At 55.9% G+C, this 57,671-nt stretch carries 41 protein-coding genes, 2 tRNA genes and 1 riboswitch (2 of these 44 running past the window's edge); of the genes, 13 read left to right on the top strand and 30 right to left on the bottom strand.

The features are described from left to right. Positions 1-131 carry the 3' portion of a hypothetical protein gene (locus tag IEX74_RS03640; protein ID WP_188811003.1) on the top strand. The gene continues 412 nt to the left of window position 1, outside the view, so 131 of the gene's 543 nt are visible here — the last part of the coding sequence; its start codon lies beyond the left edge, outside the window; the stop codon is at positions 129-131. Positions 132-280: 149 nt separating this feature from the next. On the opposite strand, the gene IEX74_RS03635 is transcribed toward IEX74_RS03640, so the two are convergent. The 10 genes from IEX74_RS03635 to IEX74_RS03590 all read right to left on the bottom strand — a co-directional run bounded on the left by IEX74_RS03635 (position 281) and on the right by IEX74_RS03590 (position 17,448). Further along, positions 281-1,579, bottom strand: coding sequence for a M28 family metallopeptidase (locus IEX74_RS03635; protein WP_188811001.1), 1,299 nt, complete (start codon positions 1,577-1,579; stop codon positions 281-283). Between the two features lie 26 nt (positions 1,580-1,605). Beyond that, positions 1,606-2,013, bottom strand: coding sequence for a VanZ family protein (locus IEX74_RS03630; protein WP_188810999.1), 408 nt, complete (start codon positions 2,011-2,013; stop codon positions 1,606-1,608). A 12-nt stretch (positions 2,014-2,025) separates the two neighbouring features. Then, complete coding sequence (gcvH, locus tag IEX74_RS03625) at positions 2,026-2,406, bottom strand: glycine cleavage system protein GcvH (protein ID WP_188810997.1); 381 nt, start codon at positions 2,404-2,406, stop codon at positions 2,026-2,028. Between the two features lie 179 nt (positions 2,407-2,585). Beyond that, positions 2,586-10,121, bottom strand: coding sequence for a T9SS outer membrane translocon Sov/SprA (gene sov / locus IEX74_RS03620; RefSeq protein WP_229755101.1), 7,536 nt, complete (start codon positions 10,119-10,121; stop codon positions 2,586-2,588). 33 nt (positions 10,122-10,154) lie between these two features. Continuing rightward, positions 10,155-10,760: a Holliday junction branch migration protein RuvA gene (gene ruvA, locus IEX74_RS03615; protein ID WP_188810995.1), complete on the bottom strand. Its 606-nt coding sequence runs from the start codon at positions 10,758-10,760 to the stop codon at positions 10,155-10,157. 146 nt (positions 10,761-10,906) lie between these two features. Continuing rightward, positions 10,907-13,180, bottom strand: a complete 2,274-nt coding sequence (locus IEX74_RS03610; RefSeq protein WP_188810993.1) for an NADP-dependent malic enzyme — start codon at positions 13,178-13,180, stop codon at positions 10,907-10,909. A gap of 216 nt (positions 13,181-13,396) precedes the next feature. Next, positions 13,397-15,400, bottom strand: coding sequence for a lytic transglycosylase domain-containing protein (locus IEX74_RS03605; RefSeq protein ID WP_188810991.1), 2,004 nt, complete (start codon positions 15,398-15,400; stop codon positions 13,397-13,399). Beyond that, entirely contained in the window at positions 15,400-16,839 is a 1,440-nt protein-coding gene (gatA, locus tag IEX74_RS03600; protein ID WP_188810989.1) for an Asp-tRNA(Asn)/Glu-tRNA(Gln) amidotransferase subunit GatA, read from the bottom strand. The genes IEX74_RS03605 and gatA overlap by 1 nt, the downstream gene beginning before the upstream one ends. A gap of 9 nt (positions 16,840-16,848) precedes the next feature. Next, positions 16,849-17,217 (bottom strand): Sec-independent protein translocase subunit TatA/TatB, encoded by a 369-nt coding sequence (locus IEX74_RS23420; protein ID WP_188810987.1) that lies wholly within the window; start codon positions 17,215-17,217, stop codon positions 16,849-16,851. A 9-nt stretch (positions 17,218-17,226) separates the two neighbouring features. Further along, positions 17,227-17,448 carry a Sec-independent protein translocase subunit TatA/TatB gene (locus IEX74_RS03590; protein WP_188810985.1) on the bottom strand — a complete coding sequence of 74 codons (222 nt, stop codon included), beginning with the start codon at positions 17,446-17,448 and terminating at the stop codon, positions 17,227-17,229. Between the two features lie 369 nt (positions 17,449-17,817). Here IEX74_RS03590 and IEX74_RS03585 point away from each other — a divergent pair, with 369 nt between their 5' ends. Then, positions 17,818-18,777 (top strand): GAF domain-containing DNA-binding protein, encoded by a 960-nt coding sequence (locus tag IEX74_RS03585; protein WP_188810983.1) that lies wholly within the window; start codon positions 17,818-17,820, stop codon positions 18,775-18,777. Positions 18,778-19,104: 327 nt separating this feature from the next. On the opposite strand, the gene IEX74_RS03580 is transcribed toward IEX74_RS03585, so the two are convergent. The 7 genes from IEX74_RS03580 to IEX74_RS03550 form a co-directional block, all read right to left on the bottom strand. Beyond that, a complete protein-coding gene (locus tag IEX74_RS03580) occupies positions 19,105-20,460 on the bottom strand; it encodes a murein hydrolase activator EnvC family protein (RefSeq protein WP_229755100.1) in 1,356 nt (451 codons plus the stop codon). Beyond that, entirely contained in the window at positions 20,444-21,220 is a 777-nt protein-coding gene (lolB1, locus tag IEX74_RS03575; protein WP_505678177.1) for a lipoprotein insertase outer membrane protein LolB1, read from the bottom strand. The genes IEX74_RS03580 and lolB1 overlap by 17 nt, the downstream gene beginning before the upstream one ends. After that, positions 21,213-23,021, bottom strand: a complete 1,809-nt coding sequence (locus IEX74_RS03570) for a tetratricopeptide repeat protein (protein ID WP_188810979.1) — start codon at positions 23,019-23,021, stop codon at positions 21,213-21,215. Before IEX74_RS03570 ends, lolB1 begins: the two co-directional genes overlap by 8 nt. A 111-nt stretch (positions 23,022-23,132) precedes the next feature. Beyond that, complete coding sequence (locus IEX74_RS03565; protein ID WP_188810977.1) at positions 23,133-24,143, bottom strand: sugar nucleotidyltransferase; 1,011 nt, start codon at positions 24,141-24,143, stop codon at positions 23,133-23,135. Between the two features lie 142 nt (positions 24,144-24,285). Then, on the bottom strand, positions 24,286-24,720 hold the full coding sequence (dut, locus tag IEX74_RS03560) for a dUTP diphosphatase (RefSeq protein ID WP_188810975.1): 435 nt from the start codon (positions 24,718-24,720) through the stop codon (positions 24,286-24,288). Between the two features lie 118 nt (positions 24,721-24,838). After that, a complete protein-coding gene (locus tag IEX74_RS03555; RefSeq protein WP_188810973.1) occupies positions 24,839-26,359 on the bottom strand; it encodes a lipopolysaccharide biosynthesis protein in 1,521 nt (506 codons plus the stop codon). A 68-nt stretch (positions 26,360-26,427) separates the two neighbouring features. Further along, entirely contained in the window at positions 26,428-27,216 is a 789-nt protein-coding gene (locus tag IEX74_RS03550; RefSeq protein ID WP_188810971.1) for an enoyl-CoA hydratase/isomerase family protein, read from the bottom strand. Between the two features lie 216 nt (positions 27,217-27,432). Between IEX74_RS03550 and mscL the strand changes: the two genes are divergently transcribed. Next, on the top strand, positions 27,433-27,867 hold the full coding sequence (mscL, locus tag IEX74_RS03545) for a large conductance mechanosensitive channel protein MscL (RefSeq protein WP_188810969.1): 435 nt from the start codon (positions 27,433-27,435) through the stop codon (positions 27,865-27,867). Positions 27,868-27,998: 131 nt separating this feature from the next. Beyond that, on the top strand, positions 27,999-28,457 hold the full coding sequence (locus IEX74_RS03540; protein ID WP_188810967.1) for a hypothetical protein: 459 nt from the start codon (positions 27,999-28,001) through the stop codon (positions 28,455-28,457). A 77-nt stretch (positions 28,458-28,534) separates the two neighbouring features. On the opposite strand, the gene IEX74_RS03535 is transcribed toward IEX74_RS03540, so the two are convergent. The 5 genes from IEX74_RS03535 to IEX74_RS03515 all read right to left on the bottom strand — a co-directional run bounded on the left by IEX74_RS03535 (position 28,535) and on the right by IEX74_RS03515 (position 38,405). Next, on the bottom strand, positions 28,535-29,017 hold the full coding sequence (locus tag IEX74_RS03535; protein ID WP_188810966.1) for a hypothetical protein: 483 nt from the start codon (positions 29,015-29,017) through the stop codon (positions 28,535-28,537). A 456-nt stretch (positions 29,018-29,473) separates the two neighbouring features. Next, positions 29,474-32,617, bottom strand: coding sequence for a translation initiation factor IF-2 (infB, locus tag IEX74_RS03530; protein ID WP_188810964.1), 3,144 nt, complete (start codon positions 32,615-32,617; stop codon positions 29,474-29,476). Positions 32,618-32,739: 122 nt separating this feature from the next. Then, the gene (gene nusA, locus IEX74_RS03525; RefSeq protein WP_188810962.1) at positions 32,740-34,014 is read right to left on the bottom strand and encodes a transcription termination factor NusA; all 1,275 of its coding nucleotides are present in this window, start codon (positions 34,012-34,014) and stop codon (positions 32,740-32,742) included. Between the two features lie 84 nt (positions 34,015-34,098). Continuing rightward, positions 34,099-34,572: a ribosome maturation factor RimP gene (gene rimP / locus IEX74_RS03520; RefSeq protein ID WP_229755099.1), complete on the bottom strand. Its 474-nt coding sequence runs from the start codon at positions 34,570-34,572 to the stop codon at positions 34,099-34,101. Between the two features lie 356 nt (positions 34,573-34,928). Continuing rightward, positions 34,929-38,405, bottom strand: coding sequence for a DUF7948 domain-containing protein (locus IEX74_RS03515; protein ID WP_188810960.1), 3,477 nt, complete (start codon positions 38,403-38,405; stop codon positions 34,929-34,931). A 145-nt stretch (positions 38,406-38,550) separates the two neighbouring features. Here IEX74_RS03515 and IEX74_RS03510 point away from each other — a divergent pair, with 145 nt between their 5' ends. The 4 genes from IEX74_RS03510 to IEX74_RS03495 all read left to right on the top strand — a co-directional run bounded on the left by IEX74_RS03510 (position 38,551) and on the right by IEX74_RS03495 (position 43,317). Continuing rightward, complete coding sequence (locus IEX74_RS03510) at positions 38,551-39,678, top strand: endonuclease/exonuclease/phosphatase family protein (protein ID WP_188810959.1); 1,128 nt, start codon at positions 38,551-38,553, stop codon at positions 39,676-39,678. A 354-nt stretch (positions 39,679-40,032) separates the two neighbouring features. Continuing rightward, positions 40,033-41,535: a cysteine--tRNA ligase gene (cysS, locus tag IEX74_RS03505; protein WP_188810957.1), complete on the top strand. Its 1,503-nt coding sequence runs from the start codon at positions 40,033-40,035 to the stop codon at positions 41,533-41,535. Between the two features lie 115 nt (positions 41,536-41,650). Next, entirely contained in the window at positions 41,651-42,685 is a 1,035-nt protein-coding gene (locus tag IEX74_RS03500; protein WP_188810955.1) for a M28 family peptidase, read from the top strand. Between the two features lie 59 nt (positions 42,686-42,744). Beyond that, the gene (locus IEX74_RS03495; protein WP_188810953.1) at positions 42,745-43,317 is read left to right on the top strand and encodes a hypothetical protein; all 573 of its coding nucleotides are present in this window, start codon (positions 42,745-42,747) and stop codon (positions 43,315-43,317) included. A gap of 91 nt (positions 43,318-43,408) precedes the next feature. On the opposite strand, the gene IEX74_RS03490 is transcribed toward IEX74_RS03495, so the two are convergent. Next, a complete protein-coding gene (locus tag IEX74_RS03490) occupies positions 43,409-44,311 on the bottom strand; it encodes a S66 peptidase family protein (protein WP_188810951.1) in 903 nt (300 codons plus the stop codon). A 163-nt stretch (positions 44,312-44,474) separates the two neighbouring features. Here IEX74_RS03490 and IEX74_RS03485 point away from each other — a divergent pair, with 163 nt between their 5' ends. Further along, on the top strand, positions 44,475-45,710 hold the full coding sequence (locus IEX74_RS03485) for an alpha/beta hydrolase (RefSeq protein ID WP_188810944.1): 1,236 nt from the start codon (positions 44,475-44,477) through the stop codon (positions 45,708-45,710). A 106-nt stretch (positions 45,711-45,816) separates the two neighbouring features. Here IEX74_RS03485 and IEX74_RS03480 read toward each other — a convergent pair whose 3' ends face one another. The 3 genes from IEX74_RS03480 to IEX74_RS03470 all read right to left on the bottom strand — a co-directional run bounded on the left by IEX74_RS03480 (position 45,817) and on the right by IEX74_RS03470 (position 49,532). Beyond that, positions 45,817-46,851: a homoserine O-acetyltransferase family protein gene (locus IEX74_RS03480; protein WP_188810942.1), complete on the bottom strand. Its 1,035-nt coding sequence runs from the start codon at positions 46,849-46,851 to the stop codon at positions 45,817-45,819. Positions 46,852-47,077: 226 nt separating this feature from the next. Further along, entirely contained in the window at positions 47,078-48,457 is a 1,380-nt protein-coding gene (locus tag IEX74_RS03475) for an O-acetylhomoserine aminocarboxypropyltransferase/cysteine synthase family protein (RefSeq protein WP_188810940.1), read from the bottom strand. 370 nt (positions 48,458-48,827) lie between these two features. Further along, a riboswitch (SAM riboswitch) is annotated at positions 48,828-48,939 on the bottom strand. Positions 48,940-49,235: 296 nt separating this feature from the next. Beyond that, positions 49,236-49,532, bottom strand: coding sequence for a LysM peptidoglycan-binding domain-containing protein (locus IEX74_RS03470; RefSeq protein WP_188810939.1), 297 nt, complete (start codon positions 49,530-49,532; stop codon positions 49,236-49,238). A gap of 249 nt (positions 49,533-49,781) precedes the next feature. Between IEX74_RS03470 and IEX74_RS03465 the strand changes: the two genes are divergently transcribed. Together IEX74_RS03465 and IEX74_RS03460 are read left to right on the top strand one after the other, a co-directional pair. Next, on the top strand, positions 49,782-50,195 hold the full coding sequence (locus IEX74_RS03465) for a hypothetical protein (RefSeq protein WP_188810937.1): 414 nt from the start codon (positions 49,782-49,784) through the stop codon (positions 50,193-50,195). A gap of 193 nt (positions 50,196-50,388) precedes the next feature. Next, positions 50,389-51,846 (top strand): aldehyde dehydrogenase family protein, encoded by a 1,458-nt coding sequence (locus IEX74_RS03460; RefSeq protein ID WP_188810935.1) that lies wholly within the window; start codon positions 50,389-50,391, stop codon positions 51,844-51,846. A 74-nt stretch (positions 51,847-51,920) separates the two neighbouring features. On the opposite strand, the gene IEX74_RS03455 is transcribed toward IEX74_RS03460, so the two are convergent. Continuing rightward, positions 51,921-52,982: a lysylphosphatidylglycerol synthase transmembrane domain-containing protein gene (locus tag IEX74_RS03455; protein ID WP_188810933.1), complete on the bottom strand. Its 1,062-nt coding sequence runs from the start codon at positions 52,980-52,982 to the stop codon at positions 51,921-51,923. A gap of 270 nt (positions 52,983-53,252) precedes the next feature. On the opposite strand from IEX74_RS03455, the gene dxs reads away from it, so the two are divergent. Further along, positions 53,253-55,193 (top strand): 1-deoxy-D-xylulose-5-phosphate synthase, encoded by a 1,941-nt coding sequence (gene dxs, locus IEX74_RS03450; protein ID WP_188810931.1) that lies wholly within the window; start codon positions 53,253-53,255, stop codon positions 55,191-55,193. Between the two features lie 203 nt (positions 55,194-55,396). On the opposite strand, the gene IEX74_RS03445 is transcribed toward dxs, so the two are convergent. Beyond that, a tRNA-Leu gene (locus tag IEX74_RS03445) sits at positions 55,397-55,479 on the bottom strand. 84 nt (positions 55,480-55,563) lie between these two features. Here IEX74_RS03445 and IEX74_RS23120 point away from each other — a divergent pair. Next, the gene (locus tag IEX74_RS23120; protein ID WP_229755098.1) at positions 55,564-55,770 is read left to right on the top strand and encodes a hypothetical protein; all 207 of its coding nucleotides are present in this window, start codon (positions 55,564-55,566) and stop codon (positions 55,768-55,770) included. 316 nt (positions 55,771-56,086) lie between these two features. Here IEX74_RS23120 and IEX74_RS03435 read toward each other — a convergent pair. Both IEX74_RS03435 and mutS read right to left on the bottom strand, forming a co-directional pair. Beyond that, a tRNA-Gly gene (locus IEX74_RS03435) sits at positions 56,087-56,162 on the bottom strand. A 231-nt stretch (positions 56,163-56,393) separates the two neighbouring features. Beyond that, positions 56,394-57,671: the final stretch of a DNA mismatch repair protein MutS gene (gene mutS / locus IEX74_RS03430; protein ID WP_188811379.1), read on the bottom strand. It continues 1,479 nt past the right edge of the window; only the last 1,278 of its 2,757 coding nucleotides appear in the window; its start codon lies beyond the right edge, outside the window; its stop codon occupies positions 56,394-56,396.

Below are 57,671 nucleotides of genomic sequence, written 5' to 3'. Positions count from 1 at the left end.
TGGTGTTCTTCACCGATGTAGAAGACAAGCTGCTGCTGTGCAACTTCACTTGCGCCGACCGTCAGAAGCCAGAGTGGGAAGCAATTGCCAAGCAGATCATGGGCTCGTTCAGAACCAACGATCAGCATTAATCGATACGTTCCTGTTGGAACAACTGCAACCCCGGACAGCCTCGCAAGAAGCTATCTGGGGTTGTTGCTTTTGATAGATAGTGCTTGTGGAACCTTGCTCCTTGAAGCTAGCTTGGGTGTGCTGAAAACGCCCTTCAAGCTAGCCTCTGCTATTTCTCAGGTCCGAAGCTAGCTAGGAAAGCAGTCAGGAGCTGAAAAACGCCGGTGAACGCTGTGAGCGGCAGCGTTTCGGCGCGGTCGTAGATATCGTGGTAGGCAGTGATGCCACCGCGGGTATAGAAGAAGAAAGCCGGAACCCCACGCTCGGAAAATGGAAAGTGGTCGGAGTTGGCGGCACGGCCACGCGCCGCTAGCTGAGGCACAAAGTGGCCAGTGTCATTAAGTTGGGTGAGGCGCTGGAAAGTGGGCTCCAGCAGGCGGCCGTTTACAACGGTAAGACCTTCCTCGCCGGTGCCTAGCAGATCTAGGTTAACCAGAAAACGGATGCGGGTCAGCGGAAAAAGCGGATGCTCGGTGAAGTACTGCGAGCCAAGTAAACCAGCTTCCTCGGCACCAAACAGGATAAACACAACCGAGTACGCGGGTCGGTTAGCGGGCAGCGAGTAGTGCGCGGCCAGTTCCAGCAGCATGGCCGTGCCGCTGGCATTGTCGTTAGCGCCGGGGAAATACGCGCGGCGTCCCATCTGACCTAGGTGGTCGTAGTGGGCCGTGATGACCAGAAAGGAATCGGGCTGCACGCGGCCGCACACATAGCCGATCAGGTTCCGGGTGGTGTAAGCAGGCTGTAGCTTGGCCTCAACCTTTAGTTGTACGTGAGCCTTTTCCGAAGCGGGCCATTTGCTGGCAAGTACTTGCAGCCGAATCTGGGAAGCCTGTTCCTGCGCGATAGAAGCCGTAAGCTTGTTGTCAACCAGCGTAATACGCGTCCGCGCTTCATCTAGGTGCCGAGCCAGGTCAGGGAAGCGTTGCAGTCGCGCCAGGTTGCGCTGGTGTAGTACAACCACCCGATCTTGCAGCGGTTGATTTAGAAACTGCTGCTTAACGGCTTCGTCGGTGAAAGCGAGCGTATCGAGCGGTAAAGCCAGTGTAGTGAGTGAGCCACCACCAGAGGCGGGCTCCGCAATAAAATCGACGCCGGGTTTCAGCCGCACACTGCCGCATTGAAGGCTGAGTTGACCCGGAAAAGTATTGACGGGTAATGTAAAAGGCTGGCTGTAGGCGGGAGCCAGAGGTTGTAAACCTAGGTCCTGAAAACGCTTGCGCAGATAGCGGGCGGCTTGCTGGTCGCCTTGGCGCACGTAGCCGCGGCCGTGCATCGCGGGTGCGGCTAGGGTGCCGATGGTCTGACGAACCCGCGCCATATCCTGCCCGGCTGCCGGCGTGGAATTGAAGGTCAGCCAAGCGAGCCAAGGTAGCGTGTGCAGAGAGCGAACCGTACGAAACCTCATCAGCAGCCAGCCTATAAATGGTTGGTTTATTGCCACCAACGGCGCAGCAGTGCCATACCCAGCAAACCTAGGATGGCGCCAATAGAATCACTGATCAGGTCCGACCATTCGCCGTGCCGACCTAGGTTCATGGTCATTTGCAGTACTTCGATGAGCGCCCCAAAAGTTACGCAGCCGACCAGCACGAGCCAGAAAGCGTGGGTGCGCAACGCCGGAAAACGCCGTTGGCGCCCGGTCGAAAAACAGGTGAGAACGGCCAGCAGGAAAAACACCGCCGCGTGCGCCGCCGTGTCGAAGGACAGCAGCTCCCACTCCGGTGTCCGGGGCATTTCGTTGGCAGGCGTGAGCGTCAGCACCAAAACAATGACCGCCCACGCCACCGGCAGGGCAACAAAGGCTCGGCGGGACGTGGGCGGTGCAGTAGTAGTGAGCATCAGTTAATCAACCTAGGCTCCAATCAGCTCGCCATAGGCTTCGGCCGTCAGCAAGCCCTCCAACTCCGACGTGTTGGCAACGGACATCTTGATCATCCAGCCGTCGCCATATGGGTCGGAGTTTACCGACTCGGGGCTGCCGTCCAGGTGCGCATTCACCTCCAGCACGGTGCCAGTAATGGGGCTAAACAGATCCGAAACGGTTTTTACGGCCTCCACCGTACCAAACACTTCGTTCTGCGCTACCTCCTTGTCGAGCGTATCGATATCGACATACACAATGTCGCCTAGCTCTTTCTGGGCGTGGTCGGTGATGCCGATATAAGCGACGTCGCCCTCTACGCGGACCCATTCGTGCTCTTTCGTGTATTTCAGTTCGGTAGGCAGATTCATATAAGTGAAATAGTGAAATGGTGATTTGGTGAGCTGCGGTTCAGCACAACGCCAGCGCCCCAAAAATAAGCGGAAAAGGTGATTTAGAGAGTAGTGAAATAGCGAGATAGTGAAATGGTGCGTTGTTGTTCTGACAGATGGAACAACAACGCACCATTTCACTACTCACCAGCTCACCGTTACTGCGACAGGCTGTAGCGGAGCTGGATGCCGCCCTCGGTCGCGGTGTTCTTAAATGAGTTGCTCACTCTAGGTTCCGAAACCGTGCGCGTGAAGTAAAATTGCAGGTTCAGGCGCTGGTTGAGCGTGTAGTCAATCGTAGGGCGGAGCTGCACCTGGCGGTTGCCGTTGGTGGTCTGACTCACGGCCCGACCAGCAGACCTAGGTGCATCGAGCGTTGCCTGATCAGGGTTTACGATATCCTCAATGCTCCGCTGAATGGTGGTATTGTCGCGGATGGCCAGGTCGAGGCGGGCGTTCAGTTCGTTGCGCAGAACCCGTTGCTCGCCACCCACGCGGAAAGGCAGCTTCAGACGGTTGGTCACGAAACCTAGACCAATCACCGATTCCGTCGTGTACAGCTCGGTTACCTGGGCGTTGGTGGTGTTCAGGCCGATGTTGCGCGAGGTGCGGTATTCGATCCGGCCCGTCAGCTTGTCTACCGTCGTGAAGTTGAGGCCGATAAGCGGCGCCAACTGCTCGGAAATAGTAACCTGCCCAATGACGTAGTACGGAATGAACTGCCCGCTGGCGTTGATCTGCGTGATGTCGCTGAGCGACTTGGGCGGGCTAGGAGTGGCATACTGCGCAGCCGTGTTGTAGTTGGCTACGCTATAAACCGAGGAGTAAGCGTGGTTCAGTGTAATGCTCCGGAAGTAGCGCTTGATGAACGGTATTTCCGCCAAGCCGTTGTAGTCGATGCGCCAGTTGGGCAACGGTACCATCTTGAGGATGTCCGTAAACGACTTGTACAGCGTTGCCTTGTAGCCGTCGGAGGTCTTTCCGCGGTACGCATCAAGGAAGGCAGGCAGCAACACATCCTGCGAGTTATAACCGTAGGTGGGGTTTGTGCCGTAGCTAGGATTGTCTCCACTCAGGTTGTTCTCGGCCGAGCGAGGGTTGGCGGCTGCCAGTCGGTCGCGCACAATAGCGCGGTTAGCAACGAATCGATTGAAGGCTTTGGAGATGTTTCCATTGGCGCTTCGGTCGCCAAATAACGTCTGGATGGTGATGAACGAGCTGCTGAATGAGCCAGTACCTAGCTGCTGAGGGTTCTGAAGACTATCAAGATTGAATGGCAGCAGCGTCGTGGTGTCAACTGCCAAACGGTAGAAAGCCTCGCGGCTACGTACCAGTTGCTGACGGGCATCAATCTGGATGTTGAAGTCGCGGAAAGGCTCCAACGCCGTGCGCAGCGTCAGGTTTTCTGTTAGCAAGGAGCTGAGCGGGGTGTTGAGCAGGTCGCTGCGCTGGGTGTACCAACCATTCCTGGCTGCCCGCTGATACAAGTCGTCAAGCTCAAACTGCTGACCTAGGATGAACGGCAGGCCCGGCGCGTTCCAGTCGCTATTGAAGCCGAAGAAGCGCGTGTTCGGCAGGTAGCCGGGCAGCAACGTGCCGTTGCTGCGAGCGTAGGTGAAGTTGATGGAACGGGCCGTCATCAGGGAGCGAAGCACGGCTTTCAAGGCACGGAGCTGCGCTTTGGTCGTGTCCTTCGGTGCCGCGTTGGCGCTGCCCAATGCCTGTGGCCCAACCGGCCGATCCTGCGCGGCACCACCAATCGGCTTGCCGGGTGCGGGCGCATTGTTGATGATGTTCAGGAAGCGCACCTTATTATAGAGCTTCACCAGGTCAATCTTGCCATTGGCACTGATTTCCCGGTTGTTCTGAATGGTGTTACCTAGGTTCAGGCGCACCGAAGTGGTATCGTCGAGGTTCGCCGGATTCACGGGTGCGCGCAACGCGGTAGAAGCAGCCTGCCAGCTGTAGTTGGCCTGGTAGCGGATGTCGGACGATATCCAATCAGTGAGCGGGAACTTGTCCAGCGGCAGACGGTACGTCGCCGCTACCGTCTGGTTGAAGTTGGTCGTGCGACCACCGCGGCGGAACAGATTGTCGCGCAGCAGCTGTCGGTTCTGCTGCGACACAGCGTCGTTGCCGAGCGTTGGGCCAGCGCCTTCGTCTATCACGCCGCGGTTCTGGGCGGTATAATCGAGGATCAGGCTCTTGGTCAGGTCCCACTTCAGGTCGTAGATGCGGTTGAAGAAGAAGCTCTTCTGGTACACGCCGGCAATGCCCGCTGTGGTCGGCAATTGGCCCACTTCCAGCACCCGTTGCAGCAGCAGCTCGTTGTAGCGCCGGTCGAGGTCGGCGCGGAAGGAGAAGCGGCTAGGTAGCGGCGTGAAGTTGATATCCTGGAAAATCTTCAGGTACGGATTATCCAGCAGCTTCACCTTTGCCAAGGGCGAGTAGCTCTTGGGCGTGGTCTGGTAGGTGTAAGCCAAGGCGCCAGTGTACGTTTTGGTATAGTCGCGGTCGGTGTTGATATCGGTGTGCGTGCGCTCGGTGAGGGCGTAGCTCAGGGCGAAGTTCTCGATGTCGTAGGGCATCACCTTCTTCTCCGGATTCACGCGCTCTTTGTGCACGTTCAGCACGCTGATGCTCCGACTTCGGGTTTGCGAAATGACCTCCTTTTTATAAGCATTTCGTTCGGCGGCATTCTCGAACTTTTGCAGCGACTGGCTCAGCTCCGTGTCAGGGTCGAGTGGGTCGTACTTCGGCGCGGCCGTTTCGATGCCAGCCTGCACCAACACCGGCACGCGCAAACCTAGGCTGGCGGGCAAAAACTTGTCGGCGGCCACGGTAGCGTTCAGGTCGCCGCGGGTGATGCTGCTGGTCGTGCGGTCAACCAGCTTGGATTGCAAGCCGCCGAACCCAACCGACGTGTAGCTGCCAGTGGCCGTGATGTTGGCGACGTCGGCCAGCTTGGTGTTGAAGCGAGCCGTGGCCGCGAAGCCGCCTTCCCGGTCGAAGTCGTACACACGGAATTCGTCGGCCCAGATGCACAGCGACTTCGGTGCCTTATCATCTACCGGGTTCTGCACCCCAATCATCACGCCCTGCACGGCGCTGAAGTCGGGGTTACCTAGGATGGTAATTTGGGCCACAACATTATTCTGTGCTGTAACCGTTTTCACGTAGGGAATTGTGTAGGGCCAACCTTTTTGGTTACGCTCCGCTTTTGCATCAATGAAATCCTTGAAGCTAATCTGGATTTCGTTCTCTTCAGGCCAGATATACTGATCTGTTTGGGGCTCAGTTGGCCTGGTGATTTTCAGCGGCAGCGAGTACTCGTAGTAGTTCTGAGTATAGTCGGTGCCAATACGAACAAAGCCCCGAACATCGCCATCCTTTATGTTCTGGTCTTCGCTTTCGGCGTGCAGGAACATGCGCAGCTGCTTGTAGCGTAGCATGTTGATGCTGGTGTTCTTGTAAGCGGCTTTGCTGAAACCATCGCGCAGTCCATCCACGCACAGGCGCAGCGACTGTTCGTTCTGCTGGCGACTGGTGGTGGTAGAGCCGTATTCTCGGTCGCGCTGAATGTTTCGCGGCAATACATACGGAATAGCGCTGGAAGTACCAGGTGTCACGAAGGCTGTTCCATTCGCTTCCAGGCTCACGGTGGAGATATTGAATGCGTCGGCATCGGTGGTGGTGTTCACGTAGGTTTGGCCGGGTTGGCCAATAACCGTCTGGAAGCGACGCCATTGGTTGGCAATGAACTGCATTTGCAGCATACGCAGCACCACGGGCTGCTGCCACTGCGTGAGGTACATGCGCAGGAAGCGAATGGATTTGAACCCAAACTCCTGGTTGTTATTGCCCCGAACCGCCGAGTACTGACGAATCGGAATCCGAAACTGATACCAGTTTACTGAGTCACCCCTCGTGCCGTTGAGGGACGCTGTGACTTTGTCCACAATGTAGTTCTGGCCCACCTGTAGTTGGTCCGGCTGGAGCCGAACGCGATACTCGTAGTAGCGTTCCGTGTCTGAAATCACGTTGTCGCGGTTCAGGTCTTCCTTGTCGGGGTAGGCGGTGGAGCTTTGCTGGCTGTTCTCCCGCGAGTTGCCCTCCATACCGTTGTATTGCTTGTAGCGACCTAGGATCTGGGTGCTGCCATACGAATCATCCAAGTGATGGCGGAAGTCGTCGGCCGAAGGGTCATTAAATTGGCTGTAGGCGCCTTGGAAAAATCTTTGTTCATCTGTGTTACCGTAGCCATCCAGGCCAACATCTTGCGCCGTGCGGCCACCAGGTGCGGTGCTGAAAGCATCAGTCAGGAACTGCTGGCGTGTTACGCGGCCCCAATCAGTAGGCCGTACAACATCGCTGGGTGCCGCTTCGGTCCCGTCAGGCAGGCCGTTTTCAAACTCGTACTGGCTGTTATCCCGCAGTGCATCTTCCGAAACCGAACCTAGGTTCAGGTACAGGTCACCGCCGGTTGTATTGTTCTTTCCACTATAAGGATTATTAGGCTCTGAGTCGTCAATTACGCCATTAGGGCCTTTAATGAACGGATCCAGTAACCAGAACTCTAAGAATTCTACGTTGGCGTTGTCGAAATCGGTATCGAAGGTGATTTCTCGGCTAATGCCGCCGTAGTGGTTCACCGCATTGTTAACCCCATCGTTCAAAAATTTACCATCACTGCTTACCTGCGGATTATAATTATACTGCCCACGCTCATTAGGGTAATAAGCTAGGTCCAGCGGGTATTCGTAGCCGTTGCCAGTAGCACCTACATCACGGTTCGGAAACACCTCGGTGCGCAGAATGCCACGCGTGTAGTGGTTCTTGGTCGCGGAGTAATCCGAGATGCCGGCCGGCTTGCTGGGTCCGTTGGTGTAGTAAGTCTGGTCGATGGTGTACCAGGCTAGCTTGGCCCGATTGTAGGCCGTGGCACGTCCCGTTGCAGAGCCAACTAAAGGTGAGGGCGTAGCTGCTAAACGCCAAGCTGTCGCCACGTTGGTGCCGCCGAGCGTGTACGGCGTGCTGGCATTCTCAAAGTCATCGATGTATGAAACGCCGTTTTCGCCCCGACCTAGCTTGGTTTTTCCGGGCACAAACTGCGCAAACTCGCCGCTGAACGCTACCGACGAAGGCTCCTTGGTGGAGATAAATGGCAGCGCATCGAGGTACTTGGTCAGCGCCCGCGACTCGCGCCGCATGTTCACGTCGAGGCCGTACATGGTGTTGTTGCCCGGCTCGTCGCCGATATTCACACGGTTGATACCGGGCGCTTGGTTTTCGGTCAGGTGCAGCACCGTAGCACCGAAGTTCACATCCTGGTTCAGGCGATAATCGAAGCGGGCTCCGAGCAGCTTGCGCGGCTGTACCTGCACCACCGCGTTCTTCTCGAAGGTGATGTTCAGGGCATTAGCCGAGTTCAGGTAGCTAGGATTCAGGATCTTAACTTTGGCCTGATCGTAGAAAACCTGGTAATCTACGCCTTCTTGCAGCAACGTGCTGCCCGACATCACGCGCACGGAGCCTTGCGCCACGCCAATGCCGGGTAGGTTGATTTCGTCGGTAGACGTCGCCTGAAAGCGGCCGCGCAGCACGAACTTATCCTTCACCTGCACCTGTTGCGCATCGCTCTGCGTCTGATTGTACAGCTCCTGATAAACGTATTGATCAATGAAGCCCTGCTCGGCAGGTGCATCAAACTTGGACCGCAGGTAGCTGCCGAAGGGCTCTACGTTCGGGAAGATGATGCGACCTAGCTCGGGGTCGATGGTAATACCGGGGAAGAAGTCGAAGTTGCCGTCGGAGTTGCGGTCGTTGTTGGGGTTTACGTTGTCGAGGTTAAATACCTGAACCAGCGGAATATTCGCCACGCGGGCGCCGTTTTTCAGCGAGATAAGGTCGACGCCGGTCTGGTCATCTTTGTAGATGATGTTGAGGCGGAAATTGTCGCGGTTAAGCTGGCTGGCGTTCAGGGAGTAGATGTTTTTCATCATCAAATCCCACGTCGGCAGGTTGCGCGTCGCCAGGTTCGGGTTCTGCGGATTGACAGTCGGATCGGCCAGGCCCACGCCAGGGTTTGTCGCCTTCAGCATCTTCAGGAAGATAACCTCGTCCTGATCTACGTTGGCGTAATCTTCCGTCAGCTCGCCCACTTTGTAGGTCTTGCCGCGGTAGAGGTATTCGTACGATACGCCCAACACCTGCTCGGGCAGCAGCTGTGTCGTCAGTGACAGATAGCCGAGCTGCGGGTTGAAGGTGTATTCGTTGGGCGAAAGCTTCCGGGCGCGCACCCGCTCGTAGTCCACGTTGCGCGTCAGCTGCAGACTGTTCTGAAGGTATCCATCAACCGTCAGGTTGCCACGGGCAGCGCTGCCCCCAGCGGTTACCCGCGAAAACTCCAAGTTGGTATTATTGCCAACGGCCGTGCTGGCCGACGTGCCGCCGCCTTTCAGAAATTGCGGCCGGTATACCTTGGTGGGCTCGGCTAGGTCCATGAGGGTTATGACGTTACGCAGGTTTTCGGTGCTGCGGTTATCGTTAGTCACGTACACTTCTAGGCGCCGAATTTCGATGCCGCTCTGCACCGTGGGCAAGCTACGCAGCGTCGCGTCGTACCGGTCGCGGAAGAACTGCGACAGGAAGAAGTGGCGGTTGTATTCGTAGGCGCTGGCTTTCACCTCAAAGTTGCGGCTCTGCGCGCCGTTCTGTACCACCACGGCATCGGCCTGGCCGCGCAGGGTAGAGGCCACAGTCGTCACCGACAAGCGGCCAAACTGAAGCTGCGCCTTAGCCCCAAACAGGTTCTGGCCGCCCTGAATCAGCGAGTTGTTCAGCGGCAGGCTAACGTTGCCTAGCTCGACTTTGCGGATAATATCGGTGTCAAAGCCCGTGTAGTCGAGCTTCATGTTGTTCTCGAAGTCGAAGGCCGCCTTCGTGTCGTAGTTAAACGTGAGCCGCAGTTTCTCCCCGATCTGGCCGGTGAGGTTGAGGTTCATGTTCTGGTCGTACTGGAAGTCGCCGACTTTCTGCTGACGTAGTGTAAGCGTGGGGTTGTAATTGCGGTTAAACTGCGCGCCCATGCGCAGCGTCACCGAGCCTTGAGGCCGGATATCGACGTAGCTGCCGCCAAAGATGCGGTCGGCCATCGGACCTAGGTAGATCTTCGGAATCAGGCGCTTGGCGGTAGTTGGGCTTTCAGTCTCGCCCGCCACACCACCCGCCGATTTTTCGCGGAAGTAATTGCGAATGGCTTGCTGCTGCTGCCAGCGCGCGTACTCCTGCGCCGACATCATGCTAGGGTCGCGGTAGTCGATTTCTGAACCTATTTTCTCCCGGATGTCGTAGAACTGTAAACTGTCGTCGGGAGTGACGTCCATCTTCACGTTCGACGGCAGGGGCAGAATCAGCGGCGAGCGACGACGCTGAGGTGAAAACGGCGTACCAATCCGATCCTGCGGGCCCACTTTGGGCCGGCGGCTGGGGCGGTAGCGGCTGGTATCGGCCGGCGTCGTGCGGGGCGTATCGGGCGCCTGGGTTAAAGGGTTGGTTGCTTTCGGGAGCCAATCCCACAGCTGATGCAACGCAAACGGGTTGTTTCCCGTAGGTGCAGCCTGGGACCACCACGCGGCGAGCAACGACACCACAATAACGACAGGGGCGGCGAGAGACTTCTTACCGGTATTCAAGAGCTAAGAAATAGGCCGGGGCCGAGTAGAGTTCTAATTGGATTTCAGCGCAAATTTGATGAGAGCCTCCACGCCTAAGTCGTTACCGTGGCGGCTTTGGATAGTGTCCAGCGTTTTCTCGGCAGCAGCGCGGGCAAACCCTAGGGTAACTAAAGCGGCTAACGCTTCGGCGCGGTTGGTATTGTGTGCCCGGGCCAGCGGAACGGTATCCACGCCAGCTTTGGCTAATAATTCATCTTTGCGTAACCGGTCGCGCAGCTCCAGCACCACGCGCTGCGCGGTTTTAGGCCCCACGCCTTTGATGCTCTGGATGGCGCGCACGTCTTCCTGCACGATGGCCTGGCGGATTTCGCCCACCGACATCGACGAAACCATCACGATGCCCGTGCCCGGCCCGATACCGGATACCGAAATTAGGAGCATAAACAAGGCACGCTCGTTCGGGTCCAGAAACCCGTATAAGGTGTGTGCGTCTTCCTTGATATGCTGGTACGTGTAGAGCTTAATCCGCTCTTCTTCAGCGGGAAGCTTGGAGTAGGTAGCCAGCGAAATCTTGATTTCGTAGCCAATGCCGTTGACGTCTAAGATGGCTTGTGCGGGGTCCTTATAAGCCAGTTTGCCGTCGATGTATGCAATCATAGAGGGGATTTCAGCAGAGCAGTAAGAAGTGCTGAACTCAGCCGCCAGCCCGTGCTGCCACGGCTGAGTTCATCAACACTTCATAAAGCTAGTGAAATCGGAGTACTGAGCAAAAAAAGCTCTAGTTATAGTCTACCTAGCTTTCGTTATAATGGTCGGGCGGCAAACTGCGCCTCGACTACCGCAATAGCAGCGATATTCACGATTTCACGCACCGAAGCACCCAGCTGTAGAATGTGCACCGGCTTGCGCATCCCCATCAGCACCGGCCCGATTACCTCCGCGCCGCCGATCTCCTGCAACACCTTATAGGCGATGTTGCCCGATATAACGTTGGGGAAGATCAGCGTGTTAGCGCCGCCTTTGGCCGCCAGCTCGCTGAATGAATACTGCTCCTGCAAGAGCTGCGGATTCAGGGCGGTGTTGGCCTGCATCTCGCCGTCGATGATCAGGTCGGGGTAGCGCTGCTTGGCCAGCTCGGTGGCGCGGCGGGCTTTGTCGGGCAGGTCGCCGGGGTTCGAGCCAAAGTTGGAATAGCTCAGCACAGCTACCCTAGGTTCGGCGTCAAAGAAGCGCACCGCCCGCGCCGTCAGCCCAATAATATCCACCATCTGCTCGGCCGTCGGGTCGATGTTCACGGTAGTATCGGAGAAGAAGAACGGGCCTTTCTTGTTCTGAATGATGTACATACCAGCCACACGCTTCACGCCATCTTCCACCCCAATGACTTGCAGCGAAGGCAGGATCGACTTACCGTAGTCTTTGGTCAAACCCGTGATGAATGCGTCGGCTTCGCCGGTTTCCAGCATCATCGAGCCGTAGTAGTTACGCTCGCGCAACAGGCGGCGGCCTTCGTAGAGCGTGATGCCGCGGCGCTGGCGCTTCCGGTAGAGCAGCTCGGCGTACTCGGCACGCTTGGCGTCTTCTTGGAGAATGTCGATAATCTCACAGCCCTCCAGGTCCAGGCTGTTTGCCTGCGCAATCTGCCGGATCTTCTCGTGGTTGCCCAGCAGAATCGGGATGGCAATGTTCTCGTCGCGCAGGGTTTGGGCTGCCTTGAGAATCTTGTAGTTATCAGCTTCCCCAAACACCACGCGCTTCGGATCTGCCTTGGCGGCGCTGGTGATGCGGTTCATCAGCTTCTGGTTTTCACCCAGGCGGCCGCGCAGCTCGTCTTCGTACGCTGCCCAATCGGTGATCGGCAGGCGAGCCACGCCACTTTCCATTGCGGCCTTGGCTACGGCCGGCGAAATTGTGGTGATAAGACGCGGGTCAAGCGGCTTCGGAATGAGGTAGTTACGGCCGAACGTAAGCGTAGTGTCGCCGTAAGCCTGGTTCACCATTTCCGGCACCACATCCTTTGCTAGCTCAGCCAACGCGTGCACGGCGGCTAGCTTCATCGCCTCATTGATTTCAGTGGCGCGCACATCCAGCGCCCCGCGGAAAATGTAGGGGAAACCTAGTACGTTGTTCACCTGATTCGGGTGGTCGGAGCGGCCCGTCGCCATGATGATGTCGTGGCGGGTCGACACAGCTAGGTCGTAGTCGATTTCCGGCGTTGGATTCGCCAGCGCAAAGACGATGGGGTTCTCGGCCATCGTCAGCAGCAGCTCAGCCGGCAGCACATTGGCCGCCGAAAGGCCCAGGAACACGTCGGCGCCCTGCATGGCTTCGGCCAGCGTGGTAATGGCCCGGTGCGTGGCGAATCGTAACTGCATGTTGGCCAAATCAGTACGAGCGGGCGTGATGATGCCGTCTTTGTCGAACACCACTACGTTTTCCAGCTTCACACCTAGCTCCAGGTACAGGCGCAGGCACGAAACCGCCGCTGCCCCGGCACCGCTAACTACCAGCTTTACCTCGTCAATCTTCTTACCAACCAGTTCCAGCGCGTTCAGCAAAGCGGCCGACGTAATGATGGCCGTGCCGTGCTGATCGTCGTGCATGAGCGGAATGTTCATCTGCTCGCGCAATGCCGTCTCGATGCGGAAGCACTCAGGCGCCTTGATATCTTCCAGGTTGATGCCGCCGAAGGTAGGCTCCAACGCCTTCACGATGCGGATAAACTCATCGGGGTCAGTGGCATCAATCTCAATATCAAAGCAGTCGATACCCGCGAATTTCTTGAAGAGTACGCCTTTTCCTTCCATCACTGGCTTGGAAGCGGCCGGCCCGATGTTGCCCAAACCTAGCACCGCCGTGCCGTTGCTGATCACGCCCACCAAGTTGCCCTTAGCGGTGTACTTGTACACATCGGCCGGGTTGGCCGCAATTTCTTTGCAGGGCTCCGCTACGCCAGGGGAGTAGGCCAAAGCTAGGTCCGACTGGGTGCTGACGGACTTGGTGGGCACAACCTCAATCTTGCCGGCAGGACTTTGCGAGTGGTAGTTGAGGGCGTCTTGCTTATTAATTTTTAACATTGGAAAAGTAGAGGCAAGGGGTGGAATAATCTGCTTCCGTTAAGCAAGTTGGCGAATTTGCCCGGAATGGGAGGCGCGGGCCTCCAACTCGACCATGAAAAAACCCCGAACCACAACGTAGTTCGGGGGGCTAAGAGCGAGTAAGGGCAGTAGATTGAACGTCCTTAAATCAGGAGGTAAAAACCTGCAGCTAAGTGAGTTACCTATCCGGCCTACCTAGCCTTGCGCCAGCATCAGCCTTTGGCCGGGCTTCACTTCGTCGGACTTGAGGTGATTGAGCTTGCGCAATTGCTCCACCGTAACGCCCTGATAGCGACGGGAGATGTTGTAAAGCGTATCGCCGGGCTGCACTAAGTGCACTTTCGGGAGCTTGGGGGTGGTAGTGGCAGGCTTAGCCGGAGCGTGAGCTACCGTAGCCGTAGCAGCTACCACGGGCTTGGCCGACAAAGCAAGTGGCGCCACTCCATCTTCCGCGCCATAGAATACCAGCTTCTGCCCCAAAGCTAGGTTCTCCGACCGCAGATGATTCCAAGCAATAACCTGCGCGATTGTCACGCCGTGCGCCCGCGCCAGCTTGTCCAGGTTGTCGCCGCGCCGTACGCTGTAGTTGGTCAGCGCGCTGTCAGCGGTAGTAGATGAGTTGGCCGAAAGTGCCTCAACCGGAGCGGAGCCAGAGTTCTTGCCTTCTTTTAGGGTTTTGGTAGCAACAGCGGCCGTTCTGGCAAGTGCTGGCACCTGTTGCGCTACTGCTTCCGAGTCCTTCTCTGCTTCAACTAACGCCACTGATACACGGGTTGACTTGCTGCGAACGGCTACTGCTTCGCTCGCGCCCGGCAGCGGCAGTTTCGCCGGTACCACCGCCTTCCGAACAGCTACGGTTGTTGCCGCAGGTGCCGGCGTACTTTCCCGCTGAACAGGGACATAAACGACAAGCTGCTGCTTAGGCGTCAGCGCCCGGCCCCGACGAAGGCTGTTCCAACGGGCTAGTTGGCTAGGTGTCACGTCGTAGTGCGTGGCTATCGTGGCAGCGGTTTCACCCCGTTGCACAGAATGGCGGACACGTCGGTAACGAACTTCAGTCGCCTCACTTTTCTCGGTTTTAGCCAGAAGCGTCTGTATCGGGGCTACACCTTCGAGGCTAGGTATGCGGGGTGTCAGCGGCGACGGAGGCGGGACTGTCACTTTGCAGAAATCCAGCAACGTATTGCGGTCTACGACGGCTATTTCCTGCCGCACGCAGGTCGGAATTGTAAGCCGGTAGTTCTGAATAGTTTCCGGCAGATAAGTCTTCCGGATTTCCGGGTTGTGCCGCGAAATCTCCGTCGAGTCGAGACCAAACTGCGCTGAGAACTTGCGCAGATCCAATGACCGACCCGAAATGATCAGCGTGTCGGTAGGCTCGGGATAGAGATAATGCAGCGAATCGGAGTGCAGGCCGTGTTCGTGAGCGTACCGAAGCGTGTAAAGTGCTGCCGTGAAAGTCGGTACGTAGTTGCGCGTCTCCTTGGGCAAATAAGGATAAATAGCCCAGAAATTGCGCTGCCCACCCGCCTTGCGAATGGCCTTCATAATATTGCCCGAGCCGTAGTTGTAAGCCGCCAGGGCTAGCTCCCAGTCACCAAACATGCGGTGTAAATCGCGCAGGAAACGGCAGGCGGCTTCCGTCGATTTCTCCGGGTTCATGCGCTCATCGATGTAATCGTTGCGCACAAGCCGGAAGTCGTTTGCCGTCGGGCCCATAAACTGCCACAAGCCCACCGCACCTACGCGGGAACGCGCCTGCGGCACCAGCGCCGACTCTACCACTGCCAGGTACTTCAGGTCCTTGGGCAAGTGGTACTTTTCAAGGTACTTCTCGAATAAAGGAAAGTAAAGATTTTCCCGCTCCAGAATCCGCTGGGTATACGCTCGGTTGTTTACCGTGAAGTAATTCACGAAGCTCATCACCGTGTTATTGAACAGGTGCGGCACATCTGTTTCAAGGCAGCCGATGCGGTCGGCTACCAAGTCGCGCATAGTAGGCGGGGTGCGGAGCCAAGCGAGCTGCACCGAGTCAATAATGACTGGTGCAGCTACCAGGGAATCAGGCAGCACGAGCTGAACCGAGTCAGTCCGTTCATAACCTAGGTTTTGTTCGGGTACGATTTGCGCCACCGTAGGCGAGGCAAAAGCGAGCAGTAACAGAAGCCCGGCAATGGCACGAACCAACACGTTTTTCATCAGGGCAGTGCAGGAGTGAGCGATTCCGTAACCAATTTTGAGAAAGCCAGCAGCTGTTCTTCCCGGAACGCGCCGCTGAGAATCTGCAAGCCGATCGGCATACCTTCCGAATCGGTACCTGATGGCACCGAAACAGCCGGAACGCCGGCCAGTGAGGCCTGCACCGTGAAAATGTCGGCTAGGTACATCGCCAGCGTATCCTGCTCTACGTCGCCGATGTGGAACGCCGTGGTCGGCGTGGTCGGCAACACCAAAAAGTCGTATTGGCGCAGTAGCTCGTCAGTTTTCTCTTTAATCAAACGCCGAACGCGTTGCGCCTTGGTATAGTACGCATCATAATAGTCAGCCGACAACACGAAGGTGCCGAGCAGAATGCGGCGCTGCACTTCTGGCCCAAAGCCCTGCGAGCGGGTCTTCTTGTACAACGACTCCAGGTCGGTAGAGTCAGGAGCGCGGTAGCCGAACTTCACCCCATCGAAGCGGCTCAGGTTGGAGCTAGCTTCGGCTGTGGTCAGAATGTAATAGGAAGGAACAATGTAGTCGAGGTAAGGGAACTCTACCGCGTCCACTACGTGGCCTCGGGCACGCATTACTTCCAAAGCTTCTTCCGTAGCTGCCTTAATTTCTGGGTTCAGACCCGGCCGTTCCAAACAGTCGCGGATGTAGCCGATGCGGTAGTGCGGAGCCGGAGTCAGTAGCTCGCTATACGCGGGCACCGGCTCTTTGCTCACGGTGCTGTCGAACTCATCTGGGCCCGCCATCACTTCCAACAGCAGCGCCGCGTCTTCCACCGAACGGGTCAGTGTGCCGATCTGGTCGAAGGAAGAAGCATACGCAACTAGCCCGTAGCGCGAAATGCGCGAGTAGGTAGGCTTGAAGCCGACAATGCCGCAAAACGCAGCTGGCTGACGTACTGAACCACCCGTATCGGAGCCAATAGAAGCTAGGCACAAATCAGCTTGTACTGCTACCGCCGAGCCACCCGAAGAGCCACCCGACACCCGATTTGGGTCAAGGGCATTGCGCACCGGCCCGAAGTAGGACGTCTCATTGGAGGCCCCCATGGCAAATTCGTCGCAGTTTTGCCGCCCGATGAAGATGGCATCCTCATCTAACAGGCGCTGCACGGCCGTACCCGTGAACAGGGATTTGAAGCCATCCAGAATATGGCTGCTCGACTGCAAGCTGTGGTCTTTGTAGGCCAGCACGTCCTTCAGGCCGATAACCATGCCCGCCAGCTTACCGGCAGTACCAGCAGCTAGATTTGCATCAACGGCATCAGCTTGGGCGCGGGCCTCCTCGGGCCACACTTCCAGGAAAGCATTCAAGTGGCTTTCCCTCTGGATGTTATCCAGATAATACTCCACGAGCTGACGACAGGTGGTAGTGCCTGCCGTCAGCTCGCTACGAACTTCGGTAAGAGAGTTAAACCGTCTCAAATCACAAGGTTAGTTGGTTGTTTGATCAGGGCGAGGCCGCTCCGTAACGGGCGGCGTGATGCCACCATCCATGGGCGGTGCTATCGTCGGCTCAGGCCCAACATAGGGGTGAGGCTCCGTGGGCGTGTCCGGGTAAGTAGGCTGAGCAGGCGACTGGTAAGCCGGGGCATTATAGTGCTGTTGCGTCGGCTGGCCGGAGTTCTCGATTTCGCTGCGAATCTCGCGCGAAGCATCCTTGAACTCGCGGATACCTTTACCCAAGCCACGAGCTAGCTCTGGAATTTTGTTAGCGCCGAAGAAAATAAGGATAACGACCATGATCAGGATCAGTTCGCTACCCCCAATATCACCTAGAAAAAGCAGAAGTGAAGTGTTCATGGCTGTAAATTATAGGCGAGGTTGGGTGGGGTCGTTGGGGTTAGCAGGCCGGTCGCGGAACTCAGGCTTCTCTTCTTTGGAAGCGTCCTTGAACTCACGAATGCCTTGTCCCATACCCCGGAAAAGCTCTGGAATGCGTTTCGCGCCAAACAGCAAGATAATAGCGACAACGATCAGCAGGATTTCAGTAGTGCCGAAATTGCCGATCAGGAAGAGCGAAGCAAGTGTCATACGATAACGGCCTGAAGCCGGGTTAGAAGTGGGAAGCTAGGTATACGCGTTTCCGCTGGGCTCAGGATTGGTAAAAGTACCGGATAATTTTCAAAAGCGCTTGAGAAGCCTTAATCTTTTCACCGTCAGCACCTGGGTCAATCCGTTTTTGGGGCAGTTACGTACGCCCCTCCAAAGACTCGCCCGCGTACGATTAAGTTCATGAATGCGAAAGCAGTTTGTCGAAGCTGAAGCGTATTTCATCGAATAGCATACAAAATACCTGAGACAGAAGCAGTAATTTGTATTCTTGTAAGCGCATCTGCCTGCGCCTGCTACGACCCACTCTACTACCTACTGTCGTGGTCCGATCCTTCCAACCTTTGTCTGATGCCGTCGAAAGCAAATCCTTCTTCTGAGATAACCCGGCCCCCACTTTCCGCGCTTCGGTCTGTAAACGAAGTAGAGCGCCTTGAAGTGTTGCGTAATTACCAAATTCTGGACACTCCACCCGAAAAGGCCTTTGATGACTTAGTACGGCTGGCCGCTTACATCTGCGGCACGCCGGTTTCGCTGGTTTCGCTGATTGATGCCGACCGGCAGTGGTTCAAGGCGAAGACGGGTTTTGAAGGAATAGAGAGCACCAGCCGCGACTTGGCTTTTTGTCAGTATGCGATGTTGGCCGCGGATGTCTTTGAAGTAGAGGATACGACGAAAGACCCGCTGTTTCAGAATAATCCGCTCGTTACGAGTGATACCAACATTCGCTTCTACGCCGGCGCGCCTTTAGTAACGCCGGAAGGTCAGCCACTCGGCACCATCTGCACGCTGGATACGGTGCCGCGTCGGCTGAGCGAGCAGCAGCGCGAAGCCATGCGTATTCTGGCCCGCGAAGTAGTATCGCACCTGGAGCTGCGCCGGGCTAGGTTGCAGCTGGAGCAGGAGCAGCAGAAGCTCGACGGGTTGCTGCGCATGGCCAACGATGCTGCCGAATCGATGTATCTGGTCAGTCGCGCCGAGATTTTTATCAAGCAGGAACACAAGCTGCTCCGTGTTAGGACAGAGGACATTCGGTATGTCGAAGCGCTCGGCGACTACGTGAATATCTATACTGGCCGCGAGCGGTTCACAGTTTATAGTACCATGAAGGAGCTGGAAGGCAAGCTGCCTGTCCGCGAGTTTGCCCGCGTACATCGCAAGTATATCGTGCGCCTCGACCGCATCGTGTCCATCGAGGCAGATGCCGCGCTGGTTGACACTGGCCGCGGCACGGAAGCGGCGAACCTGATGCCCGTTCCAATTGGTAACTCCTATAAGAATGCGCTGCTGAGCCGCCTGAACTTGGTGTAGTTCCTGAAATGGTGCTATCCAGCAAATCACTAGCGGGCAAAATAAGCCAGCTAGTCGAGAAAAAATGTTATTTGGCCGAATTGCTCTTCGTTTAACCTAGGCCTTTTCCTATCTTTCGGAATGTTAGCGGAAGAACTTTGTAGGCTGATTGGGGCTGCCGCCTTTTAAGTACTGAAGAGCTTTCGTTAGCTAAGTTTGTTTTCATAGCTTGGAAAGGCACCGTATGCTGTACGGTGTTTTTTTATGCCAGGCTATTTAGGAGGCTCTTCTTTCGGAACAGCCTAGGTTGGAAGTCCTGAAAAGAAAAGAGGCCGCCATGCTGCGCTCTTATTTATGGCCCAGCCAATTCTCCGGGTTGAGGTTAGCACTGTTGCGCCATACCTGAAACTGTAGCTCGGAAGTGCCTTCGCCGTTGGTATATATGGTGCCAATCTGCTGCCGCATCTGCACTTGCTCACCTTCACTCACGCTCACACTGCGCAGCTTCGCGTATACCGTGAAGTACTCACCGTGCTGAATCATGACAATGTTATTCATACCAGCAATGTTGGCGATGGTGAGTACCTTACCATTGAAAATAGCGCGCACCGGTTCGCCGGCGCTGGTCTGAATGTCAATGCCGCGGTTTTCCACCACCACATGCTTGAGCACGGGGTGCGCGTGCCGGCCAAAGTGCTGGGAGATAAAACCACGCGCCACTGGCCACAATAGCCGGCCACGGTTATCGGCGAAGGAAGAGGAGAGCACCGCAGCTTCGGGCGTGAGCGTTACCCGATCAACACGCTCGGCGGCGGCTACGGCAGCCTCTTCCGCGGCATTGTTGCGGCTGGTGGCGCTTGGGCTGCGACGTGTGCCGCTGTTGCGGGCGGCGGCCGTACGGGCCGCACGAGCGGCCGCGGCGCGGGCCGCGCGGGCAATTTCCTCCCGTACGCGCTGGGCAATCAAATTATCAAGCCGCACGACGGCTTGCTGGCGCTCGGCTAGCTCGCGGCGGAGTTGCTCCTCCTGCTGACTGAGTTGCGTAACAACTTGATCCTGCTGCGTCTTGAGCGTAATCAGGTTGCGGTTTTCGGAAAGCTGGGTGTTGAGCAGGCTGCTTTTCTCCTGCTTTTTTTCCGTAAGGCCCGTGAGCTGCTGCGTCAGGCGCTGCTGCGTGCTGGCAATCTGGGCGGCTTGGTCCCAGCGTACTTCCGAATACTGGCGCACGTAGCGCAGTCGTTGCATAAACTGGTTGAACGACTCCGCCGCAAACAGGAACATGATGCGGTTGTAGCTGTTCGCCGTTTTGGACGAGGCGTATACTAGACGACCGTACTCTTCCTGCAACTGCTTCAGGCTCTGCGAAGTGTGCTGTACTTGCGTTTCCGTCTGCTGCACATCCGATTCGATGTACTTCAACTCCGAGGAAATATTACGGATAACGCCTTGCTGCACCGTCAGCTTTTCCTTCAGGGCGTTGAGCTGGCCCAGGGATGCTTCTTTTTGCTTCTGGGTCTGGGCAAGTATGCGGCTGGTTTCGCTGATGCGCTTCAACGTCGCGCGGCGCTCCCGTTGCAGCTGAGCCTTCGTTTTGGCTGTTGAAGTCGGGCGCCGACGTTGCTGGGCCAATGGCATCGTGACCTGACCTAGGATCAGCAAACCGGCAACCACCCAAATGCCCCAGCTTTTACTTTTTCCGCGCATAACCAGAAGGCACGGAGAACGGAAAAGCCAGACGCTCCTTGTCTACGTCCACGTTGCGGTAGGTGATAGTGGCCGAAGAAGCCGGCCCTTGCGCCTGCTGAATCTGAAGCACCACGTTGTAGGCAAACAGCTGATTGCTAGGCGCGACAGGGCGGAAATCGTTGAAGTCAACCGTGACGTTGTTCTGGCTTTGCGAATCGCGCACGTTGAGCTTCTGGACTTTCTGCTGACCTAGGTTGATCAGTTGCTCCACCAGCAAGCTAGCTTGCTGAAACTGCACCCGCTGGTTGTTCCCTTCCGTCGTGACGGTGGGCGTAGCACCGGCCGGCGCCAGCAGATAGTTGCCGAGCAGGATGGCCTGCACCTGATCGAAAGTGACAGGCACGTTCAGGCGCTGGCTCAGGTAAGCAAAGTCGCCGGCGTAGTACTCGCGCTGTAGCTTGTTGAGTACACGCACCGAGTCGCGGGTGATATAAGCGCGGGCACCTTCAAAACCCGCCACCGAAACCGAGAGCCAGATGATGCTGTCTTTGCGCACTCGCAACGTGATGTTGGCCGTCGGCAGCTTGTTGCCTTCCTGGTCAATCTGCGCCTTGCCCTTGGCGGAGAGGTAGCGGAAATCTACGTTAGTCGCACGGGCAACATCTGCTGCGGGCGCCGAAGTTGTTGGACCTTTCGAAGTAGTGGGAACGGCCTTGCGAGCGCAGCTTCCCATTAGGAAAACCGAGAGAAGCAACACCAGCAGAAAGCATCTATTCATACAGCTTTTTTTCTTTAATCTTACGGTCAACTAAGGGTGATGCACCCCCGATGGCCTTAGCGCGCTGCCATTGTGCCAGCGCTTTTTCTTGGTCGCCCAATTGATAGAGCACATCACCGTAGTGCTCTACGATGGTGGCGTCCTTGGATGTTTTCAGCGCCTTTTCCAGGCTCTGGCGGGCGCCGTTGTAGTCTTTTTGCTTGTAGAGTACCCAAGCGTACGTATCAAGGTAAGTGTCGTTGTCGGGAAATTGCTTGACCAGCTTGCCCGCCATTTCTTTGGCCTTGTCGAGCTTTTCGCCACGCAACGATAGGAAGTAGCTGTAGTTATTCAGCGCCTGCGCGTTGTTGGCGTCGAAAGCTAGGGCCGCTTCGTAGGCAGCATCCGACTTAACGTTGTCCTTCAGCTCGTGGTAAGCATCGCCGAGCTGCGTATTGAACTGCGCCAATAGCTCGGGGTTGTCGGTAGCTAGCTTACGGCCGTATTCCAGCGACTTCACTCCCTTGGCCGGCTGCTTGCTGAGAATATAGCCAACGCCATTGTAGAACCAGAGCGAAGCTTGGTTCGGAAATAACTCCAGCGCCCGCTCCGAATGATGTAGCAGCGAATCCGTCTGGTTCAACTCGGCATCGATGAGCACGACTTGCTGCCACAACTGAAACTTAGAATTATCGAGCTGAATAGCCTTCAGATACGTGTCGCGGGCCTCTTTTTTATGGTCAGTAATCGTCTGGATATCACCAGCCACAGCGTAGGCTTTCGGCTCTTTTGGATGTACCCGCGTTGTGATAGAAGCTAGGTCCAGCGCCGTTTGTTCAAGCTTAGGGTTGGGCAATTGACGGATGTAGTCAACCAGGATATGAACCTTGTCGTCAATGTCCAAGGCCGGACTTTCAAACGCCTGCTTGATCTGCTTTTCCGATTCGGGCGCGTTGCCTTGCTGCCGGTACACGTCGGCCAGAATCATTCGCGCTTGTGGGTTATCGGGGTCCTGCTTAAGGGCTTGCTGCGCTACGCGAATCGCATCGGGGAGGCGGTTATTGGAAGCGTACAGCTCGGCCTGCGCCAACACGTAGCGTATTTCCTCCGGATTTGTGGTAATGAGGGTTTCGCCCTCCTTTAACGCCTTATCGAGGTTGTTCTGCTTCAGATAAATCTGCTGCTTTTTAAACGATACCTCATCAATAGGTCCAAACTGCTTTTCGGCCTGATCAAACGTAGCCAGCGCCTCGTTCAGCTTACCCTGGGCCATGTACAGGTCGGCTAGGTTGAAGAGGTAGTAGCCCGAGTTTGGTACGTCGCGAATGAGGCTGGTATACACCTTGGCCGCTTGGTCGAACTGCTTCTGGCTGGTATAAATCTGGGCCAGTAAGATGTAATAGTAGGCGTTCTTAGGATCTAGCTTTACGGCGGCGTTGGCGAAATTAGTCGCGTCTTTGTAGTTGCCGCTCAGTAAGTTAGTTTCCGCAATCTTGTAGTTGATGGCGGCGTTGCCGGGGTTCAGGGCGTAGGCTTTCAGCAAACGCTCCAACGCCTTATTGTAATCCTCCAGCATCAGGTATTTCACCCCATCCACGAAAAAGGATTCGCTCATCTCGCGGTCCTTTTCCGAAAGGGGCTGCGCCTGCTGCTTCACCGACTCTAGTTCGGCGCGGTGTGCTAGCTCTTTGCGCTCCTTGCGGCTGAGCTTGCGCGGCTTGGGCGTAGCTGCCTCCGAGCCAGCACTGGTCTGCTGCGCATAGCTGGCAGGAACGACCAGTACGCTCAGGAACAGGAAAATAGAAAGTGAAAAACGACTCATGGACGCAAGAGCGCGGACCGTTGTCCGCCATTCGGAAAAGGAGTTAAGCCAACTACGAAACTAGGCAAGCAAAGATCCGCGCTCCTGATAACGTCACAAGCAACAAAAATATCACACGCGCAGCGTGTTATAGTCACCTAGGCTCAGGTCTTTGGGCGTGCTGGCTACGGTAGCGAAGTTACCAATCATTGAGTTAGTTACCGTCGTGTGAAGCACATTAGCCGACTGCTGCACGATAGAATTGGAAACTACCGAGCCGCGTACGTTGGCTTGGTTCCCAATGGAGACGTGCGGTCCTACCACGGAATCGGTGATGATAACGCCCTCGCCGATGTACACCGGCTGAATCAGTACGCTGTTAGTCACCTTGGCGGATTCTGCTACCAGGTTTTCGCCGCGTTCCTGCAAATACTCCAGGTAACGCTGGTTCGTGTACACGGTAGCGTCTTTGTTGCCGCAGTCGAGCCATTCCGTTACGCGGCCAGGCACGAAGGTGGTGCCTTTGTTTTTCATGTTTTCCAAGGCGTTGGTGAGTTGGTACTCCCCTTTGTCCTTGATGTCGTTGTCGAGCAGATATTGAAGCTCGTCGCGCAGGTAAGCACCGTCCTGGAAGTAGTAGATGCCGATGATAGCTAGGTCCGACACGAACTCTTCGGGCTTCTCCACGAAGTCCGTGATTTCGCCGTTATCGTTCAGCTTTACTACGCCGAAAGGCTTCGGGTCATCGACGCGCTGCACCCAGATGGTGCCAGCGGCGGAGCTGTCCAGCGTAAAATCAGCTTTAAATAGAGTATCGGCGAAAGCTACTACTAGTGGGCCGCTGAGCGAATCTTTAGCAGCTAGAATAGCGTGGGCCGTACCTAGGGGCTCGTCCTGGTAATATATAGAGCCTTTGGCGCCCACCGATTCGGCAATCTGCACCAGGCTCTTTTCCACCGTTTCGCCGAAGTGGCCAATGATAAAGGCTACTTCATCGACTTGTTCACCGCACACTTTGGCAATATCTTCCACCAGGCGCTGCACGATGGGTTTGCCTGCAATCGGAATAAGCGGTTTGGGTACCGTAAGTGTGTGTGGACGCATGCGCTTGCCCATGCCGGCCATCGGAACGATGATTTTCATAGTCGTGAAGGTGATAATAGAAGATGTGAGGTGAGATTTTGCTGTGGGCAGGTAAGAAAGGAAATTCTGGCAAAGAAGTGAAACCTGGCAGTAATACGGAAGATGAGCTGAAAGGTCGGCCCAAACCTAGGTATGCTGTGCGCTATTGCATGCCCGTGCTGCCGTAGCCACCTGCGCCGCGTGCTGTTTCGCTTAATTCTTCGGCTGGTTCCCAGGCAATCGTCTCGTGGCGGGCTACCACGAGCTGCGCAATCCGCTCGCCGTCCTGCACCACAAAATCAGTTTCGGAAAGATTGACCAACAGCACTTTCAGCTCGCCGCGGTAGTCGGCGTCGATGGTGCCGGGGCTGTTGACGATGCTGATGCCGTGCTTATACGCCAGGCCGCTGCGGGGCCGCACCTGCATTTCATACCCCACCGGAATGGCCATGAACAGCCCAGTCGGGATGAGGGCGCGTTGCAGGGGCTTCAAGGTAACGGGCTCCGCGAGGTTAGCGTGCACATCAAGGCCGGCCGCGTGTTCCGTCTGGTAGGCTGGTAAAGGGTGGCGCGAGCGATTTATAATAGGAATTTGCATGGATAAATAAGGGGGCAGTTGCCGGGCTTCGCGACAAAGATAGACCGAACCTGATGTCAGGAGCGCCCGCGCGGAAGATTTTGAATGTTTACATGATACAACGCCTCCGAACCTAGGTCTATTTTCTGGTCAGCGCGGGTGTGGGCGTGCTTTTTCGCGGGCGCTCAACCAAATAAATCAGCCCCACGAAAGCTAGGCTAAGTACCGCGTGAAAGGCATGGCGTAGCCAGAAATCAGCTACGGAGATAAACCACGAAACCGCCACCAGCCCAACGGCGAGCAACAGCCAGCTCAGCAGCCGCGCCATTGGATAAGGTACCGGGAAGTGGTAATTGCCTAGGTACCAGCACACGGCCGCCATCATGAAGTAGCAGGCCAGGGTCGTGAGGGCCGAGCCCATGTAGCCGAGCAGCGGAATCAGCAGAAAATTGAGGGCAATGGTGAGCAGGGCGCCGCCGAAGGAAATGTAGGTGCCGAAGTAGGTTTTGTCCGTCAGCTTAAACCACACCGAGAGGTTGTAATAAACACCCAGGAACAGGTTGGCCAGCAGCAGGATAGGAACTACGCTTACGCCTTCGCGGTATTCGGGCCGGCGCAGGAAAAGCAGGCTGAAATCCTCAATATTAATACTGATGAATACGAAAATAACCGCGCAGCTCAGCGTAAACCACTTCATCACCATAGCGAAAGTAGCCGGCGAGTTCTTCTCGGTGCTTTGGGCAAAAAAGAACGGCTCGGCCGCATAGCGGAACGCCTGAATGACGAGCGACATGAAGATGCTGAGCTTGTAGCAAGCGCCGTATACGCCCACCGCCGCCAGACTTGACTGCCCAGGATAGAACCCCTTTGGCAGCCACCAGCCCAACAAAATCCGGTCGAGCGTTTCGTTGACCATACCGGCCAAGCCCATCAGCATAATGGGATAGGCATACTTCAACATCGGCCGCAGCGGCTCTAGGTTCAGGCGGAACCGGAAGTCGGTCAGCTCTTTACCTAGGAGAAGCAAGGTGATGACGCTGGCCGCCAGGTTCGACAAAAACACATAGCCGACGCCTATACTCGGGTTGTAAACAGTTGCTATCAACGGCTTCAAAGCCGTCAGGTACTTGCCCTCCAGTATATCCGGGCAGAGCACGATGAAGAACAGGTTCAGGCCAACGTAGAGCAGAATATTGGTCATGCGGATGGCCGCAAACTTGCCCGCCTTGTTCTCCAGCCGCAGCCTGGCATAGGGAATAGCCGCAAGGGCATCCACACCTAGGATCAGGGCAATCCAGACAGCGTAGATGCTTTGCTCGGGCGGCAGGCTCATGAACTGCATGAGCGGCTTGGCAATGAGCACCAGCAAACCCGACAGCACGATGCTGCTCACAAGCAGCAAGCTGAGCACTTCGTTGTAGAGACGCTTGCGGTCGGTGCCGGGGCGGTTGGCAAAGCGGAAGTAGGTCGTTTCCATGCCGTAGGTGAACAGCACGTTCAGGAACGATACGTAGGCATACAGGCCGGTCACGACGCCGTATTCAGCCGCAGCAAACCGGGCCGTATACACGGGCACCAGCAGATACGACAACACCCGCCCCAGAATACTACTCACGCCGTACACGGCCGTTTGGCCTGCCAGCTTCTTGGCTACACTCATCCGGATAGATTAAAACCTAGGTAGGCCAATGTCAGCGAGACAAACACCTGTAGGGTTACTTTTACTTCTTAATTACCCTTAAAAACCGCCGGGCGCTTCTCCAGAAAGGCGGTGGTGCCTTCGCGGAAATCCTCGGAGCCGCAGCAGCGGCTGAAGGCATTGGCCTCGGCCTGAAAGCCGTGGCGCTCCTGGTCGAAGGCGGCATTCACGCAGTCAATCACCAGCCCGACGGCCAGCGGTGCCTTGGTGAGAATGCGTCCGAGCAATTGTTGGCAGAAGGGGAGGAGTTCCGCGGCCGGCACAACGTGGTTGACGAGACCTAGGCGCAAGGCTTCATCGGCTTTGATCTGGTCGCCGGTCAGCATCAGCTCCAGCGCTTTGCCTTTGTCAATAAGTTGCGTGAGGCGCTGCGTGCCGCCGTAGCCGGGAATCAGACCTAGGTTTACCTCGGGCTGACCAAAGCGGGCGTTTTCGGACGCCACGCGCATGTGGCAGGCCATGGCCAGTTCGCAGCCGCCGCCCAGCGCAAAGCCATTCACGGCGGCAATAACCGGCTTCGGGCTTTCCTCAATCAGGCAAAATGCTTCCTGGCCGCGCTCCGCCGCCCGGCGGCCGGTAATTTCGTTTAACCCCGCCAGTTCGGCAATATCAGCGCCGGCCACGAAGGCTTTTTCGCCGCTGCCCGTCAGGATGATGCCGCGTACCTGCGCATCATCCAGCGCCTCCTGCATGGCGTGGCGGATGTCCTCAATGGTTGCGGCGTTCAGCGCGTTCAGCTTGGTTGGGCGGTTCAGGGTAATAGTCAGAATGCCCGAAGTGCCATCCAGCGCATACAGAAGGTTTTCGAAAAGAGCCATAAAGAGCAAAAGCTAGGTCAGATTAGGAGCAAAGATAGAAGCAAAACAGTGGCAGTTTGTTGGCCCGCTACGTGCCTGACCCGGCTGGTTCAGGAGCACTATAGCCGTGTTGGCAGCCCTCTGTCAAGCCTTAACCTAGGATATAGCGCATATGACTTCTTAATCATTACATTTACCTCAACCGTTATTCGCTCACCTTTAAAACACTAAAAGCTAATGGGTTTCATAACAGAATTCAAGGAATTTATTTCCAAGGGAAATGTGCTGGACCTGGCTGTCGGCGTTATCATTGGCGCAGCTTTCGGCAAGATTGTAACCTCGCTCACCGAGGATATCCTGATGCCAGTCCTAGGTTTAGTAACCGGCGGCATCGACTTCAAGAACTGGTTCTTCGCCCTGAACGGGCAATCTTACAAAACCATTGAGGATGCAAAAACGGCCGGAGCAGCTACCATCAACTATGGCCTGTTTCTGAATGCCATTTTCTATTTTATCATCATTGCTTTCTGCGTATTCCTGCTCGTAAAAGTAGCTAACCGAGTCAAGCTGCGGCCCCTAGCGGCCCCGGTCGTTGAGCCAGGGCCCACGAAAGAGCAGGTACTGCTGGCCGAAATCCGTGACGCGCTGCGCAACGGTAGCAGCAGGAAATAATAAGTCTATCAACTCGTTGTCTTTTTGCTGTAATTTGAAACTAAGTTCATGGGTTGCCCGTTGCCGGCTTGCATAGGGTTGGGCGTTGCCAGTTCTGCCACACAACGACTCAGCCGTTACTTCCCAGTTGCATGAAAAAACTGATTGCTGCTACCTCCCTGGCGGCTTTGCTCTTTATTCCGCGCGTGCAGGCTCAAACCTCAGATTCGCGCTCGACCTCTGTTATGCAGGGTGCCCCGGGCATGGAGTCCAGCGCGCGCAAGTCCAAGAAAAAAGATTCAGCAACGGATATTGCGCGCATGCAACGGCGCATGAGCATGAACCCCGATCAGGTAAAGCGCGACCAGCAGATGGAAATTTTGGAGGCTCGATCAGGGGGAACTTCCAACACGAGCTTCGGGCGGGCGGCTGGTCCAGCCCGCCAGTTTGAGAAAGGCAATGGGGGGTTCACGGTGCGCAAGTTCAGAGACAACCGCATCGGTACTGCCCGCCAAAAACGCGGCCAAACCCGGCCAGCGCCCGGTATCGATCCGAAAGGCAAGCCTCTCGTACACAAGCACAGGAAGAAGCATCACTTCTTGTTTTTCTAAGACATCAAAAAAAGCTCCGGCAATACTGCCGGAGCTTTTTTTGATCTTATTACTGCCGTAGTAGAAGTTAATTCGTGTCAGAATTTCGCCGTGAGTCCAAACTTTAGGTACGTCATATCATAGCCGGCTTCTGCAAAAACACCTAGGTTGTTGGTGACAAAATAGCGGCCACCTAAGAAGATACCGGTAGCCAGGTGCAAGCCTTGGTCGTTGTAGACGTCTCGCGCTACAGAATTAGCATTACTATTTGAATACGTGTTGAGGCGGACACCTAAGGTCAGTCCTGCGTACGTGTCTATTTGCGGATTATCAGTAAGGTTGTAGTGGTAAGACCCACGCGCCATTAATAGCACATCTGTCCAGCTGGCTCTATAATCCGTCTTCGGAAAATCATAGTAGTAATGCTTGTAGCCAAGTAGGCCGCCTACGCTGAGGGTACCCGGACCGAAGCTGTCGGTGATGCCTCGCTCATACGACACACTCAGAGCTGGCGACTGACTTACGCTGCCAAAAACATCGTAGCCATGATTCGCTCCTAATAATCCAAGACCAACGTTCACAGCCGTGTTGCCAGAATGAAAAGTAGACGTTGTCTGTGGCTCATACATTGTGTTGAGCACCGTCTGTACCTGCGTAACGCCTTTCTGAAGGGTTGTTGGCTCTTGAGACGCAGGGGGGGGAGCTGCCTTTGTCGAAGAGCTAGCCCCAGTAGATTTTGCCGCCTCTTTTTTGGAAACTGTAGTCGACTTAGCAGGCTTCTTAGTTTGCGCGAGTGCCACGAAGCTAGCTTGCAAGAAGAAAAGAATGAGTAGCCGAGCGGCGAGCTTTTTCGTCATAACCTAGAATGGTAAGTTGAGCTTCGGCTCAAACAGATCCTAGTATACGCTCTGCTGGCCGTTGATAGTACAAATCTACTGACTTAATCTCTGCCAGCCGGAGCGAGATGCTTATAAAAGCCAAAGCCCCAACGGCATCCGTTGGGGCTTTGGTATAAGTTGCACGCTGAAATCACTTGTTTACAGCGTACGCTTAATTTCCTTCTCTTCGAAGCCTTCAATATTGTCACCTTCCTGAAGGTCACTGAAGCCCTTAACGCTGATACCGCATTCGTAGCCTTGGCGTACTTCCGACACATCGTCTTTGAAGCGCTTCAGGTCCTGAATATCGCCCGTGTGCAGTACAATACCGTCGCGCACAACCCGTACCTTGGTTTTGCGGGTGAACGTACCATCGGTCACCATACAGCCACCAATCGTACCCACTTTGGTGATGTGGAACACCTGACGCACTTCGGCGTTGGCAACCACCACTTCTTGCACCGTCGGAGCCAGCATGCCTTCCATGGCATCCTTCACCTCGTTGATGGCATTGTAGATGATCGAGTAGAGGCGGATGTCAATCTGCTCTTGCTCAGCCAGCTTACGCGCACTCTGCGAAGGACGAACCTGGAAGCCGATGATGATGGCATCCGAAGCCGAAGCCAGCAGCACGTCCGATTCGGAGATGGCACCTACCCCTTTGCTGAGGATGTTTACCTTCACTTCCGGCGTGCTCAGTTTGAGCAGCGAGTCCGAGAGAGCTTCTACCGAACCGTCCACGTCGCCTTTTACCAGCACGTTCAACTCCTTGAACGAGCCAATTGCCAGACGGCGACCAATCTCGTCGAGGGTGATGTGCTTCTTGGTACGCATGCTCTGTTCGCGGGTAAGCTGCTGACGCTGGGTGGCTAGCTCGCGAGCTTCGCGTTCCGTTTCCATCACCTGAATCTTGTCGCCAGCCTGTGGCGCGCCAGTTAGGCCAAGCACCTGCACCGGCGTGGCTGGCCCAGCCTGCTTCATTTTCTTGCCACGGTGGTCAGTCATCGCTTTCACGCGGCCATAGTGCGGACCAGCCAGCACGATGTCGCCAACGCGCAGCGTACCCGTTTGCACTAGTACCGTCGTTACGTAGCCGCGGCCTTTATCCAGAGAGGCTTCAATAACGGTACCCACTGCGTTGCGGTCAGGGTTGGCTTTCAACTCCAGCAGTTCTGCTTCGAGCAGTACCTTCTCCAGCAAGTCTTCCACGCCGAGTCCCGACTTTGCCGATACTTCTTGCGACTGGTACTTACCACCCCATTCTTCCACCAGGATATTGATAGCCGACAGCTCTTCCCGAATTTTGTCCGCGTTGGCCGATGGCTTATCAATCTTGTTGAACGCAATTACGATCGGCACACCGGCAGCCTGTGCGTGGTTGATGGCTTCCTTAGTCTGCGGCATCACCGAATCGTCAGCAGCTACCACGATGATGGCAATGTCCGTCACCTTCGCACCACGAGCACGCATAGCGGTAAAGGCTTCGTGACCCGGAGTATCTAGGAAGGTAACACGCTTGCCTGAAGCTGTCATTACGTCGTAAGCACCGATGTGCTGCGTGATACCACCAGCTTCGCCTTTGGCTACGCTAGCACTGCGGATGTAGTCAAGCAGCGACGTTTTACCGTGGTCGACGTGACCCATGATCGTTACAATCGGGGCGCGTGGCTGTAAGTCTTCGTCTGCGTCTTCAACACCTAGGTCGGCTTCTTCTTCCTCCGCCGACAGGAACTCTACATCATAGCCAAACTCGTCGGCAATGACCGTAATAGCTTCCGCATCGAGGCGTTGGTTGATCGAGACGAACATACCCATGCCGAGGCATATCTTAATGACTTCGTTCACCGACACGTCCATCAGCGAAGCTAGGTCGTTGGCTGAGATAAACTCAGTAACCTTAAGGGTCTTCGAGGCTAGCTCATTCTGCTGGCGCTGCAAGTCAGCAGCTTCAGCTGCGCCAGCGCGCTTATCGCGGCGATATTTAGCGCGGTTGTTCTGAGCGCCACCTCGGCCACCACTCAGCTTAGCGAGTGTTGCCTTAATCTGCTCCTGAATCTGACGCTCGTTTTGCTCGGGCGTTGTAGCTGGAACAACCGGACGAGGAGCATTTGAGTTACCTTGGCTTGGGCGGCCACCTTGATTGCCAGTGCGCTGCTGCCCTGGGCCACCTGGCCGTTGCTGCCCCGGTGCATTGTGCGGACGGTTGCCTTGACCCTGCTGACCTCCCTGACCTTGGCTACCACCTTGCTGCCCACCAGTATTGGCGGCTCCAGGCGTAGGAAGGCGCTGACGCTTCTTCTTGGCATCCGCAGCGCTAAGGCCGCTCTTGCGCACGTCGGAAGAAGCCACAGGGCGGCGGTTGTTGCCTCCACCGCTACGGCGGGAAGAATCAACCGGCAACTCGATCTTTCCTAGCACAGTAAGGCCTTTCAGCTGATCGGCTTTGGCTACAATCGTGCTGGTGTCTTCTGGTGCAGTTGGGTTTTCAGTCACTGGTGCAGCCGGTGTTGGTGCAGCTGCAGCAGGAGGAGCCGCTGCCGGCATGGGCGCTGGTTGTGCTGCAGGTTGAGCTACTACTGCTGGAGCCGGTTGCGGAGGTGTAGCAGGCTGGGGTGTAGGTGCTGCCTTAGCTTCTACAGTTGGTTGAGCAGCGGGCGCAGCTACAGGGGCTGGTGTCGGTGCCGGGCGGGGCTCGGCGGGCCTAACTACTGGAGCAGCTGGTGCAGCCTGAGCAGGTGCAGGCGCGCTGGCTGCCGGACGCGGTGGTACTGGCCGGCCTTTCGCATCAAGCTCAATCTTACCAAGCACTTTCAGACCGGGTGTCCGGGGTGCCTCAGCTGGTGCAGGTGTTGAGGCTGCGGGAGCTGGGGTAGGTGCTGGAGCGGCCGGAGCCGGAGCAGGCGTATAAACAGGAACAGCCGGTTGCGATGCAGCAACCGGTGCAGGCCGTGCCGCTGGGGCAGCCGGCTTCGGTTCTTCGACTGGTTTGGGAGCGGGAGCAGCGGTAACAACGGGCGCAGCTACGCTACCGTTAGCTTTAGGAGCTACGGGTTCAGGGCGAGGTGGGGTGGCCTCTAACTCGCTCTGGCGCTTGGCCTGGCTGAGCTTAGAGGCTTCGATCTTATCTTGCGCCGACGACTCAAAGGCTTTGTTGAGCAGCGAAACCTGCTCAGAGGTTAGCTTCGTCGTGGGTTTGTTTTCGATCTGATGCCCTTTTCCCGCCAGAAAGTCTACGATAGTAGACAAGCCGATGTTCAGGTCTTTGGCTGCCTGCTGTAGCCGTTTGGGTGTTGCTTCCGCCATTCTATGCTCGCGAACGATACTCGTATTCAGTTGCAAAGGTACTACATTAAATCTTGCCGAACGGCGTTAAATCACGCCATGTAGCTTGATTTAACGCCGTTACCGGACCGGCCGCCGCACACTCATTGCGCGTCGCCGGAATTTGCCTCTTCTTCGGAATCCTCAAATTCCTGTCGGATGATGCGGAAGACGTCTTCTACAGTCTCTTCTTCCAACTCCGTCCGGCGTACTATATCTTCTTTACTTACGGCCAAAACAGCCCGGCCAGTGTCTAGGCCGATCTTCTTAAATTCGGCCAGAACCCAAGGCTCAATCTCGTCCTGGAACTCGTCCAGCGCGATATCCTCGTCGTAGTCCTCGGCTTCCCGGAACACGTCGATTTCCATTCCAACCAGCCGGCTGGCTAGCTTGATGTTAGCACCGCCGCGGCCGATAGCCAGACTTACCTGGTCTGGCTTTAAGAACACCGAAACCCGGCCAGTTTGTTCATTGATCTTCATCGAGCCAATTTTAGCCGGCGATAAAGCCCGCTGAATATAAAGCTCAAGATTGTCAGTGTAGTTGATGACGTCGATGTTTTCGTTCTCCAGCTCCCGCACGACAGCATGGATGCGTGAACCTTTCATACCGACGCAAGCGCCTACTGGGTCAATGCGGTCGTCGTAGCTTTCAACGGCTACCTTGGCCCGCTCACCCGGCTCCCGCACGATGTTCTTGATGGTGATAAGACCATCAAAAATCTCTGGCACTTCCTGCTCGAACAAGCGCTCCAGAAAAGCCGGGGCAGCCCGCGATAAGATGATCTTGGGCGTACCATTGATTACCTCTACACGGTGTACAACGGCACGTACTGTGTCACCTTTGCGGTAGCGGTCCTTCGGGATCTGCTCCGATTTTGGTAGAACCAGCTCATTCTCCTCTTTATCCAAGATGAGGGCCTCACGGCTCCACACCTGGTACACTTCGCCGGTAATAATCTCTCCAACCTGGTCTTTATACTGCTGGTAAAGATTGTCTCGCTCTAGGTCTTTCACGCGCTGAATCAGCGTCTGACGGGCCATGAGCACAGCGCGACGGCCAAAGTCCTCCAGCTTCACTTCCTCGGCAACTTGCTCGCCTACTTCGTAGTCGGGCTCGATCTTTTTGGCCTCTTCCAGCGGAATCTTATCGAAGTCCCAGATATCTTCTGAGTCATCATCCACGATTTCGCGGTTGCGGTAGATTTCTAGGTCGCCCTTGTCCACGTTCAGGATGACGTCGAAGTTCTCATCGGTCGTGTACTTCTTCCGAATCATCGTGCGGAACACGTCCTCCAGGATGCTCATCATCGTGGGACGGTCGATGTTCTTGGAGCGAGCGAACTCGGCAAACGATTCGATTAAGACGTGACTGTTCATTGTAGAAATTGATGATTGTTAAATTGTTGGCGGTTGAACAGCTGAGAACCTAGGTGGCAAGCAGCCAGTTAACCATGCAACTATTTACTTAAACGAAATAACCACTTTAGCTTCCTTTATATCCGCGTACGGAATGAAGGCCGCTGGTAAGGTTTTCTTCTTATTCTTCTCTTTTATTACTTCCGTCAGCTGAATGCCAGTGGCATCGGATGCCTCCAGCGTGCCGGTTTTCTCGGTGCCATCTGCCATTTTCAGGCTGAGGCTACGGCCAGCATGGCGCATATACTGGCGTGGGTCGCTCAATGGTTGGTCGGCGCCGGGCGATGTGACTTCTAGCGTGTAGCTAGCTTCTTCGCCGTACGCGTCATCAATGCGACGGGCCAGACGCCGACTAACCTGCGCGCATTCATCAATGCCTACACCTTGCTCGCCATCCAGAACTGCCGTGACTTTGGGGCGAACGGCCGAATCGGATATGGAAAGGCTTACAACAAAAAGGTCCAGACCAGCAAGGCTGTCCTGAAGCATCTCGTTAAGCTGGGCGGGAGAGAATTTCATGCGATAGAGCTAGGTGGCAAAAGAAAGAGGGGACTACGCGTCCCCTCTTTCTTTTCAATTGCTGGCGCAAATATACTACAAAATCTGGGGAAGCGCAAGGGGCACGCCGGGGTAAGCTAGGACTGTACTTCCAGCCAGGCTTTATCTTAGTACCATCGGCCATGTACAGCAAATAGTAGTAGAAATTGGCTGGCTGCTTGCCCACATTCCAGTTATTCTGATAAGCCGCAGATTAATATACTTGGTTCCCAGGCCGTGAGAAAATATGCAATCGGAATTGCTTCACTTCTACGGTTGGGTAAGCTAGCCTCACTTGTTATTAAAAGCAGACTACTCCTTAATAAAGAACTCACCGCTTAGTTGCGCTTGACCTCCAGCCAGCCTTTCGCCGAGCGGCCTTCCGTGTCGCGTAGATGATAGTAGTATACACCATCGGCGAGGCCGTTGCCGTGCCAGTCGTTGCGGTAGTTTTTAGTCTCAAAAATTTGGCTGCCCCAGCGCGAGAAGATGCGAAGCGTAGCCGGAGCGCAGCTAAAGCGCGGGATAAATAACTCATTTTTGCCGTCGCCATTGGGCGTGATGATGTTTGGAATAAACGTTTCGCCGACTTCCACCGGCGCAAAGCGCGTTTCTACCTGGCAGTTGGAGTAGCGGGCCGTTAGTTTTACTAGGTATGTGCCCGGTTTGCTATAGAGGTGCAATGGAGCTTCCTCGGTGGAGGTAGTCTGGTCGCCGAAGTCCCACTGATAGGTGCCGCCGGGCAGTAGGGGCGTAAACTGGCAGTTGAAGGGCGCCAGGCCCGTGTACTGCGGTGCGGCTTCGCAGACGGGTATATCCAGCGGAACATTGTTGCCTGAAGTTGGCGCAATGACCACCCGGCGCGTGGCTTCCACTTCGCAGCCATTCTGGGCAATGGTATAGCGCAGGTTGAAAATGCCGCCGCGGTTGTTGGTGTTGGGCGGCGTAAATAATCCGTCGGCCGTGACGCCGGGGCCGCTCCAGGTACCACCGGTGGGGCTGGCTTGCCGCAGGCGGAAAGCCCGGGCTTCGTCAGCGCAGAGCGTGGTGTCAGGACCAGCGCGCACGACGGGCGGCGCGCTTACTGTGATGTTCTGGGTGATGCTGCCACAGGCCACGGAATCGGGTAGGGCGTAGCGGATGAGGTGGGTGCCCGCGCCGGCCTGCGCCGGGTTGAACGTATTACCGCTCATGCCGGGGCCGCTGAACGTGCCACCGGGTGGGCTGGCCGTAAGTGCTACCGCTTTGGAATCTAGGCACACGCTAGGTACGCTGGCAAACGTCAGTGTCGCGACGGGTGTCACGGTCATGCGCACGGTTTTGGTGCTGTAGCAAACGCCCGCTGTGGCTACCACATACGTAAGCGTATTGCGACCTAGCACGGCGGTAGTTGGCGTGAATTGGTAGCCGCCGCCCGGCGCTGCCGACACGCCCGGCCCGCTCCAGACGCCACCTTCCGGGGTACCACCTAGCTTAATCGGGGCTGCGCCCACGCACACGTAGCGGCTGGGGCCGGGGTCAGCGAGAAGTGCGCCGAAGTCAATCTTGAAGGACGCGTTGTTGCAGTTTCTAGAGTTGTTGTTCGGTGTATAGGTATTAGCGCCGTCCGGCACCGGAAAGCCGGAGACCCCACCGCAACCGCTGCACACCGCCTGATATACCACGCCGCGCTTGTCGAAGCGCGACGTGCCGCCATCAACGTGTTCCTCGACGCCATACTGACCATAGAAAGTAGCATATTCCAACGACTGCAGACCGGGCGTAAACTCTGCCAGATAGAAGTCGGAGCCATCCGTTGTGGGCTGAATAGCGTTCGGCGTGACAGGTAAACCTGCGGTGCTGGTCCCGTTGAGGTCAGCACCCCAGCCGCTGATGTAGACCCGCTCGCAGTTGTCAACTAGAAAAGCCGTTAAAGATAAATCGAAACTGGTACGGCCGCTGCCAAACGTGGTTGAGTATAGGCTCCGTGCAAAAGTGTTATCCAGCTTCTGGATAAACTGGCGGCCATTGTCGACGTGATACAGTTGCCGGTCGGATATAGGGTACGGACCACTTGACTGGCCGAGTAGATACACGTCGTTGGCGGCATCAAGCTGGATGAAATACGCTTGATCGTACGCTCTGGTACCTAGGTAGGTGCTCTTCTGCAACACAGTACCCGCGCTGCTCAGGCAGGTTACGAAGCCATCGATGCCTCCTAGGGGCCTGGGTTGGTAGCTGCCGCTGGTGGTTGGAAAGTTAGAGCTGGTAGTGCCGCCGCACACGTACACGTTGCGGTTAGGATCGAGTTGAATTGAGTAAGCGCCATCGTAGCCGGAGCCACCTAGGAAAGTGCTCCAAACCAGTTCTTTTAGATCAGACGAAAGCTTGCAAGCCACCGCATCAGAGCCGCCGGACTGGTAGCTCATACGGTAGCCGTTGCGAACCGGAAAGTTGCTGCTGCTGGTAGTAGAAGCCAAGTAAACGTTGCCATCGTCGTCGGTGATAACATCACCCCGGAACTCATCGCCGTAATTAGCTGCCAGCGGCGAATTGATGTGCAGGCCATCGGTGCTGGTACCGCCCAGAAAAGTAGAGCCTGTGAGTGCCGAGCCATTGGCGCTGAGCTTGGCCACGAACAAGTCTACGCCATTAGGGTATCTAAGCGTAACATCGGGTTGACCAGGTAAGGGTGCTGGAGTAGGAAAAGGCTCTACTGCCGGGCCGCCATTAAATGAACGATCATAAGCGCCGCTGGTCGTCGGGAAATTGCCGGAGCCGGTCGAGCCGAAAATCACCAGCTCACCCTGCTTGTTTACCACCAAGCTGTGTGGCGCCTCCCCTTGATTACCACCTAGGTAGGTAGCATACAGCCGGGCCGCCGGGCCACTAACCGCCGTATTGTACTTGATGATGCTGATGTCTTCGTTGCCGCCGAAGCTAGTATCGTAGGCGCCGGTAGTGGTGGGGTAGCCCACGCCAAACACAATGCCGCCCGAGTACATATTGCCCTGCTCGTCGTAAGTGGCCGTGAAGCCCCAGTTATCGGCGTAGGAGCCGGTGGTGGTGGAGAAGACAACGGTCGGGTCGATGACGAGCGGGTACTTTCGGTTGTAGCTGCCTAGCTTGAAGCTTACGGTGTTGTCTTTCAACACAAAGGCGCACGCCACCGCCACGCGCTTTTCTCCGATCTGCTGCCAGGCTTGTGGCGCCTGTTCCTGCACCGTGCCCACCGAGGTCTGAATCAGCAGCTTGCCGCCTTGCAGCTTAAGCTGCAAGGCGCCCTGGTAGCGCAGGCGAATAGTGGCCGGCTGCGCGCCAGCGGCTACCGTAAAGTCGTATTCGAGCTGCTGGTGCTGATTTTCGTAGAGCTGCACGCCGATGCCAGGGTACACTTCAGCGTAGCGCACCGTGCGAAACCCGCGCACGTTGGAAGCCCAAGCGCTGGGGTCCTGACCTAGGTAGTAGTTGCGATGCCCGGCCGTGGCTTCGCTGCCGCTGAGGCTAGGGTTCGGATTAGCACCCTCAAACGTAACCGAATAGGCATGCGCCCGCAACAGGCCCGTGCTTGGCTTGGATTGGGCCTGGTGCCTGTGCGTACGGTCGGGCAGGGCCTTGGCGTCGACGAAGGCGTAGGTGAAGCCGGTAGTATTAAGGAATAAGCGGCCGGCCGGCAACTCGGCCATGTAGCGGGCGCGGGCGTCCCACTGGCCCTTGTTCTCCACAAATTCCAGGGTGCGGCTATCTGGCGCCGAACTCAGCGGACTGGCCGCCGACAACTGCGTTGCCGCAAGAAGGAATAAGAAGAGGAACCCACGAAAAGTAGAAAGAAGCATAGGCGGAACCAGACAGAAATCAGCAGTTTATGATGCAAGATACAACGAAAAGGCAGCCAGCCGGCGTATATCAACTGCTTGAGCTAGGTCGCTTTCCGGCCCGAACGCCTACCTTTGTCCGAGGCTCTTTTTCAGACTTTTGGCGGTGCGTCGTTCGTTTGCGTTTACCTGTACTGTGCTCGTGGTGCTGTGGCTGCTGGTGGCTATTGCCTGCGTGCAGATTCCGCCGCATACCTTCTGGCCCGCTGCTTTCGGTGCCCTCACATTGCCCGTCGCGCTCGGGTTGAACCTAGGTTTAGTTTTCTACTGGCTGCTGCGCAACTGGCGCCTGGCGCTGCTGCCGCTGCTGGTGACGGTGCTTACGTGGCCGCATTTTCAGCGGGGGCTGGCCCTGCATCCGTGGCGCACCGTGGAAGCTACCGGCACACCCGACCGCCAGGTGCGCGTGCTGAGTGCCAACGTGCGCATCTTCAACGTGTACCCGCAGCTGCGCGACCCCGACCTAGGTTCTTCGCGCAAGCTGGTGCAGTGGCTAGCCGAAAGCCCAGCCGATATCATCTGCCTGCAAGAGTTCTACAACGAACCCCGCAGCACGCACACCCGCGACGGGAAAGTATTCCGCACCGTTGAGCAGATCGGGCGCAAGGCTGGGCGGCACGCTTTCCTGTCGAAAAGCCTGACGAATAGCGCTGGCGCCGAGTTTGGCATTGCCATCTTCTCGCGCTACCCGATTCTGCGCCGCGGCACCATTTCCTTCGGCAAGCTCACGCAGAACCACGCCATGTTTGCCGACCTGCGCCTGCCTGGCGGCGACACGATTCGGGTGTATAACTTCCACCTGCAAAGCATGAGCATGCAAGAGAAAGACATCGTGCAGAGCTACTCCAGCAAGGCTGGCTTCAAGCATAAAAGCCGCGGTTTGCTGCGGCGCTTCAAGGTAGGTATGATGGCGCGCAGCGTGCAGGTCGATACGCTGGTGCGCCGCTTCGAGCGGTGCCGCTACCCCATGCTACTCTGCGCCGACCTCAACGATTTGCCCTACAGCTACAGCTACGACCAGCTGGCCGACTACTTCCAAAATGCCTGGGCCACGGTGGGCAACGGTATTGGGAGCACCTATAATGGCCGGCTGCCTTTCATGCGCATCGACAACCAGTTTGCCAGCCCGCACTGGACAGTGGAAGACTTTAAAGTGCACTACGAAATTCCGTACTCCGACCACTTTCCCACCACCGCTACTTACGACTTGCGAGCTAGGGATGAAGCTGAGTAGCACGTCATTCTTAGAATAGAATGCTAAAAGAGCATCATGCTTCATCTAGCGTCCGCTTGTCGAAGCATGACGTTCAAGAAGCTAGCTTTGAGAACAACATTTAATACTCTCCCAAAAAATCTTGTACTGCTAATTGAACTTTATATACTCGCCAACTTAGCTTTTGTGCCACACAAACTAGATAGTAAACTTTGTTGCTCGTAAGTGGCAGAAACTTGTTCCGATAAAGAGCAAGTCACTGCTATTTTCTAAAGAAAAGTGCTTGGTACAAAACTTTCTGGCTGCTTGAACAGATGAATGTACTCATCTCGATTTTGCGCCGAAAGGCCCATCAAATCTTTCTACTTTTGCCGAATGCAGCACGCGCTTTCGCTTTATAATACCCTGACGCGCCGGAAGGAGGCGTTTGAACCGCTTCATCCGCCGTTTGTGGGAGTTTACCTTTGCGGCCCGACGGTCTACAATGATGCCCACTTGGGCAATGCCCGCGGGCCGGTTGTGTTCGATGTGCTGGTGCGCTACCTGCGCCACCTAGGGTACACGGTGCGCTACGTGCGCAACATCACCGACGTAGGCCACCTAGAAGGCGACGCCGATGAAGGCGAAGACAAAATCTCGAAGCGCGCCCGCGCCGCTCAATTGGAGCCCATGCAAGTGGCCGAGTACTACGCCAACCGCTACCATAATCACATGGAAGCGCTGGGCTGCTTGCCCCCCGATATCGAGCCCCGCGCCAGCGGCCACATCACCGAGCAGATCGGCATGATCGAGGAAATTCTGGCCAATGGTTTCGCCTACGAAGTCAATGGCTCGGTGTACTTCGATGTGCCGCGCTATAATGAGCAGCACAACTACGGCAAGCTCTCCAACCGCGTGACCGAAGAGCTGCTCGCCGGCACCCGCGACAACCTGGCCGGCCAGGACGAGAAACGCTCGCCGCTGGATTTCGCGCTTTGGAAAAAAGCCTCGGAGGCACACCTGATGCGGTGGCCTTCGCCGTGGAGCGAGGGCTTCCCCGGCTGGCACCTGGAGTGCTCGGCTATGAGCCGCAAATACCTAGGTCAGACCTTCGACATTCACGGCGGCGGCCTCGACCTGATGTTCCCACACCATGAGTGCGAAATTGCGCAGAGCCAAGCCAGCCACAGCCATTCCGACGAGGCCCGCGTGTGGATGCACAACAACATGATTACGGTGAACGGCCAGAAGATGAGCAAGTCGCTCGGCAACTTCATCACGTTCAATGACCTGTTTAAAGGCGGCGCGTCGGCTCTCTCGCAGCCGTACTCGCCCATGACGGTGCGCTTCTTCCTGCTGCAAGCGCAGTACCGCAGCCCCATCGACGTGAGCGACGAAGCCCTGCAAGCCGCTCGCAAAGGCTACCGCAAGCTCATGAACGGCCTGCGCCTACTCGACAAGCTGCAACTACCGGAAGGAACCGAGCGCGCTGTTGACACCGAAAAAGCCGACGCCGAGCTGCGCAAGCTCGTCGCCGATTGCTTCGCCGGCCTGAACGACGACCTGAACACGGCCCGCGCCATAGCTGGCTTGTTTAACCTGCTGCGCAAATTCAACGGCTTCGGCGCCAACCTGGCTACCCTGGCCAATGTAAGTGCCGCCGCTTTGCAGGAAGCTACGCAAGCGTATCGCACGCTGGTCACCGACGTTCTAGGTTTAGTCGACGAGCCGCGGGCCAACGCCGAAGACCTGCTCAGCCTCACGCTCACGTTCTATCAGGAAGCCAAAGCCACCAAAGCCTACGACAAAGTCGACCAGATTCGGGCGGCGCTGAAGGAGCAAGGCATCGTGGTGAAGGACACCAAAGCGGGTGTTGATTGGGCTTATAGCGAGGAGTAGGCAAATTGTAGCGCGAAGCTCCAGCTTCGCGCATCGTTGAACAACTCGTTTGCGTTACTCAACGATAATCGTTCAACGATGCGCGAAGCTGGAGCTTCGCGCTACTTTGCACACCATGAAATCGAAATACTCCTGGCTGGCCCCCGCGCTGGCTCTTGTGCTGCTGGCCGCCAGCTGTAACCGGGACAAGCAGGCAACCACCGAAACGGCCGAAACTGAGGAAGCCAAAGTGCCCGCCGCCCCGAGCTTCAACGCCGATTCAGCCTACGCCTACACCACCAAGCAAGTCGCTTTCGGGCCGCGCGTGCCGAACTCCAAAGCCCACGTAGCCACCGGCGACTGGCTCGTGCAGAAGTTCAAGAACCTAGGTCTGACGGTGAAAGAGCAACCCTTCGAGGCCATGGCGTTTGATGGCAAGATGTTACGCTCGCGCAACATCATCGCCCAGTTTCAGCCCCAGGCAACTCGCCGCGTCGCCGTCTTCACGCACTGGGACACGCGCCCCTTCGCCGATAAAGATGATCAGCACAAGAACGCGCCGCTCGATGGCGCCAGTGATGGGGCCAGCGGCGTCGGTATTGCCCTGGAAATGGCCCGCGTGCTAGCCTCTCAGCCCGACAGCCTCAGGCCAAATGTCGGTATCGATTTCATTCTCTTCGACTCTGAAGACTACGGCTACGACGGCAGCACCCAAAGCGACCTGAAAAACCAGCTGCAAGCCCAGGAAGAGCAAGGTAAATCGAGCTGGTGCCTAGGTTCGCAATATTGGGCCCAGCACCTGCTGCCCGCTAATTACAAGCCCGACTATGGCATCTTGCTGGATATGGTTGGGGCTAAAAACGCCAAGTTCAGCCGCGAGCAGCTTTCGGTAGAAAAAGCCCGCGACATTGTGGATAAAGTGTGGAATACGGCCGCCCAGATCGGCTACTCCGACTACTTCCTCTTCCAAGATAGCCCCGGCATCACCGACGACCACGTTTTCACGAACCAAGCCGGCGTCCGCACCATCGACATCATCGACCACCTGCCCGTCGGCGACGAATATTTCCCGGCGTATCACCACACCACGCAGGACAACATGAGCATCATCGACAAGCGCACGCTCAAAGCGGTGGGCCAGACGGTATTGCAAACGATTTATGCTGGCTAGCAAATCAGCAAGCCAGTAGCCAGATTAGAAAAAGGTGGTGCCAGGCATCACCTTTTTTCATGCAGGTTGTTTTTCAGCAATACCCAAATAAGTCGGATATTCGTTACCTGATTTCTACCGAGCTTTCCCACATGACTCCCGACGAACGCCTCGACCAACTAGAGCCGCTGCTAGCCGAAACAATGGCTATTCTGGACCAGCACACCGCCCTGCACCGCCAGACCCAAGCCCAGATCAAGCAAGTGATTGGGTTGGTTGGACAGCAAAGCAGTAACATCAGCTTCTTGCTGACAGGTCAAGCTGCACTGCAAACAACAGTAGCTGACATGCAAACAGGAATGATTGCAATGCGGCAAGACATCGTACAGCTTAAACAAGGCCAAGTTGAGCTTTGGACCGAAGTAGCCGGCATCAAGACCGAAGTATCCGGCATCAAGACGGATGTAGCCGGCATCAAGACGGATGTAGCCGGCATCAAGACCGAAGTAGCCGGCATCAAGACCGAAGTAGCTGGCATCAAGACGGATGTAGCTGATCTTAAAACTGACGTAGCCGGCATCAAGACCGAGCTAAGTGGAGTAGGGGGCAAGATAGACCTGATTCTGCAAGTGCTGCAGAACTCAAACAAGTAGAGCACAATCTACAAACCTAGGTAGCCCCGGCGAGTGTAGCTCTAGTTCTAAGTGTTACACTCGCCGGGGCTACCTAGGTTTTAGGGCACACTCAAACGTACGCCACCCGCACGCCCTCTGCATCTACCACCATCTGAGCCATACGGCCGCAAACTAGCGCCATGTTCTGCGGCTCGTGCCCGACGGGGAAGCCGTACGCTACCGGGAAACTGTACTTGCTGGCGTAGGTCTGGATGATTTCGTAAGGCGTCTGGCCGAAGGAGATGGTGTTGTCGTGTGGGTCGGTGAAGTGACCTACGAGCAAGCCAGCTAGGTTCTGGAGCTTACCAGTGCGGTCGAGGTGCACCATCATCCGGTCGATGTTGTAGAGGTACTCGTCAATATCTTCCAGAAACAGAATGCGACCCGGGGTGGAGCAGTCCGAACGGGTGCCGCTGAGATTTTGGAGCAGACTCAGATTGCCGCCAACCAATTCGCCCGTGGCGGTACCTAGGTTGTTGAACGGGTGCGCGGGCGCGTCGTAGCTCACCGGCTCGCCAAACAGCACGCGGCGCAGGCTTTCCAACGATTCTTCGCCACCTTCTTGGTCGAAGAGCAGCGGCATCACGCCATGAATGCTTTCGTGACCTAGGGCCAACAAATGAGAGTTGAGCACCGTCACGTCGCTGAAGCCGGCAATCCACTTGGGGTTGTCGGCGAAACGGGAGAAGTCCAGCTGGTCGATGATGCGGGAGGTGCCGTAGCCGCCGCGGGCGCACAGAATCGCCCGAATGTCGGGCGCGTCGAGCATGCGCTGGAAGTCGGAGCGGCGCAGTTCATCGGGGCCGGCGAATTGATGATACTCCGCCGTTACCGTATCACCTAGAACGACTTCAAGCCCCCAACTGGTGAGAATAGTTACTGCCGCCACGACTTCGGCGTGGGAAACTTTGCGAGCGGGACAAACAATAGCAACCCGGTCGCCGGGCCGTAGGGGAGGAGGAGTGGTAGGCATAAAGAGAGTGAATTGCGCGGCGACAAACCTACGGACAATCGGAGCTAGCTGCTAGAGCATGCTGCCTTCAACACGATTTATTGCAGAAGATTGCCTGAATGTTACCACAACCTAGTAAGCTAGCCTTGCGTCAACCTAGGTATTAGCTAAGCCCCTGTTAATCATGCGCAATGCCTTTATTTTCCTGTTGCTGGCATTGCTGGCAAGTCGTTCGGCTTTTGCCCAAATCGATACTACCGGCGGCCGTTACTACAAGCCCATATTTCCTGATGTAAGGGTGACCCGAGATGTCGTGTATGGTTCAGCGAATACGTTAATCGGCCTTCCACAGCAACTAGTAATGGACATTTACGAGCCGGCCGGCGATACGGCAGTGCGCCGTCCGCTGCTCATTATGGCCCACGAAGGCGCTTTTGTGCAGGGCACCAAAAGCGACCAGCCCATGACGGAAATCTGCACCCGCTTTGCCCGGCTAGGCTACGTCACGGCTAGCATTGATTATCGACTGCTGAGCCTGATTCAATTACTCCTGCCCGGCGACACCATCAATTTTGCGAAAGGGGCGCTGCTTGCCACTCAGGATATGCGAGCAGCCGTGCGCTTCTTCCGCAAAGACGCCGCTACCAACCGGCAGTATCGTATTCACTCCGGCTATATCTTCGCGGGCGGCTCTTCGGCCGGCGCGTTTGTGGCGCTGCAAACCGGCTACCTCGACAAGCTGAGTGAAGTACCTAGCTTCTACGATGCCGCAGCGCTCGGCGGCTTAGAAGGGAGCAACAACCTAGGTTACTCGAGCGCCGTGCGTGGCGTGGTGAATTTGTGCGGTGCGCTGGGTCGGCGCGAGTGGCTGGAGGCCGGCAGCGTGCCGCTGGTAAGCCTGCACGGCACCAACGACAACAGGGTGCCCTACAACTCCGGCAAGCCCGGCTTCGGCCTGCCACCCCAGCAGCTCTACGGCAGCGGCATTATCAAAGTGCGCGCGGATGCTGTGGGCGTTCCTAACACGCTGTACACGTTCAAAGGTGCCAACCACGTTCCGTACAATGGAGTCTCGGAGCCAAGCGTGGCCTACATGGATACCACGTTCCGCGTTGTGCGCGACTTTCTCCGTCCGCTTCTTCGGCAGCCGGGCACAATCATTACGGCTACTAAAGCCGCAAAACCTTCCCTCGCCGTACAAGTGTACCCAACGCCAGCCATCGATGCCGTGCGGCTGCTGGCACCTGGCAATGTCGCATTTCAACCGCGCGAGATAGAGCTGCTTGACGCTACCAGCCGCATCGTGCGCCGGTTTCGCTGGTCGCAGCCGGAGTTTGTATTGCCTCGGGGTTCGCTGAAAGCAGGCTTATATGTGCTGCGTGGTGAAGGAATTGTGCCGCAACGCATTGTATTTGAATAGTTCTAAAATAGAGCTAGCGCCGCCCCGGCAACTTTATTCAAGTCACCAGAGCGGCGCTAGCTTTATTATTCTCTGCTGATCAATCATCAAAAGACGCTACAGCAAGTCAAGAATGCACTAGCTTACGAGAGTAGAATCGTTCCAGGAAGTTGGTAATCTGCACGGTTTCAATCAAGAAGCCATCGTGGCCGAATTGCGACTCCATCTCCACGTACTGCGCGCCGTGAATATAACGCGCCAATAATTGCTGCTCAATCGGCGGAAACAGCACATCCGACGTAATGCCAACGACCAGCGTACGCGCCTGAACCTGGCCGAGCGCCGTAGCTAGGTCACCACGCCCACGCCCTACGTTGTGCGAGTCCATGGCTTTGGAAAGCGCCACGTAAGTATAGGCATTGAAGCGCGCCACCAGCTTGTCGCCCTGATATTGCTGGTAAGAGCTAGCTCGAAAGTGGTCTAGTTTTTCATCGGTAAGCTCCGCCTGCGTCGTGCCGTAGGCCTCGTAGCTGCGGTAGCTCAGTAGTGCCATTGCCCGAGCCGCTTTCAAACCTTGCTGACCGCCTTCCGGCGTAGCTGAATAGTAGGTATGGTCAGCCTGAATAGCAAGCCGTTGCGATTCGTTAAAAGCAATGCCCCAGGGAGAATGCCGGGCGTTGGTAGCTAATAAGATGAGGTTTTCGAAAAGCGTCGGTTGCTGAATCGCCCATTCTACTGCCTGCTGTCCGCCGAGCGAACCGCCAATAAGCGTGTGAATCTTGGTGAGACCTAGGTGCCGCCGCAACTGATCGTGCGCGGCTACCATGTCTCGGATGGTAATGAGCGGAAACTCGTGGTAAAGTGGTTCGCCATTATCCGTAACAGGCGTGAGCGGCCCCATAGAGCCGTAGCACGAACCAAGCACGTTGGCGCAGATGATGAAATAATCGGCAGGGTCAAAGAAAAACGAAGGACCAAACAGGCCCAGCCACCAACCTAGCACGTCGGCATTGGCGGTCAGGGCATGGCAAACCCAGACCACATTGTCCTGGGCCGCGTTGAGCGTGCCGTAGGTGTGGTAAGCAACCTGCACAGCTGGTAGCGTGGCCCCGCTTTCAAGCTGTAGAGGAGTAGGAAGATTAAAAAGCTGGCTTTCGGTCATTCAGCACAAAAACAAAAAAGCTTCTCAATAGCCCAGGTTGAACCGATGCGTTGGCAGATTGTTAACCCACCCCTGAATTTACGTTCGCCAACGCCGGCTCAACCTGAAGACTACTGAAGGATAGCTAGGTTCGGTCCCTCTCAAAAAACCAACTTTACCACCCGCAAACGACAGCCAAGGAATAGCGGGAGCGTACGACTCATACGCTTCCGCTTATGTCTCCTCTTTAGACTTCCAGCGGCTGCGCGTGTTCTACTTCCGGCTTTAGCAGGGCGCTTTCAGCCTCGTCGGGTGTAGCGGCATTAGCTACGGCGTCGAAAGCGGCCGACAAATCAGCCTTGATATCTTCGAAGTGCTCGATGCCAACCGACAGGCGGAGGAGCGTGGGCGTTACGCCGGCGGCGTGCTGCTCTTCCTCCGATAGCTGCTGGTGCGTAGTGGCCGAAGGCTGAATGATCAGCGTCTTGGCATCACCTACGTTGGCCAAGTGGCTCACCAGCTTCAGGTTATCGATGAACTTCGTGGCGGTGACTTTGCTGCCTTTGATGCTGAAAGTCAATACCCCGCCCGCACCTTTGGTCAGGTACTTCTGAGCTAGGTTGTAATAAGGACTGCTCTTCAGGCCAGGGTAGTTTACGCTTTCTACCTGTGGGTGCTGCTCCAGCCACGTAGCTACTTTCAGGGCATTTTCCACCGTGCGCTCCACGCGCAACGACAAGGTTTCGAGACCGATCAGTAGTTGGAACGAGTTGAAGGGGCTGATTGCCGGACCAAAGTCGCGCAGACCTTCTACCCGAGCACGGATGATGAAGGCAATGTTGCCGAACGGGCCACCTTTGCCGAATACGTCGTTGAACACGAGGCCGTGGTAGCCTTCGCTCGGCTCGGTGAACTGCGGGAACTTGCCGTTGCCGAAGTCATACTTACCGCCGTCCACAATCACGCCGCCGATGCTGGTGCCGTGGCCGCCGATCCACTTGGTAGCCGATTCTACCACGATGTGCGCGCCGTGCTCCAAGGGGCGGAACAGGAAACCACCCGCGCCGAAGGTGTTATCAACAACCAGCGGCAGGTCGTACTTCTCGGCAATAGCCGCAATCTTTTCGAAATCCGGCACGCTAAAGCTAGGGTTGCCGATGGTTTCCAGGTAGATAGCCTTGGTATTGTTGTCAATCAGGGCTTCGAAGCTCTCAGGGTTGTCGCCGTCAGCGAAGCGAGCTTCAATGCCTAGGCGCTTGAACGCTACTTTGAATTGGTTGTAGGTGCCACCGTAGAGGAAAGACGTGCTAACGAAGTTGTCGCCGGCTTGCAGAATGTTGTTCAGAGCAATGAACTGCGCTGCCTGCCCCGAGCTTACCGCCAACGCGGCTACACCACCTTCCAGCGCGGCTACCCGCTGCTCAAACACGTCCGTCGTGGGGTTCATCAGACGGGTGTAGATGTTGCCGAACTCCTTCAGAGCAAATAGGTTAGCTCCATGCTCAGCGTTCTTAAACACATACGAAGTTGTCTGGTGAATCGGGACGGCGCGGGAGCCGGTAACGGGGTCAGGCTGCTGACCAGCGTGGAGTTGGAGAGTCTCGAAGTGGAAGTTTTGCGTTGACATGAGTGAGAGAAGTATAAGAAAGAGGAGTTTTTGAAGCCAATTGGAAAAGTGCAACTGAGAGTGCACAAAGATCCCGCTGAGGGCTGCTCCGGGGCCGGATTAGGCGTTACGGAGCAGAGAAACCTAGGTAGCAGCGCATAGAAAAGCGCTTAGTGCCAGTAGGTTAAAAGAAAAGCGGGAAGGAAAGCTAGGAAGAGCCTAGCAACAACACGCGCCACAAGTGCGCATTCGCATTCGCATGACTGCGGGGCTGGCTAGCAAAGTGCAGGAGCAGCTATTGGCCGAAGCCAGAACGCGAGAATCCGTCAGCGTGCCGGCAGCGGAAGCAGAAAGGTAATCGAGGGTAAGCTGGGGGTTTTTCATGGTACTCAACTTATATTTCCCACTTTCAATTTTTGAGTGGGCAGGAATTGGCACCTTTCGATGATCGATGGTTGCCAGCGGGTCTCGGAGCCTAATCTCTCGCCGCTTCTGTATAAATTCTTAAAAAAACTGCTCCGTCTCTAACGGAGGAGTACCGGGTTGGTGAGGGCAAATGTACAGCTGGAATTTAGAATTGCAAATGCACCAGAAAAAAAGTTGAAAATTTTTGGTGCTACGCTTTGCCATTCGAAGTAGCGTGAGGAACCTGAGTTAATCAACCTGGGTCATTAACTGGATTTGATCCTTGTCGCTGTTGGATACGTAAAATGACAACTTCTTCTCTGATTAGGGCAAACAAAAACGCCGTACCAAGATGATACGGCGTCTTTTACCTTTTTTGCGCGAAAGGTATGAACTAGATTTTAGGAAGGGTAAGCACTTGACCTACCTCGATATGGTCGGGGTTGGCACCGATGGTAGCCTTGTTGGCTTCGTAGATCTGATGCCATTTGGTGGCATCGCCGTAATGATGTTTGGCAATTTTAGAGAGCGAATCGCCACTCACCACCGTGTAGGAGTCACCTTGGGTAGTAGTGGCCGCGGCGGGCTGAGCCGCGTTGCTGCCAAAGAAATCAGTAGCACCGGCAGCAGGCTTGGCAGCTGGTTGAACCGGTTTTTCTTCGCCTTTATTGAGAAAATCAAATAGTCCCATGCTTGTGTGTCGGTTAGAAGTAAGAGGGAGAGAGTACGACAGCCGAGCCCTAGTAAAACAGCGCCAGCTAATCATAGAGAACAGTACGGGGGGACAATGATTAAGTTGCTCTTAGTTAACGGCCTGAGCGCCACAATTAACCCTAGGCACGCTTCATCGTATGAAGCCCATCTGCACAGTTGTTTCTAACGGACAACTGCGGAACCTTCACAAACCTTTCTCTCTCCCTAACCTTACCCCCAAATTAGTATGAAAACCCTGTCATCTCCCTTGCGCTACCTGGCTAGCCTGTTGGTGCTAGTATCATTGTTTACCTTCAGCTGTAGCCAGAAAAATGAAGTAGGCGACACCAACCTGCTCTACGGCACAGAAAGCAAAGTTTGGAAAACCAACAAAGAAACCAGCGCCAGCGGCGAAAAGGTAGCCCAGACAAGCGCCGACAAGAAAACGGAGCTGCGCTTCTACGCTAACGGCAACTTCAACATGACCTCGCCCGCACAGTCGATGCAGGGCAAGTACACGTTTGACCAAGCCGGCAAGAAAATCACGCTGACTCCTGATGGCGCACCTAATTCGCTGACCTTCGATGTGGTGAACCTGACCAAGGACGAAATCACACTGAAAGCCCCCGATGGCTCGCAGATGATGCTGGAGGCTGACTAACCTAGGTTGACAAAAGCCAAATTTTGAACATGTTGACAAAAAAGCCCTTCTACAGCACGTAGAAGGGCTTTTTTGTGCTGTTCGTTGTGGTTGAGCTTCTGGAGCTAGGGTCAAACAAACCCGAAGAAACCTAGGTTAATCGGCTTTGATCTGCTGTCCTCAGGGGCAAAATCTACCAACCCTCAACCACAACATGGAACCCTACAAAGAGCTGAATAAGCAGTACATCGATGGCGTCTGGCGCGACGGCCGCGAAGACGATACTATCCAGGACATCAATCCGTATGATAATTCGGTGCTGGTGGAAATAAATTGCGCCGGCCTGGCCGAGCTGAATGAAGCCTACGAAGCCGCCCAGCGCGCTGGTGTAACGTGGGCCGCGCTTCTGCCGCAAGAACGGCGGGATGTACTGCTGAAAGCAGCTGACATTCTGCTGGCCCGCAAGGATGAATTTGCCCACTGGATTGCCCAGGAAGCGGGTGGCGCCCACGCCAAAGGCGAAATTGAAGTGATGCTGGCCCGCGAGGTGATTATTGAAGCGTCAACTTTCCCGAGTCGTTTGCACGGCTTCATCCTGCCCTCGAGCATTCCCGGCAAAGAAAGCCGCGTGTACCGGAAGCCGCTGGGCGTAATCGGCATCATTAGCCCCTGGAATTTCCCGGTGCACTTGTCGATGCGCTCTATCGCACCGGCCCTAGGTTGCGGCAATGCCATTGTGGTGAAACCAGCCTCGCAAACGCCCGTGACGGGTGGCACGCTGCTAGCCAAGCTGTTCGAAGAAGCTGGCTTGCCGAAAGGCGTTTTCAACGTGGTAGTCGGTAAGTCGTCGGTGATTGGCGACCCGTTTGTGGCGCACCCTATTCCGAAGCTGATTTCGTTCACTGGCTCTACGCCAGTGGGCAAAGGCATCGGAAAGCTGGCCGGCGAAAACCTCAAGAAAGTGGCGCTAGAGCTAGGTGGCAACAATGTGTTTATCGTGCTGGAGGACGCGGATATTGACCAGGCAGTAGCCGCCGCTATGATGGGCAAATTCATGCACCAGGGCCAAATCTGCATGGCTGTCAACCGCTTCCTGGTGCACGAGGCCGTGTACGGTGAGTTCTGCGGCAAGCTGGTGGAGCGCACCAAAGCCCTGAAAGTAGGCGACCCGCGCGACCGGGACACCGACATCGGTCCGCTCATCGATGAGAAGCAAGTGAAGCGTATTCAGAAAGACATCGAAGAAAGCGTAGCTCAGGGCGCCAAAATAGAATGTGGCGGCCAGGCCGAAGGCGCGGTGCTGTACCCAACGGTGATGACCAACGTGCGCAACAATATGCCCATTGCGCACAACGAAATTTTCGGCCCAGTGGCGCCAGTTATTGCCTTCAAGGATGAACAAGAATTGCTGAAGCTAGCTAACGAGCTGGATTTTGGCCTCAGTGGCGCCCTGCACACCCGCAACGTAGAGCGCGGTGTGCAACTGGCCCGCCAAGTAGAAACCGGCATGATTCACGTAAACGACCAGAGCGTGAACGACGAGCCCAACGCGCCTTTCGGCGGGGAGCGGGAGTCAGGCCTAGGTCGCTTTGGTGGCGAGTGGGTAATGGATGAAATGACCCGAGTGCAGTGGGTATCCGTGCAGCACGAGCCGCGTCAGTATCCGATTTAAGGAGCTTTTGCTGAGCTGTAAATGATTCACCCCTAGCTTTCTACTTATCACGGAAGGCTAGGGGTGAAGTCGTATTAGACGGTAGCCGAACGCCTGAACACCCGCGCTACCCAGCGCGGCAGGAACACGGCGCCCAGCACCAAATACAGGTAATACGTGACGATGCGGTAGAACAAAATCACGAAGTTGGTCATGGTCGGCGTGCCGATAAAGCGCCCGAAGAAGATCGGGAAAGCGCCTTCCGCAATGCCTGCGCCGCCGGGCGTAATAGCGACCAGCAGCACGACTTTATAGATCATGTTGCGGCTGAAAATAACCCAGAACTCGCCGAAGTTGATCGGAATGAAAGCGGCAATGATGCAGCCGATGATCAGGTAGCGCGCCGTCCAGACGAAGGCCGTGGCCAGCGCGGTTCGTATCCAGTAGCCTGCTTTGTTGCCGCGGAGCTGGGCCGAAGCTAGCATCATCTCCTTGCCGTGCTTGTACGCATTAGGACGCCAGCGGCGTAGCAGCCGAAACGAGAACAGCCGCACCAAAAACCGCTTCATAGCAGTCGGGCTAATGAACAAGGCGTAAATCATGGCCCCCGCGTACAAAGTCACGGACACGTAGCTCACGACAAAAGCAACGCGTAGTGACGCTGCGAAAGCGCCTTTCAGCTCATCTGGGAACAATCCTTCGCCCGCCCAGAGCACCACCAGCGGCACCGCTATAACGTAGTAAATATTGTCCAGCAAGGCCGTTACCATCACGTAGGCCAGAGACTTACCTAGGGTGATGCCTTCCTTGTTCAGAATAAACGGCGCTACCGATGTGCCACCCGCCGCCGATGGGAGCACGCAGGAGGCAAACTCCCAAATCATAATCACATCTAGGCTTTGGCGCCAGCTAAGCACGCGTTCCGAGATTTCGCGGATGCGGTAAATGTAACCTAGGTCGCGGGCCACCAGCACGGCCAGCGTAATCAGGAGCCATTGGAACTTGGCCTCGCGGAGCGGAGCTAGGTCGCCAGGATGATAACTCCGCCAAAACATGAAGCCTACGACCCCAATGCCGATGAGAACGGGCAGGATAATGCGCGAGGGCTTGAGCTTATCCAGAAGCTGCTGATCTTGACTTTGCTGGGTAAGGGGCATAGGCGTAAGCTGGGTGGGCAAAAATAGGCATTATCGGCCGCCGGGCGCATGAACGCCCCAGCAGTCGGGAATTATGTAAGGTGCGTGGCTCCGTATTTGTACTAGTCTAAGGTGAAAAGGCTGAGCTTGTCGGGTAAACACAACAACCGGTCAACTGGAAAACCCGTAACTTTGGCTGTTGTACGTGTTAGCGCAACTGACAGCTAGGCTTAACATTTCACCTCTTACGTCTGTTGCCCACAGTTATTTACTCCTTGTTTTTTTCCTACGATGATTGTCGAACCTGGTGAATTGCTGGCGGCTGTAAACTCGCCCGATGATCTTAAGAAGCTTTCCGAAGATCAACTGGTGCAACTGAGCCAGGAACTCCGACAATTTATTATCGATTCAGTTTCGATTTATGGCGGTCATTTCGGGGCTTCACTCGGTGTAGTGGAGCTGACGGTGGCGTTGCATTATATCTTCAACACGCCCTACGACCAGCTCGTGTGGGATGTGGGCCACCAGGCTTACGGCCACAAGATACTGACCGGCCGGCGCGACCGTTTCCCAACTAATCGCCGCTACGGTGGCATGTCGGGCTTCCCGAAGCGTAGTGAAAGTGAGTACGATGCCTTCGGCGTCGGCCACAGCAGCACTAGCATTGGCGCAGCCCTAGGTATGGCGGTAGCTTCGGAGTACAAAGGCGAGAAAGATCGTCAGCATATTGCCGTTATCGGTGATGGGTCCATGACAGCCGGTATGGCCTTCGAAGCGTTGAATCATGCGGGCGTTGAGAAGTCGAACCTGCTGGTGATTCTTAATGACAATTGCATGAGCATCGACCCCAACGTGGGCGCGCTCAAAGAATATCTGACCGACATCACCACTTCCCGCACCTACAACAAAGTGCGCGACGAGCTGTGGAATGTGCTAGGTAAGCTGAGCAAGTTCGGTCCTAACCCGCAACACATTGCCCGCAAAGTGGAAACCGCCATGAAGGCTACTTTGATGAAACAAAGTAATCTATTTGAGGCGCTGAAATTCCGCTACTTCGGCCCGGTTGATGGGCACGATGTCAACCACTTGGTGACCATTCTGCGTGACCTGCGCAGCATTCCCGGTCCCAAAATTCTGCACTGTGTTACGGTAAAAGGCAAAGGCTATGCTCTGGCCGAAAAAGACCAAACGCTGTGGCACGCGCCCGGCTTGTTCGATAAGATTACGGGCGAGATCTATAAGAAGCACCACGACAAGCCCCAGCCGCCGAAGTATCAGGATGTGTTTGGGCATACCATTGTAGAGTTAGCCGAGCAGAACGCCAAGATCATGGGTGTAACGCCGGCTATGCCTTCCGGCTCGTCGCTGAACATCATGATGGAGGCGATGCCGAATCGTGCCTTCGATGTGGGCATTGCCGAGCAGCACGCTGTGGTGTTCTCAGCTGGCCTCGCTACGCAAGGTTTGGTGCCGTTCTGCAATATCTACTCTTCGTTCATGCAGCGCGCCTACGACCAAGTGGTGCACGATGTCGCGCTGCAAAACCTGAACGTCGTGTTCTGCCTCGATCGTGCTGGGTTCGCTGGTGCTGATGGTCCCACGCACCACGGCTCCTACGACATCGCCTACATGCGCTGCATCCCGAATATGGTGGTATCAGCTCCAATGAACGAAAGCGAACTGCGCAACCTCATGTACACCGCACAACTGCCCGACGCTGGCCCGTTCAGCATCCGTTACCCACGTGGTGAAGGTGTGATGCCGGAATGGCGTACGCCGTTCAAGAAAATCACGGTGGGCACCGGTCGTGTTGTTCGTGAAGGGGAAGGTGTAGCTATCCTGAGCTTCGGCCACATAGGCAACTACGCCGTACGTGCCACGAATCAGTTGCTAGCCGAAGGCCTAGAGCCTGGGCACTATGATATGCGCTTTGCGAAGCCGCTCGACGAGGAGATGCTGCACGACATTCTAAGTCGCTACAAAGCCATTGTGACGGTAGAAGACGGCTGTCTGCAAGGTGGATTCGGCTCCGCTATCCTAGAGTTCGTAGCCGACCATGGCTACAGCATTCCTGTGAAGCGCCTCGGCATCCCGGACCGCGTAATAGAGCACGGCACACAAGACGAACTCTACAAAGAGTGCGGCTTCGATGCTGCTGGCATTGCTGCCGCCGTTCGTGAGCTAACCGGCAAAGTAGCCGCACAGCTTGGCATCGAAACGGTGATTCTGTAGCGAAAAGCTAGGTTTCTGAAAACAGAAAAGCCCCGTTGGATTTCGGTCTAGCGGGGCTTTTTGTAGTAATACAAATTAAAGTCGTCGAAGCGACGGTAAGCAAAGGAGCTTTCTCCACTAACCGTGCGCTAGGGGCTTTGCTTTGATAAAGGACTAAACAACAAAAGGCCTCCTCAGCAATTAGCTAAGGAGGCCCCTCGTCGTACCAGAGACGGGAATCGAACCCGTACGCCTATTCGGCAAGGGATTTTAAGTCCCTCGTGTCTACCTGTTCCACCACTCCGGCCTGTGCCTTATGTTGGCTCTTGCCCCGGTAAGACGAAGTCTGTGCGTGACAATTAGGACAAAGTAACTGCAAATTTTCTATTCTATGGTCATCATTGCGACCATTTATGTGGTGCAACTCCAATGGAATTGGCTGACCAAACCATTCACGCAACGCGCAAGCTTCGCAATAGTGCTCTTTTACAGCTTCTTTCAGCAATCGGTTGCGCAAGCCGTGCGTGAACTTATAAGGGGAGTGCTCCACCAAAATGTCAGTCAATGGTTTGCTCTTCCCGAACTTTCGATAGCGTGATCCGCTGTTCCAGCCTTGGCCTGTAAAGTGGCTGGTGTCCAATTGTAGCGTAGCAATACGCGTCTGGACAGTTTTGTAATTGCCGCCCGCCGGCACCAAACCTAGCCGTACGATTACTTGGGCGACTGATAAGCTTTGCGCTACTACTTCGCGGAATTGTACGTCGGCTACTTTCGGCGGCATGTCTGGGATTGTTCAGTGCAGCATGAAAACCACTGCTAACAAGGTAGACACACAAGAAAAGAAAACCCCGACCTCTGCCTTTTTTGGAGTAAAAACAAAAGAGACGTTGCTGAAAAGCAACGTCTCTTTTGTTTGGAGCGGGAGACGGGGTTCGAACCCGCGACCTCGACCTTGGCAAGGTCGCGCTCTACCAACTGAGCTACTCTCGCGTATCGTCCGCGTTGTTGCGGTGGCGAATGGTGCGACAAAGGTACAAGGGTTTTTCTTTCTGTCAAGAGGCGGAAGAAAAAAAGTCGTGAAATCTTTCTCTTGAAAATGCTTCTAGCTCATTATCAGGGGCTTTTTTTACTAAGTTTTTTGTTGCACTTCGAAAAGCGAGCAGCAGGAATGATCGAGATGGTAAGCACTCCTGCTGCTCGCTGCCTGGCTATCGCTCAGATTTACTGATTACCTAGGGCTAGCTTCAATTCATTCAGTTTAAGCAGTGCGTCGATAGGGGTGAGGGTGTTCACGTCGAGGTGTTGGAGAAGGTCGCGCACGCGCTCTAGGGCCGGGTCAGCGGGCTCAAACATGCTGAGCTGCAAGCTAGGTCTTGGGACGCTAGCCACGGCTGCGGCAGGTTGTGGCCTAGGTCCGCGGGCTGCTTGGTCATCTGAGGATTGACTGTTCAGGGGAACTACTTTGCCGCCGGTTGCTGCCGGTTCGGCTTCCAAGCCTGCCAGTACATCGTCAAACTCCGTTGGGCCATCTTCCAAACTGGTGTTGGTTCGTTCCTGCTCCAAGTGGTGCATAATTTCATTGGCGCGCAGCACGACAGCGGTGGGCATACCAGCCATTCGGGCCACATGAATGCCGAAGCTATGCTCGGAGCCGCCCGCCACCAGCTTGCGCATAAACAGGATACGGCCGTCGGCTTCCTTCACGGCTACGTTGAAGTTGCGGACCCTAGGGCAGTCTTCGGCGAGCTGGTTGAGTTCGTGGTAGTGCGTGGCGAAGAGCGTTTTGGCTTTTGCCTTCGGATTGTTGTGCAGGTGCTCCACAATGGCCCACGCAATGCTGATGCCGTCGTAGGTGCTGGTGCCGCGCCCGATTTCGTCCATCAGCACGAGGCTGCGGTCGGAGAGGTTGTTGAGGATGCTGGCTGTTTCGGTCATTTCCACCATGAAGGTGCTTTCGCCCTTGCTCAGGTTATCGGAAGCGCCCACACGGGTGAAGATCTTGTCGATGACGCCGATGGTGGCAGCTTCAGCGGGCACGAAAGAGCCGATCTGTGCCAGCAGCACAATCAGCGCCGTTTGCCGTAGCAGCGCCGACTTACCGGCCATGTTCGGCCCGGTAATCACCACGATTTGCTGCTCATCCTGATCCAGACGAATGTCGTTGGGAATGTAGGATTCGCCAACTGGCAGCTGCCGCTCGATAACCGGGTGACGGCCTTGCTTGATGTCGAGCACCGTGGTGTCGTTCACGATAGGCTTCACGTAGTTGTACTGCCGCGCCGTAGTAGCAAAGCTAGCCAAGCAGTCGGTGATGCCGATAGCGCGGGCGTTCTGCTGAATCTGCGGCACGAAGTCCATCGCCAGCAGCACCAGATCGTTGTAAATCTGCTGCTCCAGCACAAACAGACGATCTTCGGCGTGCAGGATCTTCTCCTCGTAGGTCTTTAGCTCCTCGGTGATGTAGCGTTCGGCATTGACCAGCGTCTGCTTGCGAATCCA

The sequence above is a fragment of the Hymenobacter cavernae genome (genome assembly GCF_014641455.1).
Classification (GTDB): domain Bacteria; phylum Bacteroidota; class Bacteroidia; order Cytophagales; family Hymenobacteraceae; genus Hymenobacter; species Hymenobacter cavernae.
This window is presented reverse-complemented; position numbering and strand designations above follow the sequence as displayed.

Coding starts and splice junctions, on each gene's coding strand:
- IEX74_RS03635 (WP_188811001.1), bottom strand. CDS start 1,579: ATGAGGTTTCGTACGGTTCGCTCTCTGCACACGCTACCTTGGCTCGCT.
- IEX74_RS03630 (WP_188810999.1), bottom strand. CDS start 2,013: ATGCTCACTACTACTGCACCGCCCACGTCCCGCCGAGCCTTTGTTGCC.
- gcvH (WP_188810997.1), bottom strand. CDS start 2,406: ATGAATCTGCCTACCGAACTGAAATACACGAAAGAGCACGAATGGGTC.
- ruvA (WP_188810995.1), bottom strand. CDS start 10,760: ATGATTGCATACATCGACGGCAAACTGGCTTATAAGGACCCCGCACAA.
- IEX74_RS03610 (WP_188810993.1), bottom strand. CDS start 13,180: ATGTTAAAAATTAATAAGCAAGACGCCCTCAACTACCACTCGCAAAGT.
- IEX74_RS03605 (WP_188810991.1), bottom strand. CDS start 15,400: ATGAAAAACGTGTTGGTTCGTGCCATTGCCGGGCTTCTGTTACTGCTC.
- IEX74_RS23420 (WP_188810987.1), bottom strand. CDS start 17,217: ATGAACACTTCACTTCTGCTTTTTCTAGGTGATATTGGGGGTAGCGAA.
- IEX74_RS03590 (WP_188810985.1), bottom strand. CDS start 17,448: ATGACACTTGCTTCGCTCTTCCTGATCGGCAATTTCGGCACTACTGAA.
- IEX74_RS03585 (WP_188810983.1), top strand. CDS start 17,818: ATGCCGTCGAAAGCAAATCCTTCTTCTGAGATAACCCGGCCCCCACTT.
- IEX74_RS03580 (WP_229755100.1), bottom strand. CDS start 20,460: ATGCGCGGAAAAAGTAAAAGCTGGGGCATTTGGGTGGTTGCCGGTTTG.
- lolB1 (WP_505678177.1), bottom strand. CDS start 21,220: ATGAATAGATGCTTTCTGCTGGTGTTGCTTCTCTCGGTTTTCCTAATG.
- IEX74_RS03570 (WP_188810979.1), bottom strand. CDS start 23,021: ATGAGTCGTTTTTCACTTTCTATTTTCCTGTTCCTGAGCGTACTGGTC.
- IEX74_RS03565 (WP_188810977.1), bottom strand. CDS start 24,143: ATGAAAATCATCGTTCCGATGGCCGGCATGGGCAAGCGCATGCGTCCA.
- dut (WP_188810975.1), bottom strand. CDS start 24,720: ATGCAAATTCCTATTATAAATCGCTCGCGCCACCCTTTACCAGCCTAC.
- IEX74_RS03555 (WP_188810973.1), bottom strand. CDS start 26,359: ATGAGTGTAGCCAAGAAGCTGGCAGGCCAAACGGCCGTGTACGGCGTG.
- IEX74_RS03550 (WP_188810971.1), bottom strand. CDS start 27,216: ATGGCTCTTTTCGAAAACCTTCTGTATGCGCTGGATGGCACTTCGGGC.
- mscL (WP_188810969.1), top strand. CDS start 27,433: ATGGGTTTCATAACAGAATTCAAGGAATTTATTTCCAAGGGAAATGTG.
- IEX74_RS03540 (WP_188810967.1), top strand. CDS start 27,999: ATGAAAAAACTGATTGCTGCTACCTCCCTGGCGGCTTTGCTCTTTATT.
- infB (WP_188810964.1), bottom strand. CDS start 32,617: ATGGCGGAAGCAACACCCAAACGGCTACAGCAGGCAGCCAAAGACCTG.
- nusA (WP_188810962.1), bottom strand. CDS start 34,014: ATGAACAGTCACGTCTTAATCGAATCGTTTGCCGAGTTCGCTCGCTCC.
- rimP (WP_229755099.1), bottom strand. CDS start 34,572: ATGAAATTCTCTCCCGCCCAGCTTAACGAGATGCTTCAGGACAGCCTT.
- IEX74_RS03515 (WP_188810960.1), bottom strand. CDS start 38,405: ATGCTTCTTTCTACTTTTCGTGGGTTCCTCTTCTTATTCCTTCTTGCG.
- cysS (WP_188810957.1), top strand. CDS start 40,033: ATGCAGCACGCGCTTTCGCTTTATAATACCCTGACGCGCCGGAAGGAG.
- IEX74_RS03500 (WP_188810955.1), top strand. CDS start 41,651: ATGAAATCGAAATACTCCTGGCTGGCCCCCGCGCTGGCTCTTGTGCTG.
- IEX74_RS03495 (WP_188810953.1), top strand. CDS start 42,745: ATGCAGGTTGTTTTTCAGCAATACCCAAATAAGTCGGATATTCGTTAC.
- IEX74_RS03490 (WP_188810951.1), bottom strand. CDS start 44,311: ATGCCTACCACTCCTCCTCCCCTACGGCCCGGCGACCGGGTTGCTATT.
- IEX74_RS03485 (WP_188810944.1), top strand. CDS start 44,475: ATGCGCAATGCCTTTATTTTCCTGTTGCTGGCATTGCTGGCAAGTCGT.
- IEX74_RS03480 (WP_188810942.1), bottom strand. CDS start 46,851: ATGACCGAAAGCCAGCTTTTTAATCTTCCTACTCCTCTACAGCTTGAA.
- IEX74_RS03475 (WP_188810940.1), bottom strand. CDS start 48,457: ATGTCAACGCAAAACTTCCACTTCGAGACTCTCCAACTCCACGCTGGT.
- IEX74_RS03470 (WP_188810939.1), bottom strand. CDS start 49,532: ATGGGACTATTTGATTTTCTCAATAAAGGCGAAGAAAAACCGGTTCAA.
- IEX74_RS03465 (WP_188810937.1), top strand. CDS start 49,782: ATGAAAACCCTGTCATCTCCCTTGCGCTACCTGGCTAGCCTGTTGGTG.
- IEX74_RS03460 (WP_188810935.1), top strand. CDS start 50,389: ATGGAACCCTACAAAGAGCTGAATAAGCAGTACATCGATGGCGTCTGG.
- IEX74_RS03455 (WP_188810933.1), bottom strand. CDS start 52,982: ATGCCCCTTACCCAGCAAAGTCAAGATCAGCAGCTTCTGGATAAGCTC.
- dxs (WP_188810931.1), top strand. CDS start 53,253: ATGATTGTCGAACCTGGTGAATTGCTGGCGGCTGTAAACTCGCCCGAT.
- IEX74_RS23120 (WP_229755098.1), top strand. CDS start 55,564: ATGGTCATCATTGCGACCATTTATGTGGTGCAACTCCAATGGAATTGG.